58 protein-coding genes and 1 pseudogene (1 of these 59 cut by a window edge) are annotated in these 54,927 nt (G+C 72.4%); 22 read left to right on the top strand and 37 right to left on the bottom strand.

Annotated elements, in window-relative coordinates:
- Positions 1 to 408 carry the end of an AI-2E family transporter gene (locus GA0070562_RS03600; protein WP_225853157.1) on the top strand. The gene continues 759 nt to the left of window position 1, outside the view, so 408 of the gene's 1,167 nt are visible here — the last part of the coding sequence; its start codon lies off the left edge, out of view; its stop codon occupies positions 406 to 408.
- Positions 409 to 449: 41 nt separating this feature from the next.
- On the opposite strand, the gene GA0070562_RS03595 is transcribed toward GA0070562_RS03600, so the two are convergent.
- Positions 450 to 1,103, bottom strand: coding sequence for a dienelactone hydrolase family protein (locus tag GA0070562_RS03595; RefSeq protein ID WP_091414786.1), 654 nt, complete (start codon positions 1,101 to 1,103; stop codon positions 450 to 452).
- Positions 1,104 to 1,368: 265 nt separating this feature from the next.
- On the opposite strand from GA0070562_RS03595, the gene GA0070562_RS03590 reads away from it, so the two are divergent.
- The 3 genes from GA0070562_RS03590 to GA0070562_RS03580 all read left to right on the top strand — a co-directional run bounded on the left by GA0070562_RS03590 (position 1,369) and on the right by GA0070562_RS03580 (position 2,319).
- The gene (locus tag GA0070562_RS03590) at positions 1,369 to 1,761 is read left to right on the top strand and encodes a MerR family transcriptional regulator (RefSeq protein ID WP_091414780.1); all 393 of its coding nucleotides are present in this window, start codon (positions 1,369 to 1,371) and stop codon (positions 1,759 to 1,761) included.
- The gene (locus tag GA0070562_RS03585) at positions 1,731 to 2,078 is read left to right on the top strand and encodes a thioredoxin family protein (RefSeq protein ID WP_091414775.1); all 348 of its coding nucleotides are present in this window, start codon (positions 1,731 to 1,733) and stop codon (positions 2,076 to 2,078) included. Before GA0070562_RS03590 ends, GA0070562_RS03585 begins: the two co-directional genes overlap by 31 nt.
- 61 nt (positions 2,079 to 2,139) lie before the next feature.
- Complete coding sequence (locus tag GA0070562_RS03580; RefSeq protein WP_091414773.1) at positions 2,140 to 2,319, top strand: hypothetical protein; 180 nt, start codon at positions 2,140 to 2,142, stop codon at positions 2,317 to 2,319.
- Positions 2,320 to 2,361: 42 nt separating this feature from the next.
- Here GA0070562_RS03580 and GA0070562_RS03575 read toward each other — a convergent pair whose 3' ends face one another.
- From GA0070562_RS03575 to GA0070562_RS03550, 6 genes are read right to left on the bottom strand one after another with little or no spacing between them, the layout of a single operon-like run.
- A complete protein-coding gene (locus tag GA0070562_RS03575; protein ID WP_091414770.1) occupies positions 2,362 to 4,737 on the bottom strand; it encodes a glycoside hydrolase family 65 protein in 2,376 nt (791 codons plus the stop codon).
- Complete coding sequence (locus GA0070562_RS03570; protein ID WP_091414768.1) at positions 4,734 to 5,486, bottom strand: HAD family hydrolase; 753 nt, start codon at positions 5,484 to 5,486, stop codon at positions 4,734 to 4,736. Before GA0070562_RS03570 ends, GA0070562_RS03575 begins: the two co-directional genes overlap by 4 nt.
- A gap of 47 nt (positions 5,487 to 5,533) precedes the next feature.
- Positions 5,534 to 6,001, bottom strand: coding sequence for a DUF4442 domain-containing protein (locus GA0070562_RS03565; RefSeq protein WP_091414765.1), 468 nt, complete (start codon positions 5,999 to 6,001; stop codon positions 5,534 to 5,536).
- A gap of 49 nt (positions 6,002 to 6,050) precedes the next feature.
- On the bottom strand, positions 6,051 to 7,115 hold the full coding sequence (locus GA0070562_RS03560; protein WP_091414763.1) for an ABC transporter permease: 1,065 nt from the start codon (positions 7,113 to 7,115) through the stop codon (positions 6,051 to 6,053).
- Positions 7,112 to 8,020, bottom strand: coding sequence for an ABC transporter ATP-binding protein (locus tag GA0070562_RS03555; RefSeq protein ID WP_091414762.1), 909 nt, complete (start codon positions 8,018 to 8,020; stop codon positions 7,112 to 7,114). The genes GA0070562_RS03560 and GA0070562_RS03555 overlap by 4 nt, the downstream gene beginning before the upstream one ends.
- Complete coding sequence (locus GA0070562_RS03550) at positions 8,017 to 8,430, bottom strand: GntR family transcriptional regulator (protein ID WP_091414760.1); 414 nt, start codon at positions 8,428 to 8,430, stop codon at positions 8,017 to 8,019. The genes GA0070562_RS03555 and GA0070562_RS03550 overlap by 4 nt, the downstream gene beginning before the upstream one ends.
- Before the next feature lie 110 nt (positions 8,431 to 8,540).
- Between GA0070562_RS03550 and GA0070562_RS03545 the strand changes: the two genes are divergently transcribed.
- Entirely contained in the window at positions 8,541 to 9,065 is a 525-nt protein-coding gene (locus GA0070562_RS03545) for a hypothetical protein (RefSeq protein ID WP_091414758.1), read from the top strand.
- A 104-nt stretch (positions 9,066 to 9,169) separates the two neighbouring features.
- Positions 9,170 to 9,457 carry a hypothetical protein gene (locus tag GA0070562_RS03540; RefSeq protein ID WP_139135422.1) on the top strand — a complete coding sequence of 96 codons (288 nt, stop codon included), beginning with the start codon at positions 9,170 to 9,172 and terminating at the stop codon, positions 9,455 to 9,457.
- 13 nt (positions 9,458 to 9,470) lie between these two features.
- Here the strand turns inward: GA0070562_RS03540 and GA0070562_RS03535 are convergent, their stop codons facing one another.
- Positions 9,471 to 10,427, bottom strand: a complete 957-nt coding sequence (locus GA0070562_RS03535; RefSeq protein WP_091414754.1) for a sulfotransferase family protein — start codon at positions 10,425 to 10,427, stop codon at positions 9,471 to 9,473.
- Here GA0070562_RS03535 and GA0070562_RS30565 point away from each other — a divergent pair.
- Both GA0070562_RS30565 and GA0070562_RS30560 read left to right on the top strand, forming a co-directional pair.
- Positions 10,426 to 11,136: pseudogene (locus GA0070562_RS30565) on the top strand (nucleoside/nucleotide kinase family protein); the annotation flags it as partial. The gene GA0070562_RS03535 and the pseudogene GA0070562_RS30565 overlap by 2 nt on opposite strands.
- A gap of 21 nt (positions 11,137 to 11,157) precedes the next feature.
- On the top strand, positions 11,158 to 11,541 hold the full coding sequence (locus tag GA0070562_RS30560; RefSeq protein ID WP_175438639.1) for a YybH family protein: 384 nt from the start codon (positions 11,158 to 11,160) through the stop codon (positions 11,539 to 11,541).
- 12 nt (positions 11,542 to 11,553) lie between these two features.
- Here GA0070562_RS30560 and GA0070562_RS03525 read toward each other — a convergent pair whose 3' ends face one another.
- Genes GA0070562_RS03525 through GA0070562_RS03515 form a run of 3 tightly spaced genes read right to left on the bottom strand, consistent with a single transcriptional unit; the run spans position 11,554 to position 13,441 of the window.
- A complete protein-coding gene (locus tag GA0070562_RS03525; protein ID WP_091414752.1) occupies positions 11,554 to 12,465 on the bottom strand; it encodes an aminoglycoside phosphotransferase family protein in 912 nt (303 codons plus the stop codon).
- Entirely contained in the window at positions 12,462 to 12,650 is a 189-nt protein-coding gene (locus GA0070562_RS03520; RefSeq protein ID WP_030503540.1) for a DUF397 domain-containing protein, read from the bottom strand. Before GA0070562_RS03520 ends, GA0070562_RS03525 begins: the two co-directional genes overlap by 4 nt.
- On the bottom strand, positions 12,641 to 13,441 hold the full coding sequence (locus GA0070562_RS03515; protein ID WP_091414750.1) for a helix-turn-helix domain-containing protein: 801 nt from the start codon (positions 13,439 to 13,441) through the stop codon (positions 12,641 to 12,643). Before GA0070562_RS03515 ends, GA0070562_RS03520 begins: the two co-directional genes overlap by 10 nt.
- 158 nt (positions 13,442 to 13,599) lie before the next feature.
- Between GA0070562_RS03515 and GA0070562_RS03510 the strand changes: the two genes are divergently transcribed.
- Both GA0070562_RS03510 and GA0070562_RS03505 read left to right on the top strand, forming a co-directional pair.
- A complete protein-coding gene (locus GA0070562_RS03510; RefSeq protein ID WP_091414748.1) occupies positions 13,600 to 13,860 on the top strand; it encodes a hypothetical protein in 261 nt (86 codons plus the stop codon).
- Positions 13,857 to 14,189: a hypothetical protein gene (locus GA0070562_RS03505; RefSeq protein ID WP_091414746.1), complete on the top strand. Its 333-nt coding sequence runs from the start codon at positions 13,857 to 13,859 to the stop codon at positions 14,187 to 14,189. The genes GA0070562_RS03510 and GA0070562_RS03505 overlap by 4 nt, the downstream gene beginning before the upstream one ends.
- A 33-nt stretch (positions 14,190 to 14,222) precedes the next feature.
- On the opposite strand, the gene GA0070562_RS03500 is transcribed toward GA0070562_RS03505, so the two are convergent.
- The 6 genes from GA0070562_RS03500 to GA0070562_RS03475 all read right to left on the bottom strand — a co-directional run bounded on the left by GA0070562_RS03500 (position 14,223) and on the right by GA0070562_RS03475 (position 22,975).
- Positions 14,223 to 15,539, bottom strand: a complete 1,317-nt coding sequence (locus tag GA0070562_RS03500) for an ABC transporter ATP-binding protein (protein WP_091416148.1) — start codon at positions 15,537 to 15,539, stop codon at positions 14,223 to 14,225.
- Positions 15,540 to 15,696: 157 nt separating this feature from the next.
- A complete protein-coding gene (locus GA0070562_RS03495; protein WP_091414744.1) occupies positions 15,697 to 17,880 on the bottom strand; it encodes a bifunctional glycosyltransferase/CDP-glycerol:glycerophosphate glycerophosphotransferase in 2,184 nt (727 codons plus the stop codon).
- 16 nt (positions 17,881 to 17,896) lie between these two features.
- Positions 17,897 to 19,822, bottom strand: a complete 1,926-nt coding sequence (locus GA0070562_RS03490; protein ID WP_091416144.1) for a DUF5941 domain-containing protein — start codon at positions 19,820 to 19,822, stop codon at positions 17,897 to 17,899.
- Between the two features lie 146 nt (positions 19,823 to 19,968).
- On the bottom strand, positions 19,969 to 20,712 hold the full coding sequence (locus GA0070562_RS03485; protein WP_030503547.1) for an ABC transporter ATP-binding protein: 744 nt from the start codon (positions 20,710 to 20,712) through the stop codon (positions 19,969 to 19,971).
- Positions 20,713 to 21,540, bottom strand: a complete 828-nt coding sequence (locus GA0070562_RS03480) for an ABC transporter permease (protein ID WP_091414741.1) — start codon at positions 21,538 to 21,540, stop codon at positions 20,713 to 20,715. It lies immediately after the preceding gene.
- A gap of 64 nt (positions 21,541 to 21,604) precedes the next feature.
- Complete coding sequence (locus GA0070562_RS03475; RefSeq protein ID WP_091414739.1) at positions 21,605 to 22,975, bottom strand: L-serine ammonia-lyase; 1,371 nt, start codon at positions 22,973 to 22,975, stop codon at positions 21,605 to 21,607.
- 765 nt (positions 22,976 to 23,740) lie between these two features.
- Here GA0070562_RS03475 and GA0070562_RS03470 point away from each other — a divergent pair.
- Complete coding sequence (locus tag GA0070562_RS03470) at positions 23,741 to 23,944, top strand: PspC domain-containing protein (RefSeq protein WP_013473752.1); 204 nt, start codon at positions 23,741 to 23,743, stop codon at positions 23,942 to 23,944.
- 82 nt (positions 23,945 to 24,026) lie between these two features.
- On the opposite strand, the gene GA0070562_RS03465 is transcribed toward GA0070562_RS03470, so the two are convergent.
- The 7 genes from GA0070562_RS03465 to pdxH form a co-directional block, all read right to left on the bottom strand.
- On the bottom strand, positions 24,027 to 24,803 hold the full coding sequence (locus GA0070562_RS03465) for a DUF4230 domain-containing protein (protein WP_091414737.1): 777 nt from the start codon (positions 24,801 to 24,803) through the stop codon (positions 24,027 to 24,029).
- 115 nt (positions 24,804 to 24,918) lie between these two features.
- Positions 24,919 to 26,079 (bottom strand): acyl-CoA dehydrogenase family protein, encoded by a 1,161-nt coding sequence (locus GA0070562_RS03460; RefSeq protein ID WP_091414735.1) that lies wholly within the window; start codon positions 26,077 to 26,079, stop codon positions 24,919 to 24,921.
- Between the two features lie 31 nt (positions 26,080 to 26,110).
- The gene (locus GA0070562_RS03455; RefSeq protein WP_013283726.1) at positions 26,111 to 26,416 is read right to left on the bottom strand and encodes a type II toxin-antitoxin system VapB family antitoxin; all 306 of its coding nucleotides are present in this window, start codon (positions 26,414 to 26,416) and stop codon (positions 26,111 to 26,113) included.
- A gap of 53 nt (positions 26,417 to 26,469) precedes the next feature.
- Entirely contained in the window at positions 26,470 to 27,072 is a 603-nt protein-coding gene (locus tag GA0070562_RS03450) for a nitroreductase family protein (RefSeq protein WP_091414733.1), read from the bottom strand.
- Positions 27,073 to 27,074: 2 nt separating this feature from the next.
- Complete coding sequence (locus tag GA0070562_RS03445; RefSeq protein WP_091414730.1) at positions 27,075 to 28,001, bottom strand: aldose 1-epimerase family protein; 927 nt, start codon at positions 27,999 to 28,001, stop codon at positions 27,075 to 27,077.
- A 16-nt stretch (positions 28,002 to 28,017) separates the two neighbouring features.
- Entirely contained in the window at positions 28,018 to 29,310 is a 1,293-nt protein-coding gene (locus GA0070562_RS03440; protein WP_091414727.1) for an MFS transporter, read from the bottom strand.
- Positions 29,307 to 29,936 carry a pyridoxamine 5'-phosphate oxidase gene (pdxH, locus tag GA0070562_RS03435; protein WP_175438638.1) on the bottom strand — a complete coding sequence of 210 codons (630 nt, stop codon included), beginning with the start codon at positions 29,934 to 29,936 and terminating at the stop codon, positions 29,307 to 29,309. Before pdxH ends, GA0070562_RS03440 begins: the two co-directional genes overlap by 4 nt.
- A 273-nt stretch (positions 29,937 to 30,209) precedes the next feature.
- On the opposite strand from pdxH, the gene GA0070562_RS03430 reads away from it, so the two are divergent.
- The 4 genes from GA0070562_RS03430 (at position 30,210) to GA0070562_RS03415 (ending at position 35,018) form a co-directional block, all read left to right on the top strand.
- Positions 30,210 to 31,316 (top strand): citrate synthase 2, encoded by a 1,107-nt coding sequence (locus GA0070562_RS03430; RefSeq protein ID WP_091414723.1) that lies wholly within the window; start codon positions 30,210 to 30,212, stop codon positions 31,314 to 31,316.
- Between the two features lie 244 nt (positions 31,317 to 31,560).
- Entirely contained in the window at positions 31,561 to 32,688 is a 1,128-nt protein-coding gene (gene serC / locus GA0070562_RS03425; RefSeq protein WP_091414721.1) for a phosphoserine transaminase, read from the top strand.
- 191 nt (positions 32,689 to 32,879) lie between these two features.
- On the top strand, positions 32,880 to 33,968 hold the full coding sequence (sepH, locus tag GA0070562_RS03420) for a septation protein SepH (RefSeq protein ID WP_091414719.1): 1,089 nt from the start codon (positions 32,880 to 32,882) through the stop codon (positions 33,966 to 33,968).
- A gap of 63 nt (positions 33,969 to 34,031) precedes the next feature.
- Positions 34,032 to 35,018, top strand: coding sequence for an aldo/keto reductase (locus GA0070562_RS03415; protein WP_091414717.1), 987 nt, complete (start codon positions 34,032 to 34,034; stop codon positions 35,016 to 35,018).
- A 190-nt stretch (positions 35,019 to 35,208) separates the two neighbouring features.
- On the opposite strand, the gene thpR is transcribed toward GA0070562_RS03415, so the two are convergent.
- The 5 genes from thpR to GA0070562_RS03390 form a co-directional block, all read right to left on the bottom strand.
- Positions 35,209 to 35,760 carry an RNA 2',3'-cyclic phosphodiesterase gene (thpR, locus tag GA0070562_RS03410; RefSeq protein ID WP_091414715.1) on the bottom strand — a complete coding sequence of 184 codons (552 nt, stop codon included), beginning with the start codon at positions 35,758 to 35,760 and terminating at the stop codon, positions 35,209 to 35,211.
- Between the two features lie 4 nt (positions 35,761 to 35,764).
- Positions 35,765 to 36,274 carry a hypothetical protein gene (locus GA0070562_RS03405; RefSeq protein WP_091414713.1) on the bottom strand — a complete coding sequence of 170 codons (510 nt, stop codon included), beginning with the start codon at positions 36,272 to 36,274 and terminating at the stop codon, positions 35,765 to 35,767.
- Positions 36,275 to 36,350: 76 nt separating this feature from the next.
- Positions 36,351 to 37,637, bottom strand: a complete 1,287-nt coding sequence (locus tag GA0070562_RS03400; protein ID WP_091414710.1) for an MFS transporter — start codon at positions 37,635 to 37,637, stop codon at positions 36,351 to 36,353.
- A 68-nt stretch (positions 37,638 to 37,705) separates the two neighbouring features.
- Positions 37,706 to 38,155, bottom strand: coding sequence for a MarR family winged helix-turn-helix transcriptional regulator (locus GA0070562_RS03395; RefSeq protein WP_175438602.1), 450 nt, complete (start codon positions 38,153 to 38,155; stop codon positions 37,706 to 37,708).
- 61 nt (positions 38,156 to 38,216) lie between these two features.
- A complete protein-coding gene (locus GA0070562_RS03390; RefSeq protein WP_091414707.1) occupies positions 38,217 to 39,698 on the bottom strand; it encodes an NCS2 family permease in 1,482 nt (493 codons plus the stop codon).
- Between the two features lie 94 nt (positions 39,699 to 39,792).
- Here GA0070562_RS03390 and GA0070562_RS03385 point away from each other — a divergent pair, with 94 nt between their 5' ends.
- Positions 39,793 to 40,056, top strand: coding sequence for a DUF2530 domain-containing protein (locus GA0070562_RS03385; protein WP_091414704.1), 264 nt, complete (start codon positions 39,793 to 39,795; stop codon positions 40,054 to 40,056).
- Between the two features lie 4 nt (positions 40,057 to 40,060).
- Here GA0070562_RS03385 and GA0070562_RS03380 read toward each other — a convergent pair whose 3' ends face one another.
- Complete coding sequence (locus tag GA0070562_RS03380; protein WP_091414701.1) at positions 40,061 to 40,900, bottom strand: DUF3027 domain-containing protein; 840 nt, start codon at positions 40,898 to 40,900, stop codon at positions 40,061 to 40,063.
- Between the two features lie 87 nt (positions 40,901 to 40,987).
- Between GA0070562_RS03380 and GA0070562_RS03375 the strand changes: the two genes are divergently transcribed.
- Together GA0070562_RS03375 and GA0070562_RS03370 are read left to right on the top strand one after the other, a co-directional pair.
- The gene (locus tag GA0070562_RS03375) at positions 40,988 to 42,601 is read left to right on the top strand and encodes an MFS transporter (RefSeq protein ID WP_091414699.1); all 1,614 of its coding nucleotides are present in this window, start codon (positions 40,988 to 40,990) and stop codon (positions 42,599 to 42,601) included.
- Entirely contained in the window at positions 42,598 to 43,278 is a 681-nt protein-coding gene (locus GA0070562_RS03370) for a futalosine hydrolase (RefSeq protein WP_091414697.1), read from the top strand. The genes GA0070562_RS03375 and GA0070562_RS03370 overlap by 4 nt, the downstream gene beginning before the upstream one ends.
- 57 nt (positions 43,279 to 43,335) lie before the next feature.
- Here GA0070562_RS03370 and GA0070562_RS03365 read toward each other — a convergent pair whose 3' ends face one another.
- Positions 43,336 to 44,319, bottom strand: coding sequence for an NAD(P)-dependent alcohol dehydrogenase (locus tag GA0070562_RS03365; RefSeq protein ID WP_091414695.1), 984 nt, complete (start codon positions 44,317 to 44,319; stop codon positions 43,336 to 43,338).
- A 116-nt stretch (positions 44,320 to 44,435) separates the two neighbouring features.
- On the opposite strand from GA0070562_RS03365, the gene GA0070562_RS03360 reads away from it, so the two are divergent.
- Complete coding sequence (locus GA0070562_RS03360; RefSeq protein ID WP_091414692.1) at positions 44,436 to 45,146, top strand: TetR/AcrR family transcriptional regulator; 711 nt, start codon at positions 44,436 to 44,438, stop codon at positions 45,144 to 45,146.
- A gap of 34 nt (positions 45,147 to 45,180) precedes the next feature.
- On the top strand, positions 45,181 to 46,011 hold the full coding sequence (locus GA0070562_RS03355) for a 1,4-dihydroxy-6-naphtoate synthase (protein ID WP_091414689.1): 831 nt from the start codon (positions 45,181 to 45,183) through the stop codon (positions 46,009 to 46,011).
- Here GA0070562_RS03355 and GA0070562_RS03350 read toward each other — a convergent pair.
- Together GA0070562_RS03350 and GA0070562_RS03345 are read right to left on the bottom strand one after the other, a co-directional pair.
- Entirely contained in the window at positions 45,972 to 46,358 is a 387-nt protein-coding gene (locus GA0070562_RS03350; protein ID WP_073826071.1) for a cold-shock protein, read from the bottom strand. The genes GA0070562_RS03355 and GA0070562_RS03350 overlap by 40 nt on opposite strands.
- A 28-nt stretch (positions 46,359 to 46,386) precedes the next feature.
- Positions 46,387 to 47,010, bottom strand: coding sequence for an HAD family hydrolase (locus tag GA0070562_RS03345; RefSeq protein ID WP_091414687.1), 624 nt, complete (start codon positions 47,008 to 47,010; stop codon positions 46,387 to 46,389).
- Positions 47,011 to 47,047: 37 nt separating this feature from the next.
- On the opposite strand from GA0070562_RS03345, the gene GA0070562_RS03340 reads away from it, so the two are divergent.
- Entirely contained in the window at positions 47,048 to 49,510 is a 2,463-nt protein-coding gene (locus GA0070562_RS03340) for a helicase-associated domain-containing protein (protein ID WP_091414686.1), read from the top strand.
- Between the two features lies 1 nt (position 49,511).
- Here the strand turns inward: GA0070562_RS03340 and GA0070562_RS03335 are convergent, their stop codons facing one another.
- Together GA0070562_RS03335 and GA0070562_RS03330 are read right to left on the bottom strand one after the other, a co-directional pair.
- Positions 49,512 to 49,748: a hypothetical protein gene (locus GA0070562_RS03335; RefSeq protein WP_091414684.1), complete on the bottom strand. Its 237-nt coding sequence runs from the start codon at positions 49,746 to 49,748 to the stop codon at positions 49,512 to 49,514.
- Between the two features lie 135 nt (positions 49,749 to 49,883).
- Complete coding sequence (locus GA0070562_RS03330; protein WP_091414682.1) at positions 49,884 to 50,759, bottom strand: L,D-transpeptidase family protein; 876 nt, start codon at positions 50,757 to 50,759, stop codon at positions 49,884 to 49,886.
- Positions 50,760 to 50,945: 186 nt separating this feature from the next.
- On the opposite strand from GA0070562_RS03330, the gene GA0070562_RS03325 reads away from it, so the two are divergent.
- The gene (locus tag GA0070562_RS03325; protein WP_091414681.1) at positions 50,946 to 52,625 is read left to right on the top strand and encodes a DNA repair helicase XPB; all 1,680 of its coding nucleotides are present in this window, start codon (positions 50,946 to 50,948) and stop codon (positions 52,623 to 52,625) included.
- 30 nt (positions 52,626 to 52,655) lie between these two features.
- On the opposite strand, the gene GA0070562_RS03320 is transcribed toward GA0070562_RS03325, so the two are convergent.
- Together GA0070562_RS03320 and GA0070562_RS03315 are read right to left on the bottom strand one after the other, a co-directional pair.
- Entirely contained in the window at positions 52,656 to 53,813 is a 1,158-nt protein-coding gene (locus GA0070562_RS03320) for a glycosyltransferase (RefSeq protein ID WP_217493402.1), read from the bottom strand.
- A gap of 112 nt (positions 53,814 to 53,925) precedes the next feature.
- Positions 53,926 to 54,501 carry a tetratricopeptide repeat protein gene (locus GA0070562_RS03315; protein WP_175438601.1) on the bottom strand — a complete coding sequence of 192 codons (576 nt, stop codon included), beginning with the start codon at positions 54,499 to 54,501 and terminating at the stop codon, positions 53,926 to 53,928.
- Positions 54,502 to 54,927: the final 426 nt, after the last annotated feature.

Raw genomic sequence — 54,927 nt, 5'->3', positions numbered from 1 at the left:
GCGCTGATCACGTTCCTCGGCGGGTTCGTGCCGATCATCGGCGCCACGGTGGCGGGTGCGGTGGCGGTGCTCGTCGCGCTGGCCGCGAACGGTCCGACCACCGCGTTGCTGACCCTGGCCGCCGTGATCGCCGTGCAGCAGATCGAGGGCAACCTGCTGGAACCACTCGTGATGCGGCGGCAGGTGCAGCTGCACCCGGCGGTCATCCTGGTGGTGGTCACGGCCGGCACGCTGGTCGCCGGCGTTGCCGGGGCGTTCGTGTCGGTGCCGATCGCGGCGGTGCTGTGGCGGGTGCTGGACACCGTGCAGCGGCACCGGGCCGAAACCGGCCGCGCCGCGGGGACCGACAGTGCTGCCGGGATCGGCAGCGCCTCCGGGCCGGACCGGGCCGTCGAAGCCGCAGGCTGACGGCCTGCGCTCAGGCCAGGTGCGCTCAGGCGGCCCGCAGGTCAGGCGGGGTGCGGCTGGCGCAGGTGCGTGGTGAACCACGTACCCGCCTGGTCGGCCACCTGCTCCAGCGTGCCGGGCTCCTCGAACAGGTGCGTGGCGCCGGGCACGATCCGCAGCTCCGCGACCTCGCCCAACGCGTCCCGGGCCTGCTCGTTGAGCACGATCACCTGCTCGTCCAGGCCGCCGACGAGCAGCAGCGTCGGTGCGCGTACCGCGGTCAGTGAGCTGCCGGCCAGGTCGGGCCGGCCGCCCCGGGAGACCACAGCGCCCACCCGGTCCGGCCGGGCCGCGGCGGCGACCAGGGCGGCTGCGGCGCCGGTGCTGGCGCCGAACAGCCCGATCGGGAGTCGCCCCAGCTCCGGGTCGGCGCCCATCCAGTCGACGATCCCGGCCAGGCGTTCGGCCAGCATTCCGATGTCGAAACGCAGCTCGGCGGTGACCTCGTCCCGGGCCTCCTCGTCGGCGGTCAGCAGGTCGACGAGCATCGTGGCGAGCCCGCGCTCGTTGAGCGCGCGCCCGACGGCCGTGTTGCGCGGGCTGTGCCGGGAGCTGCCGCTCCCATGAGCGAACAGCACCACCCCCTGCGCCCCGGCGGGCACCACCACGTCCCCCACGAGCCCGCCGTCCACCACAGGCACCGAAACCTCACGCATTCCCTTCACCCCCCGCTCTCCCCCACCGCATACCCCCCACCCCGACGATCATGAAATAGACGGCCCACCCCAACCCCGCACCCCACGCCCAGGATCGGGTCGATCATGAAGTTGGCGGCACTTTCCGAGATCCACAACGCCGCCAACTTCATGATCGACGGGGAAGGCCGGCGGGGAGCCCGGCAAGGGCGCACAAGTGCGGGGTTGCGTTGACGTCGGCGGCAAGGTTTAGCGTCAGCGGCAGAGAGAGGGACGGGGGCGGCGGATGCGGATCGGGGAGCTGGCGCAGCGGGCCGGTACGAGCACCCGCACGCTGCGCTACTACGAGGCCCACGGGCTGGTCCGGCCACACCGGTCCGCCAACGGATACCGGGTCTACGACGAGGCGGAACTGCGCGTCGTCCGCGAGATCCGGTCCCTGCTGGCGATCGGGTTCGGCCTGGACGACATCCGTCCGTTCGTCGCCTGCCTGCGCGCCGGAAACGACTCCGGCGACGTCTGCCCCGATTCCGTGGCGGTGCTGCGGCGCAAGCTCGCCGAGGTGGACGACTACCTCGACCGGCTCGGCGACGTCCGCCGCCGACTGCACGACCAGCTCGCCCACGCGATCGCCCAACGGGAGGAAACATGCCTCAGGACACGGGGACCGGCCGGCTGAACCCGGTCACCGACGACACGTTCGCGGCCGCCGTGCTGGCCGCCGACCGGCCGGTGGTGGTGGACTTCTGGGCCGAATGGTGCCCGCCGTGCCGGGTGGTGTCGAAGCACCTGGCCGAGTTGGCCGAGGAGTTCGGCGACGCGCTGCGCTTCGTCACCCTCAACACCGACGAGAACCCGGCCACCGCACGCGCCCACCGGATCATGTCCGCGCCGACCATGCTGGTGTTCCGGGGCGGTGAGGTGGTCGGCTCGATCGTCGGCTCCCGCCCGAAGGACCACCTGCGGCGCAGCTTCGCCCGGCACCTGGACGGTTGAGCCGCTGCCGGGCGGGAACGCGCGGGGTGACCACGGACCCCGACCGATCGCGAGGATCGTCATGGCGAAACAGGACAGGTCCCGGGAACAGGAACTCACCGACCAGGAACGCCGTAAACAGGAGCTGAAGGACTCGCCGGACTGGGCCGACCGCGCCGCGACGGCGCGTACGTCCGACGATCCGCGGGCCACGGCGCCGCGCGACGCCGGCGGGCGTCCGTCCAACGGCCGCCAGTTCTGAGGTACGCGTACCGAGCGGTCCCGCCTCTCGTGGCGGGGCCGCTCAGTCCGTGCGTTCCGGCAGGTGCATCAGCGGCGCGCGCCCCTGCGGCTGCTCCGGCTGCGGCCCGCTGGGGCGTGCCGGTGGCGGCACCGCCACGGTGACCGGCTGCGCGGAGGTGACCCGCAGCGGCTCGCCGTGATGCCGCAGCTCCACGACTGTGTCCGGGCCGCCGTTGCGCAGCGAGTACGTCGTCTGGTGCGGCCGGACGTCGACCCGCAACCGCATCCCCTGCCACTGGAGCGAGAACTCCAGGCGGCTGAGGCGGCTGGAGAGCCGGGGCGCGAAGGAGAGCGTCCCGTCGTGGTCCCGCAGCCCGCCGAACCCGGCCACCAGCGCGATCCAGGCACCGGCCAGGGACGCCATGTGCACGCCGTCGCGGGTGTTCTCGTTGAGGTCGTGCAGGTCCATCAGCGCGGCCTCGCGCAGGTAGCGGTGGGCCAGTTCGAGGTAGCCGACCTCGGCCGCGAGCACCGCCTGGGTGCAGGCGCTCAGCGACGAGTCGCGGACGGTGCGCCGCTCGTAGTAGACAAAGTTGCGCAGCTTCTCGGCAGCGCTGAACGCGTCGCCCCGCCAGTGCATGGCCAGCACCAGGTCGGCCTGCTTGACGACCTGCTTGCGGTAGAGGTCGAAGTACGGGTAGTGCAGGAGCAGCGGGTACTTCTCCGGCGGCGTGTGCTCGAAGTCCCACTCCTGGAAGCGGGTGAACCCCTCCACCTGCTCGTGCACCTCGGTCTCCGCGTCGTACGGGACGTGCATGTCGTTCGCGGCGTCCCGCCAGGCGGCGGCCTCCTCCTCGGTGACGCCGAGGTCGAGCGCCTGGTCCCGGTAGCGCATCGCGCAGTCGGCGGCGGTACGCAGGTTCCGCTGGGCCATCAGGTTGGTGTAGACGTTGTCGTTCTTCACCGCTGTGTATTCGTCCGGGCCGGTCACGCCGTCGATGTGGAACCGTCCGGCGCGGTCGTGGTGGCCGAGTGAGCGCCACAGCCGGGCGGTCTCGACCAGCAGTTCCAGGCCGATCTCCCGTTCCAGCGTCTCGTCGCCGGTGACCAGCACGTAGCGGCGCAGCGCGTCGGCGACGTCGGCGGCGATGTGGAACGCGGCGGTCCCGGCCGGCCAGTACGCCGACGACTCCGGCCCTTCGATGGTGCGCCACGGGAAGGCGGCGCCTTCGAGGTTCAGCGTGCGGGCGCGTTCCTGCGCCTGGGCCAGCGTGTCGTACCGCCACTGCAACGCGTCCCGTACCGCTCCCGGCTGCGTGTACGTGAGCACCGGCAGCACGAACATCTCGGTGTCCCAGAACGCGTGGCCGTCGTACCCCGGGCCGGTGAGGCCCTTGGCCGAGATCGGCCGCCGTTCCGCGCGGGCGCCGGCCTGGAGGACGTGGAAGAGGCCGAACCGGACGGCCTGCTGCACCTCCGGGTCGCCTTCCACGCGCACGTCGGCGGCGTCCCAGAACGCGTCCAGGTATTCACGCTGGGCCCGGCGCAGGCCGTCCCAGCCGTCGAGCCGGGCCGCTGCGAGCGCCGCACCGACCTGGTCGCGCAGCGCCGGGAGGGAGCGACGGCTGGACCAGCCGTACGTGAGGTACTTGACCACCCGGAGCGTCTGGCCGGGCTTGAGCACGCAGCCGATGGTGGTGCGGACCCAGTCCTCGTATCCCTCGCTCTCGATCGTGGTGCGTTCGGGGCCGTCGACGTCGTGGCCCATCGCAGCGGCAACCCGCAGCCCGCTGACCTTGGTGCGATGGATGAGCTGGCCGCCGTCGTCGGTGGTCAGTTCCTCCTCGGCCTGCAACGGCGACTCCAGTACGGCGGCCACCCGGGGGTCGCGGCTCTGCGGCGGCAGCGACTCGTTGGCGACCAGCTCGGACTGGAGGATCAGGCGCAGCGGCCCGTCGACCGGCTCCACCTCGTAGTGGATGGCGGCCACCGAGCGCTGGGTGAACGACACCAGCCGGGTGGTGCGGACCTTGACCTCGCGGCCGGCCGGGGAGCGCCAGTGCAGGTCCCGCTGGAGCGTGCCGGCGCGCATGTCGAGGACCCGCTCGTGGGCGAGCAGTTCGCCGTAGCGCACGTCGAGCGGCTCGTCGTCCACGAGCAGCCGGATCAGCTTGCCGTTGGTGACGTTGACGATGGTCTGCCCGGACTCGGGGAAACCGAAGCCGGCTTCCGCGTACGGCAGCGGGCGCAGCTCGTAGAAGGAGTTCAGGTAGGTGCCGGGCAGCCCGTGCGGCTCGCCCTCGTCGAGGTTGCCCCGCAGCCCGATGTGGCCGTTCGACAGCGCGAACACCGACTCGGACTGGGCCAGCACGTCCATGTCGAGCTGCATCTCCCGGACGTGCCAGGGCTCGACCGGGTACGCCCGTTCCCGGATCACGCGGCCGCCTCCGGGGTGAGAAGGTCGGCGAGGTCGGTGACCACCACGTCGGCGCCGTGCGCCAGCAGCTCGTCGGCCTGGCCGACCCGGTCGACGCCGACGACGTACCCGAATCCGCCGGCCCGCCCGGCGGCCACCCCGGCTAGGGCGTCCTCGAAGACGGCAGCCTGCGCCGGTTCGACGCCGAGCAGCCGGGCGCCTTCCAGGAACGTGTCCGGGTGCGGTTTGCCGCGCAGCCCGCTCGCGCGGGCGACCACGCCGTCCACCCGGGCCTCCAGCCAGCGGTCCAGCCCGGCGGCGTGCACCACGGCGGCGCAGTTGGCGCTGGCCGAGACGACCGCGCGGCGCAGCCCGGCCGTGGTGGCTGCCTCCAGGTAGCGCACCGAACCCTCGTACACCTCGACGCCGTGCTGCTCGATCTGCTGGAGCAGGACGACGTTCTTACGGTTGCCGAGGCCGTTGACGGTGTCCGCCTCGGGCGGGTCGTCCGGCGATCCCTCGGGCAGCGTGATGCCGCGCGAGGCCAGGAATGTGCGCACCCCGTCGGCGCGCGGTCTGCCGTCCACGTACCGGTTGTAGTCCGGTCCGGGGTCGAACGGGTGGAACGGCTCGCCGGTTTCGGCCGACCGTCGCCGCAGGTACGCGTCGAACGTCTCCGCCCAGGCGGCGTTGTGCACCTTGGCGGTCTGCGTCAGCACACCGTCCAGATCGAAGAGACAAGCGCGCACGTGCGCGGGGAGGCCCAGCATCGCTTGAATCTAACCAGAGCCCGCGCCGGGCAAACACCATTCGGGGCTCAGCGGTTCGGGCGCAGCGTCCAGATCACGGTGAGCGAGGAGGTGAGCGTGCCGTCCTCGGTGCGGACCTCCACCTCGACCGGGAACTCCGGCCGCCGTCCGGCGTCCAGCTCGGCCAGCACCTCTGCGGGGACACCGCCGAGCCGCGCCGTCGCCAGCACCGGCCCCACCGCCACCTTGAGGTAGCGGATGGTCGCGGTCACGGCCAGGGGTACGGCCCGGTCGAGCACCTGCCCGAACGCGGCCAGCACAACCGCGCCCGAGGCGGTCTCCCCCAGCGTGAACATGGCCCCGGCGTGCGGGCCGCCCACGTGGTTGTGGTGCGCCGGGTCGTCGGGGAGCCGGACCACGGCCCGGACCCCGCCCTCGGCCTCGGGCGCCACCTCGACGAACTCGATCCCGAGCGTGCGGGCGAACGGCACGGCGTCGAGGAGACCGGCCGCCACCTGGCGAGAGTCGATGCTCATGCCCGAACGCTACTCGCCGGTAACAACACCGGCAAGGCCGGTCCGCCAGTCAGCCCGCGCTGAGGTCGGTACGGCGGACGATCCACCAGACGACGACGAGCGCCAGCGCGGTCAGGCCCAGGTAGCCGCCGGCGACGATCAGGTGGAACTCGGGGATCCGGCTGCCCGGCTGGTACTGGAGGTGCTGCTGAAGGTTGTGCTCGACGAAGCAGGCGAGCGTCCGGCCACTGCCGTTGTCGGGTGGGCAGAGTCGTTGCAGCTCGACCCCGCTGAGCTCACGCCCGGAGGCGTCGAACGCGCCGGACGGCCCGTCGATCCCGTAGTCGATCATGCCGCCGTCGACGACCAGGGCGTTGTCGCGCAGCACGCCCACGCCCGGCCCGCCGATGACGCGGTGCGCGGTCAACGGCTCCATCAGCGTGGGGTAGCGCCACCGGACGAGATAGTTCAGGCCGACGAAGCCCACGATCACGCCGAACACGGCCGGGAGCGTGCGCCTGATCGCGGCGCCGAGCGCGACGCCGACCGCGAACCAGCAGAGGCTGATCACGGCCGGAAGCATCGCGGTGTTGAGGAACGGCCCGTACTCGAACAGGCTCACCGGGGCCACCCGGGCCTGGAGTCGCTCCAGGTGGTCGCTGACACCGGCGACGGCCGAGGTCACCGCCGCCACGAACAGGCCGAGCAGGGCCAGCCGGGTCCAGAGCCACCGCTGCGGGGAGACGTCCTGGCTCCAGGCCAGCAGCAGGGTGCGCTGCTCGTGTTCCCTGGTCAGCACCGGGACGCCGACGAACACGCCGATCAGCAGCGGCATCCACTGCACCACCTGCGACAGCACGGCCAGGGTCAGGACCAGGCTGGATGAACCGCCGAGCCGCCGGCCCTGTGGCGACTCCTCCGCGCAGAACGTCTCGTGACACTGGTGCCACAGGCTCGTCAGCTCCGCTGACAGATAGGTCATCCAGCCCACCAGGACCACGGCCAGGACCAGCGTGCCGATCACCGTCCAGCGGTGCTGACGCCAGGTCAGCCAGAGCAGACCGCGTACGCCCCCGGCGTGCCCGGGGTCGCTCCGGCGGTTCGTGGGTGCGGACAGTTGGCGGACCGGGCTCATGCGGCTGCCTCCCGCTCGTGCGGCGCGGCGGCCGATGCTCTGAGGTGGGTCAGGATCAGCTCGTCCAGGGTGATGGGCCGGGCGGTCCAGCCGGGCGCCACGACCGCGTGCGCCGCCGGTGCCGCCGGCCGCCGGAGGACGAAGGTGGACTGGCGGCCGGTGTGCTGCGCCTGGACGACAGTGCCCGGCCCGGGTGGCTGGTCGGCGCGGGGCCCGGTCAGCCGGACGTGACTGTCGAGCAGTTCCTCGACGTCGCCGATGAGGACCGGCCGACCGGCGTCGAGCAGCAGCAGGTGGTCACCGACGCCGCTCAGCTCGGCGACGATGTGGGTCGACAGCACGACCGTCATGTCGTCGTCGGCGGCCTCCGCCAGCAGCTCGCCTGTGACCTCGACGCGGGCCAGCGGATCCAGGTTCGCGAGGGGTTCGTCCAGGAGCAGCACCGCGGGGCGGGAGCCGAGCGCGACCGCCAAGGCGACCTGCGCCCGCTGCCCGCCGGACAGCTTGCCGCAGCGCCGGTCCAGCGGGACGGCGAAGCGTTCGAGCCACGACAGCGCCCGCCGCTGGTCCCACACGCGGTTCGTCGAGCGGCCGAAGCGGAGCATGTCCGACACGGTGAAGTCGCGGTAGAGCGGCTTGTCCTGGGCCAGGATCGCAACCCGGCTACCGCCGTCGACGGACCCGCCCCGCACCACCGGCCGGCCGTGCACCGACACCGTGCCGCCGGTGGCCGCCAGGGTGCCGGCGATGATGCTCAGCAGCGTCGACTTGCCCGCGCCGTTCGCGCCGACCAGCGCGACGACCCTGTTCGCAGGTAGCGCGAACGTGCACTCCCGGAGCGCCCACACGGCGCCGTAACGCCGGCTCAGGTCACGTGCCTCGACGGCGACCGGCTCGCCGCTCACGCCGCGCCCTCCGCGTTCTCTCTCCTCGCGGGTGTCGCGTTCGCCGCGATCACCGAGGCGAGCAACGCCTGGACGTCCTCGTCCTCCAGACCGGCCTCCCGGGCCTGACCGAGCCACCGGGCCAGGCTGCCGCGCAGGCGGGCCATGACGTGGGGATCGGCGTGACCGAGCGTCCCGCTGACGAACGTGCCCGCCCCCTGCCTCGCCTCCACCAGGCCGGACAGCTCCAGCTCCCGGTAGGCCTTGAGCACGGTGGTCGGGTTGACGGTGCACGAGGTCACCACGCTGCGCACGGTGGGGAGCTGGTCTCCGGGGCGCAGCGTCCCGATCCGCAGCGCCTCACGGACCTGCCGCACCAACTGGGCGTACGCGGGGACGCTGCTGGACCGGTCGACATGAAAGTTGATCACCCTGGTGACCCTCCGTCAGATTGTTATGGTTCAGTAGAACACCAGCTAAGCGACATGGCAACATCCGCAGGGCGTTTCGACGGCTGCCGACTCCGGGTAGCGAATGGCCCATGAACCGCGATCTCGCGCGAGGGCTGACGGTTGCGTGGGCGCTGCCGGAGTTCCGAGACGGGCTGCGTCACCTCGTCGACCTCGACGAGGTGACAGTGCTGCTGGCCGCGCTGTCCCTTCCGGACCGCGACCGCGAGGTCGAGCGGAGCGCGCTGGATCTGCTGCGGTCCGGGCTCGACAGCACCGAGGTCCGGGAGGCCGTGTTGCTGCTGCTGGAGCGGGACACCGTACGCCGGCCGCTCGTCGCCGCGGCGGTGGAGCCGCTCGCCGACCGGGCCGGTCTGGTCACCGCCGTCACGTCCGCGGCCGAGGACCCCCGGGTACGCCGCGAGGTGCGCGCGATGCTGGACAGCGCCGCCGTACGGGGGCTGATCTGGCGGGCGGTCGACGACCAGGTGAGCGACAACCGGTTCGGGCTGATCCGCCGGGCGGCGGTGCTGTTCGTCCGGCACCCCGGCGCGCGGCGCCTGGGGTGGGCGCTCCGCCGGCACGGCGTACTCCGCGAGCTGCGCCACAAGGCGTGACCCGATCTTGCTGTTGCCCGGTCGTGTCACCTCCGAGATCTTGGGGCCCTACTGTCCAGTCGATGCGATCCCGTGGGGCGAAGGCGGCAGCGACTCTGGTGACCGTGCTGGGCACACTGCTCGTCGTCGCGAGCTGTCTCAGTTGCATCCCGCTCCTGGCGCCCTCGGCGCCATGCGACGGTGACACCTACGCTTCGGCGCAGGCGGCGAGGGACGCGTACGCCCTGCTGGTCCTGGCGATGACGGCGACGGCGGTCCTCTCCGTCGTCGTGGCCCGGGCAGGCACCCGGTCACGGGTCCGGAACCCCTGGCCGTGGCTGGCGGTCGCCGTACTGGGAATCGCAGTGAGTGCCGGCCTGATGGTTACGATCGATCGGGCCGGCTCCTGCTGAGGCCGATCAGCCGTCACTCGTATCCCATCGCGGGGATGATCTCGCCCAGTTCCCGCTCGACGAACGCGCGGGTGCCGGCGTCGAACTGGTCGTCACGGTGTGCCAGCCTGTCCGCCCGGAACGTCGACGCAGTGACGGTGTCCTCGACGCCGAGCCGCTCGAACAGGGCCCGCCGCTGCCCGGGCCAGTCGGCCGCGAGGTCCTCCGCCTTCACCTCGACGTATCGCCTGCTCGTCAGATCGGCCGCGTTCCTCCAGGCCAGCCAACGGTGGTAGACCGGCACGAGGTAGGCGAGCATTCCGTCGACAGTGGACGGCGCCCACGGCTGGGCCAGGTGGGAGGCGAACACCGCCACCGGGTGACGCTTGACGTGCACGATCGTCGCCTCGGGGACCAGCTCCCACAGGAAGTCCATGGCGAAGAGGTTGAACGGCGTCTTCTCGCACCAGGCCGGCTTGCCCGCGTCGGCCGCCGCCCCGCCGAACAGGGTCTCGACCAGGCCCCGCAGGACGGCGATCAGTTCGCCCCGGTCGCGGAAGTACCTCGGCACCACCCGCCGTCGGCTGGCCGGCCCGAACGGCCCGGCCGGGCGGTCGCCGTCGCCGAAGCCCTCCGCGGGCACGGGCTCCTCGAAGGCGTGCGCGATCACCTGCGGCCAGAGCCGGCGTACGGCGTCCCGGTAGCGCCGCTCGCCGACCAGCTCGGGCACGGTCTTGCCACGGTCGTCACGCCGCCCGGGCACGCGTACGGTGAGGAAGTCGCTCAGCCGGTGCAGCGCGTCCTCACCGACGACGGGGTCGTACCGGTCGGTGAGCGCGTCGGCCAGGTCCCGCAGGCCGCCCGGTTCGACGAGGAACTTGGTCTCCATGGGGATCCGGTGGATCAGCGGATGCTGGCCGATGATGTCGGCGATCCGCGACGTGCCCGAACGGCCCGTACCCGCGACGAAGACCGGTGAGGGGGACGGCATGGACGGCAGTCAAACTCCTGGCCCGGCGCAGGGGCAATCCATTTATCCCCGCCGCCATCAGCTGATCGACCTCCTGGCCGACGCGGTCGGGTCCGTCACCGTGGCGCACCCGGCCCGGGTCGCCGTCGACGGGCCGCCCGCCGCCGGCAAGACCACGCTCGCCGACGAGCTGGCCTCCCTTTTGCGTACGCGGGGCCGCAGCGTCATCCGGGCGACTGTCGACGACTTCCTCTTTCCCCGGGCGCGGCGCTATCGACGCGGCGAGTTCTCGGCCGAGGGCTGCTACGTCGACACCCACGACCACGGGGCGCTGAAGCGGGTGCTGCTCGATCCGCTCGGCCCGGACGGGGATCGACGCTTCCGGCACGCGGTCTACGACCACGCGACGGATACGGTGCTGTCCCCACCGCCCGCGACCGCCCCGGCGGACGCCGTGCTGATCGTCGACGGTGTCTTCCTCCTGCGCCCGGAACTGGCCGACCGCTGGGAGCTGCGCGTCTTCGTCTCGACCGCGCTCGACATGACAGTGGATCGTGCCGTGATCCGTGAGCGTCAGGTGTCGCCGCGCGCGGACGTCGAACGGCGCTGGCGCGAGCGATACCTCCCTGCCCAGCGGCTCTACTTCGCCACGGCGCGCCCGGTCGAGCACGCCGACGTCGTCGTGCACAACGACGACCCCGCGCAGCCGATCTGGGAGACCCGGGCACGCGCGGATGGCAGGCTGGGAACCATGGACCGGAAACGGGTGGCCGCCTGGATCGCGGCGTACGAGCAGGCGTGGCGCACACCGGGAACGGCGGCGCTCGGCACGATGTTCACGTCCGACGCGAGCTACCAGCAGGGGCCGTACCGGGACCCGGTCGTCGGCCTCCCCGCCATCACCCGCATGTGGGAGAGCGAGCGCGACGGACCCCACGAAACGTTCGAGATGACAGCGGAGGTGGTCGCTGTCGACGGCGACACCGCCGTGGCCCGGGTGCAGGTCCGGTACGGCGACCCCGTCCACCAGGAGTGGCGCGATCTGTGGATCATGCGCTTCGCCGAGGACGGCCGGTGCCTGTCGTTCGAGGAGTGGCCGTTCGCGCCGGAGAAGCCGACCACCGCCGCCGAGTGAGAGACCGGCCGCCTATTCGGCGAATATCTCCCCGAGAATGCGTTGCGCCTCGGCCGACTCCTCCGCGTCCTCGGGGTCGTCGAAGGTGCGGGAGTAGGTGGAAAGGGTCTTCCAGAGGGCCCAGCCGCGTCCGCGCGCCCACGTCGCGTCATCCACCGACAGCCGCTCGCGAAACGCCTCCCGGCCCTCGGCGGTCAGCAACGTCCAGGCGATCGCCAGGTCGCAGGCCGGGTCACCGACGCCGCACGTCCCGAAGTCGATGACGGCCGCCAGCCGGCCGTGCGCGAGCAGAAGGTTTCCCGAGGCGATGTCGCCGTGGAACCAGCGGTCCACCCCGTCCCAGCGGGAGTCGAGGGCCCGCGCCCAGATCTCGCGGACCAGTTCGCCGTCGACGTGGCCGCCCAGCGCCGCGAGCGCACGCTCGACCTTCGTGTCGTACGTGCGCAGAGTGCCGCCCCGGAACCAGTTGTGGATACCCGGCTGCGGCCCGCCGGTGGCGTCGACGCCTTGCAGGGCCGCGAGAAAGTCGGCCAGGTCGAGCGCGAAGCGCACCGGGTCGGCGATTCGGTCCGGCCGGGAGGTCTCGCCGTCGAGCCAGCGGTAGATCGACCACGGATACGGGTAGCCCGCACCCGGCTCGCCCTTCGCCAGCGGCGCGGGGACGGGTAGCGGCAGCCGAGCGGCGAGGGCCGGGAGCCACAGGTGTTCCTTGTCGACAGCCAGGGCGTACTCGGCAGCGCTGGGCAGGCGCACCAGCAGCTCGGGGCCGAGGTGGAAGGTCCAGTTGTCCCACCCGCCGTTGGCGACCGGCTCGATCCGGAGGCCGGCCAGGTGCGGGAACTGGTCGGCGACCAGGCGACGCACCTGCTCCACGTCGACGGCGATGCGCCGTGGCGGGGGACCGAGATCCGGTACGGCACTCACGCCCGTTTGGTGTACGCGACGAACGCCGCCCAGCTCGACGGCGTGAACGTCAGCGCGGGCCCCTGCCGGTCCTTGCTGTCCCGCACCCCCACCACGCCGGGCAGGTTGTCCGCCACCTCGACGCAATTGCCGCCGTTACCGCTGCTGCGGGTGCTCTTGCGCCAGATCGCGCCGGTCAACTCCATCGCTTCGCCGCCTCCGTGATCGCCGCCAGAGTCGCCCCGTGCGGCATCGCCTCCGCGCGAATGGACTCCCACGTCTGACGCAGTGAGTTCACGTCCACCGTGCGCTCCACGATTGTGCCGTGCAACGGGTTATCCAGATAGCCCAGATCGTCGCCGTCGGCCGGGGTCGCGAGCACGAAAGCACCGTTGAGCCCCGGATAGGCGCCGACCGTCTCCGGCACCAGGTGCAGGTGCACCCGGGGCCGCCGCGCCATCTCGATCAGGTGCTCCAACTGCTCCCGCATCACCTTCGGCCCACCGACCGGGCGAGCCAGCACCGCGTGGTCGAGCACCACCACGAACTGCGGCGGCGTCGGGCCGTCCAGCACCGCCTGCCGGGCCAACCGGGCGGCCACCTGCTGTTCGACAGCCTCGCCGACGAACTGCGCGGCCCCTTCGTAGAGCGCGCGGGCGTACCCCTCGGTCTGCAGCAATCCGGGCACCACCAGTGGCTCGTAACTGCGTAACGCCGTCGCTTCCTGCTCGATGCTCACCCACTCGCGGAACCACGGCATCAGCGCCTCCTGCATCAGCGCATCACGGATCCGCACCAGCAGGCCGCCGCCGTTCAGCACCTCGTCGCAGCGCTCGGTGAACTCGGCGCGCGGCGCGCGACGGCACTGCTCGACGGCCGCCACCAGCGAGGCCGAATAGCTCACCCGCTCGCCCAACGCCTCCTGGGTCAGCCCGGCATCGGTACGCAACCGGCGCAGCTCACCGGCGAACAGGTCCCACAACGGCACACGGATCATCTGCACACCTCTGCACACGGCTGCACACGGAAAGACGGCCGGTAGGACGGCCAGGAAGGTGGGGGTGGAACGCCTTCCGACCCTAGCGGCGCGGTGACGAGACTGTCACGCAGTGGAGCCGAATTCGTCCGGTTCCCGCTACCGAGAGGAGTTGCGCCGTGCGACTGCGCTGGTTCCGCTGCCGGGGTGCGTCGGCACCGACACTGCCCCACCGGGTACGGGGCGACAACCTGCCGGAGTGGATGCGGCAGCCGACGCGTCCACTGCCGACGATGGGCTCCGGCCGGGTCGGCAACCTCACCCCGGCCCAGCAGTGGCGGGCCAACGGCGGCCGCTGGTCCGCCCCGCAGCAGCGCGGAACCAACGGCGGTCACCCGGAGCAGCTCCCGAGAGACGACCACCACGAGGAGCGCCAGTGATCAGCCACCAGCTCGGGCAGCCGCCGGACGGGCCCACGCCGGACCGCCCCCGGCCGTACCCGCTGCACGCCACCCCGCACACGCCGCTGCGTCCGATGTGGTGCTGCCGGGCCTGCGGCCGGCCGTGGCCGTGCCCGATGGCCCGGCTGCTGCTCAAGACGGAGTACGAGGACAACCAGATCGGCCTGGCCATCTACCTGTGCGGGCTGTTCTACGAGGCGACGCGCGACCTCTACCGGCTGAACCCGGACGACGCGCCCGCCCCCGCCGACATGTTCGCCCGCTTCGTCGCCTGGGGCCCGCACCGGCGGCCGATCATCCGCGGATGATCCGTCCGCCCGTCCGCGGACGAGACCGGCAGGTCACCGCCAGCCGACGTCGATGCGGTCGCCGCGCTCGTCGAAGAAGTGCAGCGCGTCCATCCGTACCTGCACGGCGAGCGGGTGCCCGGGCGACACCTGCGGGTACGGCGCGAGCCGTACCGCCAGTTCCGCCGGACGACGGTGGTGGCGGCCCGGGTCGGGCAGCACGCTCGTGCGGTTGCCGCCCCCGCCCCCGCCGGCCTCCGGGGCCGGGGCCGACGGCTCCGTCGCGCGGCCGGTGAGCCGCTGCATCACCTGGTTGAACCGGCGCAGGCCGCGCTGGCCCGGTGCGGCCTGCTCGACCGGGGTGCCCATCTCGTCCACGACGATCGCGGTGGCGCCGATGTCGAGGAACGCGAGCGACTCGTGGCCGTGGTGCTCCAGGTAGCGGATGCGCCCGTGCAGCACGTCACCGGCGGTGTCCGGGGCGACCGGGGTGAGCGCCTCGGCGCGCATGCCGACCACGATCCGCTCGCCGTGGTAGTGCGCCACCGCCCGGCTGCGGATGTCGTCCCAGGGCAGGTAGAGCGACTGCTCACCGAGGTTCAGCGTGACGTACCGGTCGAGGTGGACGTAGACCGACGCCTCCAGCAGGTTCATCCGCGGGCTGCCGAGGAACGCGGCGACGTAGAGGGTGGCCGGCCGCCCGTACACCTGGGTGGGGGTGCCCACGTCCTGGAGCACGCCCTTGCGCATGATCGCGACCCGGTCGGCCATGGTCAGCGCCTCGGCCTGGTCGTGGGTCACGTAGATGGTGGTGACGCCCAGCTCGCGGGTCAGGCCGGAGATCTCCGCACGCAGCTCGGCGCGCAGGCCGCTGTCCAGGTTCGACAGCGGCTCGTCCATCAGGAACAGGCCGGGCCGGCGCACTATCGCCCGCCCCATGGCGACCCGCTGCCGCTGGCCGCCGGAGAGCTGGCTGGGCTTGCGTCCGAGCACGTCGCCGATGCCGAGCGCGCTCGCCACGTCCTGGATCCGCTCGCCGCGCGGCACGGGCTCGACGCCGGAGAGCCGCAGCGGGAAGCCGATGTTGTCGCCGACGGTCATGTGCGGATACAGCGCGAAGTCCTGGAAGACCATGGCGATCTTCCGGTCCCGTGGTGGCAGGTCGTTCGCCAGCTCACCTCCGAGCATGATGGCGCCGGAGGACGGGTCCTCCAGCCCGGCCACCATGCGCAGCACTGTCGATTTCCCACAGCCCGACGGGCCGAGCAGCACCATGAACTCGCCGTCGTTGACGTCCAGATTGATGGTGTCGACCGCGACTGTTCCGTCCGGGAACACCTTGGTGACATCCTTGAGCGCGACGGTCGCCACCGTCACCTCCCCAGTTCTTCGCCCCAAACCCGGGAATGACTGTGACCAGGATCATCCGATTCGCACATCGGGTAAACGTGCCATGTTCAGCTCGTGACAGTCCTATTAAGCAGTATTCGCCGGGCTCCACGGTTAAGTGACCACCCAGTAACCGCTTTTACGGCGTTTCGCCGAGGAACACGCGGCGCACCACGCGCTCGGCGGCGTGCCCGTCGTCGAGGGCGCAGAACCGCGACCGGAACGCCGTCCGGGCCCGCTCGGCCGCCTCGTCGTCGACCGCACCGGAACGGAACACGTCGAGCAGCCCGGGAAAGTCCAGCGCGACCGCGCCGGGCGGCTCGGCCAGCAGGTCGAGGTAGACGCCACGGGCCACCCGGTAGGCGTCCCAGTCCGGCGCGTAGACCACTATCGGCCGGTCCAGCACCGCGTAGTCGAACATCGCCGACGAGTAGTCGGTGACCAGCACGTCCGCCGCCAGGTAGAGGTCCTCCACCCGGTCGTACGCGCTCACGTCCAGCACGCCGTCCGCCGCCGGTCCCCGGGGGTGCCGCTCCCGGTCGTGGAAGTAGTGACTGCGCATCAGCAGCCGGCCCCGCGGCCCGAGGACGTCGAGCATCCGGTCCGGGTCGAACGGCGGCCGCCACCCGGGCAGGTGCTCCCGGTGCGTCGGCGCGTAGAGCACCACGTACTCGTCGGGTGCGATGCCCAGCGCGGCGCGGACCTGGCCGCGGTCCTCGGCGGTGGCCAGCGCCAGCCGGTCGTTGCGCGGGTAGCCGACCTCCAGCGTGGTGTAGTCCGCCGGGTACGCCCGCTCCCACATCTGCGTCGAGAAGCTGTTCGAGGTGATGCTGTAGTCCCAGCGGTCCACCCGGCGCAGCAGGCCGGCGAAGTTCATCCCCACCGCGCCCACCGGGTAGCGCTGCTGGTCCAGGCCCATCACCTTCACCGGCGTGCCGTGGTGGGTCTGCACGTGCACCGAGCCGGGGCGCTTGCGGACGAAGTCCGGGAAGTTCACGTTGTTGACGAGCCAGCGGGCGCGGGCCAGGACGCGGTGGTACTCGCGGGTGCCCGCCACCACGTACTCGACACCGGGCGGCAACGTGGCCACCCGGTCGCGGCGGACGATCCACACGCCGCGCACCTGCGGCGCGAGCCGGCGGGCCGCCTCGTAGATCGCCGCCGGGTTGCACGAGTAACCCCGGTACCAGTAGGCCGCGTACACGGCGAGCGTCGGATCGACCGGCCGGTGCAGCTCGGCCCGGTAGTACTCGCCCAGCGCCAGGTCACGGGCCCGCCGGGCGGTACGGCGCACCACTGGCGTCACCCGCCGCCGGGCCCGCCGGGCGGTCCGGCGGGCCGTCTCCCCCGCCTGGTGCGCCTCGCGCAACGCGCTGAACGTCCGCCAGCGCCCGGCCGCCACCAGCCGGTGCTTGAGCCCTTCCGAGCCTGGCGGGACCGGATAGCCCTCGGGTGGCAGGAACCGCACGTAGTCGGCGTGCATCTGGGCGAAGAACGGCGCCCGCAGCTCGGGCGCGATCCGGTCGCCGTTGCCGAGCACCGTGAGGTAGTGCCAGATCATCCGCTCGAAGACCGCCGGCCGCAGCCCGGTCACCCTCCAGCGGTCCATCAGCCCGAACACCCGGTGCCACTGCGCGAAGACCTCGAAGTGCCGGTCCCCCCGGGTCTTCGTGATCGCGCCGGTCCGGCGTTGCCGGTAGTTCAGGCAGATCCGATCGAGTACGCCGATCCGCCCGGCCGCCATCAGCGCCGGATAGCTGAACGAGACGTCCTCGTACCAGCCCGGCTCGAAGCGCAGCCCGCGCTCGATCAGGAACTCCCGGCGCACCACCCGGTTCCACGCGGTGTGCAGCAGCTTCAGCGTCTCCGGCCGGTCCCGCAGCGCGAACGTCGCCGCACCGGGCGGCACCGGGAACACGTCGCGCATCGCGCTGCGGGTGCCGATGTTGTTCCAGTGCGCCCGGACGTGGTCGACGATCAGCACGTCCGGCGCGGTGTCGCGGAGCCGGTCCGCGACGTGCGGCAGGCAGCCGGGCACCAGCCAGTCGTCCCCGTCGACGAACCACACGTACTCGCCGACGGCCCGATCCAGCCCGATGTTGCGGGCCGGACCGAGCCCGACGTTCTCGGCGAGGCGCACCGGGCGGACCCGGGGGTCGCGCAGCGCGTACTCGGCCAGGATCTCGCCGCTGTCGTCCGGGGAGGCGTCGTCGACACCGATCACCTCGATGTCGCGCAACGGCTGGTCGAGGATCGAGTCGAGGCATTCCCGCAGGTAGCCCTGCACCTTGAAGGCCAGTACGACGAAGCTGATCAAGGTCACCCCGGCCCGCCCTCCGTCAGCCCGGCGAGCGCACACCCCCACGGGCGCGGGCCGGCAGGACCACCCAGGCGAGGACCACGCTCGCGACAAAAACCACGAGAAGGTACGCACCGAGTGTAGCCAGAGCGTAACTCGCATATCCGGCAATCAGCCCGATTGCCAGCAGCAGCGAACGCCCCGGCCAGCCCAGCGTGACGGCGTGCAGCGGCGGCGCCGCCTGCCGCTTCTCCAGCCGGGCGGTCAGGTCGTAGTGCAGCAGCGTGAGCACCAGCACGTACCCGAAGATCAGCCAGGCCGGTGCCCGGCCCGCCACCCCGACCGCGATGGCGAACAGGTACTCGGCCGCCCGCAACGCGGCCGGCACCAGCCAGTCCAGCGAGCCGTCGTGCGGTGCCCGCGAAGCCTGCGCGGCGCCCAGCAGCAGCACCAGCGCGAGCACCGGCACCCAGACCGGCAGGTCGCCGCCGCCGCGCACCGCGAGCAGCGCCCACACCAGCGTCCCCGCCGCGCCGAGCGCGCCGAGCACCGCCAGCAGCAGCGGCCGCCGCGCGGTCGGCAGCGTCCGCGCCAGCAGGCCGTCGTCGCGGTGCAGCCCCGCGTCCACAGTGGTCAGCACCGGCACCCGCATCCACCGCGCCCGCAGGGTCCGCAACCCCCCGGTGTACGCGAACGCCAGCGCACCCCAGACCAGCACCGCGACCAGCGCCACCAGCGGCCCGAACAGCGCGGCGGCAATCGCGATCAACGCCCACCGCTCACCGATCGGGAACACCACAGTGCGCTTCAGCCAGTACGACACCGAGCCGGTGTCCGCCTGCACCCGGGTCGACGCGGCGTTCAGCTTCCCGCCGATGCCGCCCGCGTCAGCGGTCACCACCTTCGGCCGCCGGGCCGCCTCGTCGTGCAGCGCGCCGTACCAGGTGTCGGTCATGTGCCGCACGGTCTGCAACGTCATCGCCGCGAGCGCCAGCGCCCAGCCGTACCGGAACCCGGCATGCGTGGCCCCGAAACCGAGACCGGCGTAGACCACGTACTCCTTGAACCGGTCGGCCATCGTGTCCAGCCAGCCGCCCCAGGCGCTGAAGTGCCGGGTGTAGCGCGCCAACTGCCCGTCCACGCAGTCCAGCACGAAACCCAGGTAGAGCAGGACCGCGCCGGCCACCAGCGCGGGCCGTCCACCGGCGCCGAACAGCACCGCCGCGCCCACCGCGAACGCGACCGAGACCATGGTGACCCCGGTCGGGCCGATCCCGATCCGGGCCGCCGCCTTCGTGACGTACGGGGACCACGTGCTGACGAAGAACGTGGTGAAGAAGTCGTCCCGCTCCTTCACCGACAGCTTCAGCTCGGCCCGGTCCTCGTCGACAGCGGCCACCGCCGCCTCGCCCGCCTCCCGCTGCGCCTCGTCGCCGACCCGGTGCGCCACGAGCAGACGTACCCGCTGGGCGAAGATCAGCGTGCCGCGCGCGGCGAGGTCGGCCACGAGCCGGTCCACCGCGCCCAGCGGCCCGCCCTCGGCGGCGCCGGGCGCGGCCGGCGCGGACGCCACATCGGCCAGGCGCGCGTCCGGCGCGGAGGCCGCGCCTGGTGCGCCGCCCGCGGCACGGCGGGCGGCGTCGGCGAGCGCCGGCCGGTCGGCCGCGCCCACCCGCAGTGCGCCACCGAAGACGCCGCTCGGGTCGGCGGCGCCGACCTCGACCACCTGCCCGCGCTCCTCGCGCACCGTGGCCTGGCCAGGAGCGGGCGGGTCGGTGAGCACCAGCGCGACCGTCGGCCCCACCGGGCTGGTCGCGAGATGCCGGAGTACGGCCGTGTGCGCCACCAGATCCGCGCCGCTCACCAGCACCGGGCCGGTCGCGGCGGCCACCAGGTCGGCCAGTTCGGTCAGGTCGGCGGCGATGCGCACGTCGTCCGCCCCGGCGCGGCGCCACTGCGCGGCCAGGCGCTCGGCGAGCGATTCCTCTTTGAGTCGGCCCGCCGGCTCGTCCGGGCGGCCCGATTCGCTCGGACGGCTCGGCTCGACCAGGTGGCTCGGCGGCTCGGTGAGCCGGCCCGCCGCCGGTTCGGCGGCGAGCACGATCGCGAGCGTCACCGCTTCGCCGCGTCGGCGTAGGCGGCCAGCGCCTCGTCGATCGTCCCGTCGACGATCAGCCGTCCGGCGTCGAGGTAGAGCCCCCGACGGCAGAACCGGGTGAGGTCCTTGTCGTTGTGTGACACCAGCACCAGCGTGCGCCCTTCCGCGAGAAGTCGCTCGATGGTCGCATAGCACTTCGCACGGAACTCCGCGTCCCCGACCGCTGTCACCTCGTCCACCAACAGCACCGGATGCGGCAGGTGCGCGATCACCGCGAAGCCCAGCCGCACCTTCATCCCCGACGAGTAGTGCCGCACCGACGTGTCGATGGCGCGTTCCACCTGCTCACCGGCGAACGAGACGATCTCGTCGAAGTGTTCCCGCAGGTACGCCGACGACAGCCCGTGCAGCCCGCCCACCAGGTACAGGTTCTCCCGGCCGGTCAGGTCGCCGGAGAACCCGGCGGACAGTTCGAGCAGCGGTGCCACCCGGCCGTGCACCCGGATCGAACCCTCATCCGGGATGAGCACACCGGCGATCAGCCGCAGCAGCGTGCTCTTGCCGGTGCCGTTGCGCCCCACCACGCCCACCGTCTCGCCCGGCTCGATCCGGAACGACAGGTCGCGCAACGGCCAGAACCGGCCCGCATCCGGATCGCGGGCGCCCCGGTGCACGATCAGCTCCCGTAGCCGCAGTTGGCGGCGCCGGTTGCGGACGAACCGGATGCCCAGCCCGTCCGCCTCGATGATCGGGGCCATTCAGAGTTCCTTCAACACTGCCGGTTCGAGGCGGTGGAACGCCCACCAGCCGAGCGCCAGCACCAGCACGCTGCCGGACACCGTGATCGTGAGCAGCCGGGCGTCGGGGAACTCGTCCGGATACCAGACCGCATGGTGGAGCTGGAAGATCCCGACCAGCGGGTTCAGCTCGTACCCGATCTTGAGCCAGCCCGGCATGCCCGACTCCCGCACCAGGTCGAGCGGGTAGATGATCGGCGTCGCGTAGAACAGCAGCCGGATGACCAGCCGCATGGTGCGCTCGATGTCGCGCATCAGCACGTTGCCCGCCGACAGCAGCAGCGCCAGGCCCACAAGCAGCACGAACTGCACCGCGACGGCGAGCGGCAGGGCCAGCAGACTCCAGCCGGGGCGGATCCTGCCGTGGCTCGCGTAGATCGCCGCGACGGCGACCAGGATCGGCAGCCCGGCCAGGTACTCGGCGAACCGGCCGGTGACCCGCCCGATGGGGAAGATCGGCCGGGGCAGGTTCATCGTGGTGATCAGCCGGGACTGCCCGGTCAGCGCGTTCGCCGCCTCGGTCAGCGCCGAACTCGCCCACATCCAGGCGAAGATCCCGGTGATCAGGAAAAGCGGGTACGACCCGGCCGCCTCGCCCAGATGCCGCCGGGTCGCGCCGGAGTAGAGCACGCCGAAGACGAACCAGTAGATCAGGCCCATGCCGAGCGGCTCGATCAGCGACCAGAAGTAGCCCAGCACCGACTGCTGGTACTTCACCGCGAGATCCCGCCGGACCAGGATGCGCAGCGAGGTGCGGGCGGACCAGAGCGCCGCGACGCCTGATGTCACCGCACCATGGTCGCGCCTTCCGTGCCGGCGCGACGGCCGTCCGCGCCGGGTCACCCCAACGGAGTCAGCACTCGATCACGTTGACGGCGAGCCCGCCCCGCGCGGTCTCCTTGTACTTGACCTTCATGTCCGCGCCGGTCTCCCGCATGGTCTTGATGACCTTGTCCAGCGACACGTGGTGCACCCCGTCGCCGCGCAACGCCAGCCGGGCCGCGGTGATCGCCTTGATGCTCGCCACCGCGTTGCGCTCGATGCACGGGATCTGCACCAGGCCACCCACCGGATCGCAGGTCAGCCCCAGGTTGTGCTCCATGCCGATCTCGGCGGCGTTCTCCACCTGCTCCGGCGTACCGCCGAGCGCCTCGGCCAGCCCGGCCGCCGCCATCGAACACGCCGAACCCACCTCACCCTGGCAGCCGACCTCGGCCCCGGAGATCGACGCGTTCTCCTTGAACAGCACGCCGATCGCACCCGCGGCCAGCAGGAACCGGACCACGCCCTCCTCGGACGCGCCGGGCACGAACCGGGTGTAGTAGTGCAGCACGGCCGGGATGATCCCGGCGGCGCCGTTCGTCGGCGCGGTGACCACCCGCCCGCCGGCCGCGTTCTCCTCGTTGACCGCCAGCGCGAACAGCGTCACCCAGTCCATCGCGCGCAGCGGATCCTGGCTGCCGGTCTCCGCCTCCAGGCTGCGCCGCATCTCGGCCGCGCGCCGCCGGACCTTCAACCCACCCGGGAGTACGCCGTCGCGGGTGCAGCCGCTCTCCACGCACTCACGCATCACCCGCCAGATCTCCAGCAGCCCCGCGCGTACGTCCGCCTCGCTGCGCCAGGACAGCTCGTTGGCGAGCATCACCTCGCTGATCGACAGGCCGGTCTCGGTGGTGACCTCGAGCAGCTCCGCGCCGGTCAGGAACGGGTGCCGTACCCGGGTGGTGTCCGCCTTGATCCGGTCCGCCCCGGCCGCCGCCTCGTCGACCACGAACCCGCCGCCGACCGAGTAGTACGTGCGCGTCCGCACCTCGTTCCCGGCCGCGTCGTACGCCGCGAACGTCATCCCGTTCGGGTGGTACGGCAGCGAGCGCCGGCGATGCAGCACCAGATCCGTGTCCGGGTCGAAGTCGATCCCCTGGCTGCCGAACAGGTCGAGCCGCCGCTGGGTGCGGATCCGCTCCACACGCGGCCCCACCGAATCGGTGTCGACGGTCTCCGGGACCTCGCCCTCCAGCCCCAGCAGCACCGCCCGGTCACTGCCGTGCCCGTGACCGGTCGCGCCGAGCGAGCCGAACAGCTCCGCCCGTACCCGCGCCACGTCGGCGAGCTGCCCGTCGGCCTTCAGGCCCGCCACGAACGTACGGGCGGCCCGCATCGGCCCGACGGTGTGCGAGCTGGACGGCCCGATACCGACGCTGAAAAGATCGAAAACACTGATCATTGGCTGCTTTCCTCGCCGTCGTCCCCGTTGTGCGGATCCGAGCCGGTGCGTGGGTGCCGCGCCCGCCGGGCGGGTAGACGGCCGGCGCCCGGGGTGTGGGCGCCCGACCGGCGAGCCTACCTCGCCCCGGTAAATACCCGCCCACACTCCGCCACATGCCCGACCCCGGCGCGCGGTCCGCCCACTCCCCCGTCGATCTTGGAGTTGTGGCACCCAGAATGAGCGGGTTTGCGGCATCCGTGAACTGCCACAACTCCAAGATCGCCGCGCGCCACACGGAGCACCCGGCACCCCGGCGAGATCTTGGTACCAAACGGCCCTCATAGGGGCCCTTTCCTACCAAGATCTCCACCGATCCCACTCAACGGAACACATGTCCCGCGAGGCGGAAGGCGCGCTCGGCGCGGCAGGCACTCGCCGAACGGGCCCGTACCCACGCAACCGCCAACTCCCGCGATCTTGCAGTTGCGGCCCTCAACAAGGGTGCGAATCGGGCACAACGGGGGCCGCAAGTGCAAGATCGCGAGGAGCAGGGGTGAGGGGCTGGGTGGGGCGGCCGAACAAGGGAGTGACCGTGGAGGGCGATTGTGTGACGGCCTGGGGAGCCTTCGCGGACAGCACAGCGGGCGCGTCGGTGGGGCGGGTCCGGGGTAAGCACCTACGGGTGCCCGGGTCGCCGATCATCCTCGGGGCTGAGGGCGCGGCGCGTACCCCTTTCTACCGTGGAATCAGCGCGGCGGATCGCCGCAGAAGTGGGAGACGACGATGAGTCGCAAACTGGTCCGGCCCCGCCAGGGGCGCATGATCGCCGGTGTCTGCGCCGGCCTGGGGCAGCGGTTCGGCATGTCGGCCGGGATGGTCCGGCTGCTGTTCCTGCTGTCGCTGCTGCTGCCCGGCACGCAGGTGATCATCTACCTGATCCTGTGGATCCTGATGCCGAACGAGGACCGCTACCTCGCCACCCGCTGACGCGACACGAGCCGGGACACCGGTACGCACGCGACGCGCCCGCCCCGAACACCGGGGCGGGCGCGCGGCGTACTGAGCGAGGTCAGGGAGCCGTGTAGGTGACAGTCACCTTCTCGTACCCGAGGGACCGCAGCAGCCCTTCGAGCATCTTGCGGGTGTTCTCCTGGGCCCGGGCGGTGAGCCCGCTGTCCCGGGCGGCGGCGGTGATCCGGTCCTCGGCGAGCTTGTAGATCTGCTGCTGCCGGTTGGGGTCGCCGGCCACCAGGTCGTTGAGCCGGTTGATCAGGCCGCGCTGCTCGGCGAACACGTAGCTCTTGTCCATGTCCAGGTCGGTCTCGCCGAGCTGCGGCGCGGGCAGCTTGATCTCGGCGGACTTGCCGTCCTCGGAGACGACGACGGCACCGTCGGCGATCTTCGCGAAGTCGACGTACGCCTCGACGCGGCCCGCCCCGACGAACAGCGTGCGCTCGTTGAGCAGGAAGTCGGGCACGTTGCGCCTGTCGTTCTGCACGTCGACCACCACCTGGAAGTTGCCCTCGGCGGCGACGTAGCGGCTCAGGTCACGGATCGACTTGAGCAACGGCGGCTGGCTGCGGTCGGTCTGCTCCTTGGCGAACGGGTTGCGGAAGTCGGGCAGCAGACCGGTGGCCTGCACGCCGAGCAGCACCACCACCGCCAGCGCCGCCGCGCCGAGCACCCAGAGCAGGCCGCGCACCGGGCCGCCGCCCGACGCCGGGGCGCCCGGGGCGTACTCGCGGTCGTGGTCGGGCGTGCCCTCCGCCCGGTCGCGAAGGGACTCGCTGGTGGGGTAGTCCGGGAACTCCCGGGTGGGCTCGTTGATGTCACCGTCGCGGGCCATCGCCCTCACCGTCCTCGTCCGACAGAGTCCTCGTCCGACACATCGACTGACAATGACGGTACGGCCACCGTGCGACAGTCGCGCGCCGAGCGACCCGATCGGGTGAAACAGCAGGTCAGGCGAACGCGGACACGCCGGTCAGCCGCTGGCCGATGACGAGCTGGTGGATCTCCGAGGTGCCCTCGTAGGTGAGCACGCTCTCCAGGTTGTTGGCGTGCCGCATCACCGGGTACTCCCCCGAGACGCCGTTGGCGCCGAGGATCGTGCGGCACTGCCGGGCGATGGCGAGCGCCTCGCGGACGTTGTTCAGCTTGCCCACGCTCACCTGGTGGGGCCGCAGCGAGCCGGCGTCGGCGAGGCGGCCGAGGTGCAGCGCGAGCAGCATCCCCTTGTTCCACTCCACCGCCATGTCGGCGAGCTTGGCCTGGGTGAGCTGGAAACCGGCGAGCGGGCGGCCGAACTGGGTGCGCGTGGTCGCGTACTCCAGGGCCGTCTCCAGGCAGTCGCGGGCCGCGCCGAGCGCGCCCCAGACGATGCCGTGCCGGGCCTCGGTCAGGCACCCCAGCGGCGCCTTGAGCCCGATCGCCTCGGGCAGTCGCGCGTCAGCCGGCAGCCGGACGTCGTCGAGCGCGATCTCGCCGGTCAGGGACGCGCGCAGCGACATCTTGTGCCGGATCTCGCGCGCCGTCACCCCCGGCGTGTCCATGGGTACGGCGAAACCGCGCACCCCTTCGTCGGTACGCGCCCAGATCACGCCCACGTCGGCGATCGGCGCGTTGGTGATCCACAGCTTGCTGCCGTTCAGGATCCAGTCGTCGCCGTCGCGGCGGGCCCGGGTGGCCATCGACCCCGGATCGGAGCCGTGGTCCGGCTCGGTGAGCCCGAAACAGCCGATCGCCTCGCCGGCCGCCATCGCGGGCAGCCAGCGCTGCTTCTGCTCCTCGCTGCCGAAGCGCCAGATGGCGTACATGGCCAGCGATCCCTGCACCGAGACCAGCGACCGGACACCGGAGTCGCCGGCCTCCAGTTCCAGGCAGGCCAGCCCGTACGCGACGGCCGATGAGCCGGCGCAGCCGTACCCGGTCAGGTGCATGCCGAGCAGGCCGAGCTTGCCGAACTCGCGGGCCAGTTCCCGGGCCGGCACCTGGCCGTCCTCGTACCAGCCGGCGACGTGCGGGCGTACCCGGTCGGTCACGAGCCGGCGCACGACGGCGCGGATCTGCCGCTCCTCCTCGCTGAGCGACGCATCGATGTCGAGCAGGTCGAGAGGAGTCATGGCGTCACCTTAACCAAGACTCAGTGAGGCGTCACTCGCCCTGGTCACCGAGCACGAGCACCCGCGCGTGGATCTGGTTGCGCTGCTGGAGCGCCGCGCGCAGCGCACGGTGCAGGCCGTCCTCCAGGTAGAGGCCGCCGTTCCACTGCACGACGTGCGGAAAGAGGTCGCCGTAGAAGGTGGAGTCCTCCGCGAGCAGCTTGTCCAGCGCGAGTTCGCGCTTGGTGGTGATGAGCTGGTCAAGCCGCAGCGGGCGCGGCGGAATCTCGGCCCACTGCTTCAGCGTGAGGTTGTGCTCCGGGTAGGGACGCCCGTCCCGGACCGCCCTGAAGATCACGGCGTGCTCTCCTCCCCAGGCCAGGCTGACAATGTGGATGTCAGCCTAACCGCTCAGGTCCACCGTCCCCGCCGCACCACATCCTGCACCGGACGCCGCCCCCGGCGCAGCGACGGTGACCGGTGGTCGACGGCTCGGTAACCTATTGTGATTGCGCCGATCGGGTGCAGTTCCGGCGGTACCCCGAACGCCTCCCGGTACGCCCCGATGCGCTGCGGCGGGATCCCGAAGAAGCAGGCGCCGAGGCCCTCGTCCACGGCGGTGAGCAGCATCAGCAGCGCCGCGAAACCGGTGTCCACGTACCAGTAGGGCACCGGCCAGCGGTCCTCGGCGCGGTCCGACCAGCCCTTGTCGGCCTCGGCGTAGCGGTCCAGGTAGGCGTCGCGGTTGGCGTGCGGCACCACGATCAGCGGGGCCCGGCGCATACCGGCCAGCCAGCGCTCCCGGCCGCCGCCACCCGGCGTGGTCGCGGTCCAGAACCGTTCCCGGTCCTCGGGTTCCTCCAGCACCAGGAAGCCCCAGCCCTGCGAGAACCCGGCCGACGGGGCCCGGACGGCGTGGTCCAGCAGCCGGTCCACCACCTCCGGCGGCACCGGCCGGTCGGGGTCGTAGTTGCGCACCATCCGGCGGCGCCGGACGACCTCGGCGAACTCCACGCTCAGACCTCCGGGCGGACGCCCCAGGCGCCCCGCCAGGTCTGCCCCGGCTCCAGCATGATCAGGTCCTTGCCGGAGCGGAACGCGTCGGGCGGGCAGGTCATCGGCTCCACCGCCACGGACCGGCGGTGCCGCTCCCCGCCGAGGGTGTCACCGGTGAACACCTGCCACCAGCCGAACTCGCGGTCCGCCCAGATCCGCAGCCCGGACGAGCCGTCCGGCGCGCTCAGCACCACCGCCGAGCCGCCGTCGGCGTCCCGCTCGACGTCACCGAACGCGGTGTCGAGGACCAGGTCGCCGATCGGGCGCGGGCTGGTGAAGTCGAACTCGGAGCCGGTCACGTCCGCGGCGGCGACCGGCAGCAGGCGGCTGTCCACCAGCACCCGCCGCCGGGCCGGCAGGTGCAGCCGCAGCTCGTCCACCCCGACCTTGGGCAGTTGCAGATAGGGATGCACGGAGAAGCCGAACGGCGCCGGCTCGTCGGAGAGGTTCGTCGCCTCGTGCTCGGCCCGCAGGCCGTCCGGGCCGACGCTCCACCGGGCCCGCAGCCGCAGCGCCCACGGGTAGCCGGGGCTCGGCGGCAGGTCGTAGCCGATGGTCACGCTGTCCGCCGACTGCTCGATCGGCTGCCACCGCACCCAGTTCACCAGGCCGTGCAGGGCGTTGTGCCGCTCCGGCTCGGTGAGGTCGAGCTGCAACGACCGCTCCCCGACCGTGTAGACGCCGTCCCGGATCCGGTTCGGCCAGGGTGCCAGCACCTGCCCGGCCGAGCCGGGGCAGACCTCGTCCTCGGCGTACCCGTCGAGGTGGTCCACGCCGTCGTATCGGTAGGCCCGCAGCCCGCCGCCCACCTCGACCACGACGGCCTCGTGGCCGTCGGCCGCGATGGTCCACTGTGTACCGGACGGTGGCTGCGCGTCGATCCCCATGTCGGCGACCCTACCGTCAGCGGCGCTCCTCGGCGGGGGTGGTCGAGCGATAGCGCAGCAGCGCCGGGAACGCCACCACCAGCAACACCGCGAGTACGGCGGCGGCCAGACCGCCACCGACCATGGCGAAGCCGGTGCCGAAACCGGCGGCCATCGCACCGGCGCGCAGGTCGCCCAGACGCGGGCCGCCGGCCACCACCACCGTGTTCACGCCCTGGAGGCGGCCACGCATCCGGTCCGGCGCGTACACCAGCAGCATCGACTGGCGCAGCGTGGCGCTGACCAGGTCGGCGGCGCCGGCGACGCCCAGCAGCACCACCGCGACCCACAACTGGCCGGCCAGCCCGGCGAGCGCGATCGCCACGCCCCAGCCGACCACCGCCACGGTGAGCGCGAGGCCCTGCCGGCGGACCCGGCCGATCCAGCCCGAGGTCAGGCCGCCGAGCATCGCGCCGATGGCGATGGAGCTGTAGAGCCAGCCCACCGCCGAGGCGCCGCCGAAGCGCTCCTGCGCCAGCTCCGGGAACAGCGCCCGCGGCATGGCCAGGATCATCGCGATCAGGTCGATGGCGAAGGAGAGCAGCAGGACCCGCGTGGTCGCCAGATAGCGGAAGCCGTCGATGATGCTGGCGAACCCGGCCTTGCGTACGCCGCCGTCCGGGTCCGGCGCGGGCGGCATCGCGGGCAGCCGCAGCGTGGCCCAGAGCGACGCGGTGAACAGCAGCGCGTCCGCCGCGTACGCGATGGGCAGCGCCACCCCGACCTGCCAGGCGGCGAAGATCAGCCCGGCGGCGAGCGGGCCGAAGACGGCGGCGGCGGTGAACGTGGTGAAGTTCAGCGTCGTGGCCGCCGGGACCAGCTCGGCCGGCACGAGCCGGGGCAGGATCGCGCTGCGGGCCGGCGAGGTGATCGCGAAGGCCGTCGACTGGAGGCCGACGAGCAGTAGGAGCAGCAGCGGGCTGCGCGCTCCGGCCAGCGACTGGACCAGCAGCCCGAGCGTCGAGGCCCAGAGCACGCAGCCGCCGACGAGCAGCACCCGACGGCGGTCCCGGGCGTCGGCGACCGCGCCGCCCCACAGCCCGAAGATCAGCAGCGGTACGAAGCCGGCGATGCCGAGCAGACCGACCCACAACGAGCCGCCGGTCAGGTCGAACATCTCCACCGGCACCGCCACGGCGGTGAACTGGAAACCGAACATGGCGATCGCGTTGCCGGTCCAGACGCGCCGGTACGCGGGCACGCGCAGCGGACGCAGATCGATCGCCCAGCGGCGCGCCCCCCGCCGCCGGTCCGAAGTGACGTCGGTCACGGCGCGAGCCGCTCGACGACGAAGACCCCGTCCCCGGTACGCCGGAAGCGCAGCCGGTCGTGCAGCCGGCTGGCCCGGCCCTGCCAGAACTCGACGGTCTCCGGGCGGACCCGGAACCCGCCCCAGTACGGCGGCGCGGGGATCGGGTCCACGTCGGCGAACCGCTCGGCAGCCGCCCGGTACGCCGCGTCGAGCGCGGCCCGGTCCGGCACCACTGTCGACTGGGCGCTGGCCCACGCCCCGAGCTGCGAGCCGCGCGGCCGGCTGGCGAAGTACGCCTCGGTCTCGGCGCGGTCCACCTGCTCGACCCGGCCCGTCACGATCACCTGCCGCTGCATCGGGAACCAGGGGAACACCAGGCTGGCCCACGGGTTGCCGGTCACCTCGATGCCCTTGCGCGACCCGTGGTTGGTGTAGAAGACGAAGCCCTCCGGGCCGTACCCCTTGAGCAGCACGGTGCGCCCACTGGGCCGGCCCTCGGCGTCGGCCGTGCCGAGCACCATCGCGTTCGGCTCCGGCAGCGGATGGGCCACCGCGTCGGCGAACCAGCGGGCGAACTGGGTGTGCCAGTCCGGTGCCAGGTCCGTCTCGGTCAGGCCCAGGTCGGCGGCGTACTCGTTACGCATACCGGCCGGGGCGGGTGTGTCGCCTGTCACTGTGGTAGTCCCTCTCCCGGGCGTGCCGGCGTCCCCCGACGCTGGCCAGGCCCCGGTACCCAGTCTTCTCCTTCCCGAACGGGCGTCCACCGGCGGGGATGTCGCGTGGCGCACAGTGGCTGTGGGTCGCGCAGCGCGTTACCCACCGGGCAAGATGTCACGAACCACATCCCTGAAGGGTCGCCTGAGCTGCGGGGCTCGATCAGCCCGCCCGGGCGCGCCGAGCCGAAGCCAGGAGTCGACATGTCCGATTTCAAACCGGGCCTGGAGGGCGTCGTAGCCTTCGAGACCGAGATCGCCGAACCCGACCGCGCGGGGGGATCACTGCGCTACCGGGGCGTGGACATCGAGGACCTGATCGGCCAGGTCTCGTTCGGCAACGTCTGGGCACTGCTGGTGGACGGCCGGTTCGGCCCGGGCCTGCCGCCGGCCGAGCCGTTCCCGGTGCCGGTGCACTCCGGTGACATCCGCGTCGACGTGCAGTCCGCGGTCGCCATGCTGGCCCCGTACTGGGGGCTCAGCCAGCTCCTCGACATCTCCGACGAGCAGGCCCGCGAGGACCTGGCCCGGGTGTCGGTCACCGCGCTGTCCTTCGTCGCCCAGTCGGCGCGCGGCCTGGGCCTGCCGGCCGTGCCGCAGAAGGAGATCGACAAGGCGGAGACCATCGTCGAGCGGTTCATGAAGCGCTGGCGGGGTGAGCCCGACCCGCGGCACGTCAAGGCCGTCGACGCGTACTTCATCTCGGCCGCCGAGCACGGCCTGAACGCCTCCACCTTCACCGCCCGGATCGTCGCCTCCACCGGCGCGGACGCCGCGGCCTGCATCTCCTCCGGCATCGGCGCGCTCTCCGGCCCGCTGCACGGCGGCGCCCCGTCCCGGGTGCTCAGCATGCTGGAGGCGGTCGAGCGCAGCGGCGACGCCGACGGGTACGTCAAGGGCGTACTCGACCGGGGCGAGCGCCTGATGGGCTTCGGCCACCGGGTCTACCGGGCCGAGGACCCGCGCGCCCGCGTGCTGCGGCGTACCGCCAAGGAGCTGGGCGCGCCGCGCTTCGAGGTCGCCGAGGCGCTGGAGAAGGCCGCGCTGGCCGAGCTCCAGGCCCGCCGCCCGGACCGCGTCCTCGCCACCAACGTCGAGTTCTGGTCGGCCGTGGTGCTGGACTTCGCCGAGGTGCCGGCGCACATGTTCACCTCGATGTTCACCTGCGCCCGGATGGGCGGCTGGTCGGCGCACATCCTGGAGCAGAAGAAGCTCCAGCGGCTGGTCCGGCCGTCGGCCACGTACGTCGGCCACGCCCCGCGCAAGCCGCAGCAGGTCGAGGGTTGGGACGCCATCCCGCACGGCGTCTGACGTCTCGCCCGGAGCCCCGTTCCCCTGCCGGTGGAGCGGGGCTCCGGCATTTCCGGGGCCGGCACGCCAGGCGTGTGGCGGACGCCTCACCGACCGGGGTGGGACAGCCCGCCGGACGTGCCCGGGCAGGTGCGAGGATGGCCGTGGCAGTGTCGCCGGAACGGGCTCGGACGCCGCCACGCGGCAGGACATCGTCCGCGCCTGCCAGCTCACCTCTCGCCCATGCGGAAGGATCTTCAAGACCGTGGCTGACGCACCGACCATCCGGATTCCCGACGAGATCAGGCCCGCCGACGGACGATTCGGCTGCGGCCCGTCCAAGGTCCGTCCGGCCGCGGTCTCCGCCCTCGCCGACGTCGCCACCAGCTACCTGGGCACGTCGCACCGGCAGAAGACGGTCCGCGACCAGGTGGCCCGGCTGCGCCGCGGCCTGGCCGAGTTCTTCTCCCTGCCCGAGGGGTACGAGGTGGTGCTCGGCAACGGCGGCACCACCGCGTTCTGGGAGGTCGCCACGTTCGGCCTGATCCGCGACCGGGCCCAGTTCGCCAGCTTCGGCGAGTTCGGCGCCAAGTTCGCCAAGTCGGTCTCCGACGCGCCGTTCCTCGGTGAACCGACCGTCCGCAAGTCCGACGCGGGCAGCGCCCCGTCGCTCGTGGCCGAGGCCGGCGTGGACGTCTACGCCACCCCGCACAACGAGACCTCCACCGGTGTCGCGGTGCCGATCAGCCGGGTCGCGGGCGCCGACGAGGGCTCGCTGCTGCTGGTCGACGCCACCTCCGGCGCGGGCGGGCTGGACGTGGACGTCGCCCAGACCGACGTCTACTACTTCGCCCCGCAGAAGTGCTTCGGCTCCGACGGCGGGCTCTGGCTGGCCCTGATGTCACCGGCCGCGTTGGCCCGGGCCACCGAGGTCAAGGAGTCGGGCCGCTACATTCCGGCCTTCCTCGACCTGGTCACCGCGATCGACAACTCGCGGCTGGAGCAGACGTACAACACCCCGGCGCTGGCGACCATCTTCCTGGCCGCGGAGCAGACCGACTGGATGAACTCGCAGGGCGGGCTGGCCTGGGCGGCCAAGCGCACCGCCGAGAGCGCCGGCATCGTGTACGGCTGGGCCGAGCGCTCGTCGTTCGCCACGCCGTTCGTGTCGGACCCGGCGTTGCGGTCCAACGTGGTCGCCACCGTCGACTTCGCCGACGGGGTGGACGCGACGGCGATCGCCAAGGCGCTGCGCGCCAACGGCATCGTCGACACCGAGCCGTACCGCAAGCTGGGCCGCAACCAGCTTCGGGTGGCGCTGTTCCCGGCCGTCGAGCCGGCCGACGTCGAGGCGCTCACCGCGTCCATCGACTACGTGGTCGAGCGACTCTGATCACTCCGTCACGGTGCGTGGCCGTCGGGGCTCCGGCGGCCACCCACCGTGATCGTTACCGCAGCTCAGTCACGACATGCCGGGGTGTCGCAGTCCCCATCGCCGGGTAGATGAGCGTACGGTGGTGCGAGACGCCCGGGTGGCCGGCTCCCGTGGCGTGACGGCCAGCGAAGCGGGACGGAGGCAAGCCCATGCGCCCAGTACGCTTCGTCGCCCTCTCCGAGGACGGCCAGGCCCTGGTGCTCGCCGACGAGGTGGGGCGCCTGCTGGCGCTGCCCATCGACGAGCGGATCGCGTCGGCGCTGCACGCCGAGCCGGGCGCCCCGCCGCTCGCGGTGGTGCCGAGCGCCACCGACCCGACGCCGTCGCTGTCCCCGCGGGACATCCAGGCCCGGATCCGGTCCGGCGAGTCCGCGGAGGACGTCGCCCGCATCGCCGGTGTACCAGTCGACCGGGTGCTGCGCTACGCCGGCCCGGTGCTCCAGGAGCGGGCCATGCTCGCCCAGCACGCCCGCCGCACCCGGCTCAAGGGCGCGGAAAAGCCGACCCCGCTGGCCGAGGTCGTCAACGGCCGGCTGGCCCAGCACGGCATCGACACCGAGAAGATCTCGTGGGACGCCTACCGCCGCGACGACGGCACCTGGCGGATCATCGCGACCTGGCCGTCCGGCAAGGCCACCGCGCAGGCGGTGTGGGATCTGGACAAGACCCGGCAGAACGTCGCCCCGCACGACGACATGGCGCAATACCTGTGCGCCGAGCGGCCCACGCCCATCCTCGGCCAGGAGCCGGCGCCGGAGCGGGGCGGCCACGCGCTGCCCGGTCCGTCGCGCGGCGAGCCGAGCCGGGGTGGGCACGGCCTGCCGGCCGGATCCGAGCACGCCCGTCCGGGGCGTGACCCGATCCGCGCCGGCCGGGACGCGCTGCTCGCCTCGCTGGACCGTCCGCTCGGCGGCACGTCCGGGCGTGGTCTCGACACCCGTTCCCCGGCCGCGCTGGCCGGGCAGGAGGCGCCCCGTCAGCGGGCCGTCGCAGGTGGTGCCGCGGCGCTGCTCGGTGGTGGGCAGGGTTCGGCCTTCGACGACGACTCGGACGCGCCGAAGGAGATCCCGGCCGTACCCTCGCTTGCCGTGCTGCGACCGCGCCGCACCGGCCCCGCGACGGCGACCGGCGGTGCGGGCGCCGAGTCCACCGAGGCCGGTGGCAAGCCGCGCAAGCGGCTGCCGAGCTGGGACGACGTCCTGTTCGGCACCGGCCCGGCGGCCCGCGAGTCATCCTGATCCATCGCTCCACCCTGGCTCGTTGACGAGGCACTCGAAGTGCCGGCGTGCCAGGGTGGAGGCATGGAGTACACGAACCTGGGACGCACCGGTCTGTCCGTGAGCCGACTCTGCCTCGGCACGATGAACTTCGGTCCGCAGACCGACGAGCCGGACAGCTTCGCCATCATGGACCGGTCGCTCGAACACGGGATCAACTTCTTCGACACCGCGAACGTCTACGGCTGGAAGCTCGGTGAGGGCGTCACCGAGCAGATCGTCGGCCGCTGGTTCGCGCAGGGCGGCGGGCGCCGCGACAAGGTCGTCCTCGCCACCAAGGTGTACGGAAAGATGGGCGAGTGGCCCAACGAGCAGGGCCTGAGCGCCCGGCACATCATCCGGGCCTGCGAGGACTCGCTGCGCCGGCTCCAGACCGACACGATCGACCTCTACCAGATGCACCACGTCTCCCGGACCACGCCGTGGGAGGAGATCTGGCAGGCGATGGAGACGCTCGTCGCCCAGGGCAAGGTGCTCTACGTCGGCTCGTCGAACTTTGCCGGCTGGCACATCGCGCAGGCGCAGGCCGCGGCCGGCAAGCGCAACTTCCTCGGCCTCGTCTCCGAACAGTCGATCTACAACCTGCTGACCCGCCACGTCGAGCTGGAGGTCGTCCCGGCCGCCCAGCACTACGGCCTGGGCATCATCCCCTGGTCGCCGCTGCACGGCGGGCTGCTCTCCGGCATCATCCGCAAGATGGCCGAGGGCAGCGCGGCGCGGGGCACCACCGGCCGCTCGGCCGACGCGCTGGCCGAGCACCGGAACACGATCGAGGCGTACGAGAAGCTGTGTGCCGACCTCGGCCACGACCCGGCCGACGTGGCGCTGGCGTGGCTGCTGTCCCGGCCGGGCGTGACCGCCCCGATCGTGGGTCCGCGCACCATGGACCAGCTCGACCGCAACCTGGGCGCCCTCGACGTCCACCTCGACGAGCCCACCCTCACGCGCCTCGACGAGTTGTTCCCGCCGGTGGGCAACGGCGGCCCCGGCCCAGAAGCCTGGGCCTGGTAAACCCTGCTTCCCTCTCCCCCTCCCCCTCCCTCTCGCCCTCCCCCGTCCCTTCCCCGCCCCGTTGATCTTGCAGTTTGTGCCTCGACTCGGGGCGGTTAGGGCGTTTTGCCCGGGCCGGAACTGCAAGATCGCGGGCGAGAGGGCGAGAGGGCGAGAGGGCGGGACGCGCGGGCGAGAGGGCGGGGGCGGGCTAGAGGGGCCAGGTTGTGACTCGGGTGTGGCTCGGGGGCGGGCCGGGATGGCTGTGGACCAGGGTGAGGCGGTCGGCGGGCCACTCCGGACCGGCGTATTCGTCCAGGGTCGCCAGGTCGGCGCGCAGGTCTGCCTCGGGCACCCGGTCGCCGGGGCGGGCGATGGTCAGGTGTGGCCGGAACGGCTTGTCGTCGCAGGGCAGCCCGGCTCCGCGCAGCCCGCCGCGGATCGAGCGGGCGAGCGCGTCGAGCGCCTCGACCTCGCCGCGCACGTCCACCCAGAGCACAGTGGACCGGCCCTGACCGAAACTGCCGCCACCGGCGAGGCGTAGCCGCGGGGAGCGAGCCGACCGGGCGGCCGAGGCGAGCGCCGACTCCACATCGGGCAGCCGGACGTCCGGCACCTCACCGAGGAAGGCGAGCGTGAGGTGCAGATTCGCCGGGTCGGCGAGCCGGGCGTGGCGGGCGGACGCGACCCGCAGGCCCTTGATCCGGGCGGTCAGGTCCGCGACCGCCACGGCAGGCGGGTAGATCGCCGCGAAGAGACGCACCCGGTCAGCGGTGCCGCTGGTGGTGCGCGGCGCGGGCGGCCGGCAGGGTCAGCCCGGCGGCGTGCAGCAGCCCTTCGACGCGTACCCGCTCGATCTCCCGGTCGACGCCGTCCAGCTCGGCCAGGTGCTCGGCGATGCCGAGCGCGTGGCAGGCGGCGCGCAGCCGTTCGTCGTACGCCTCGATGACGGCGCCGTGCCACACCACGCTGCGATCGGCGGCGGCGAGCCGGTGACCGCCGAGCCGGCGCAGGTCGGTGGCGAGTTGTTCGAGCGGACGGCGGCCGTCCTTGTCGAACTCGGTGAGGTCGATGTCGCGAGTCAGCGCCTCGGCCTCGATGGCCCGGTCGAGCCGCGCGATGGTACGGCGTTCCCGGCGCTGCTCCCGCCACTCGGCCCATCCGCAGGCGACCCGATCGATGATCTCGTCGGCGCAGAACAGCATCGCGAACAGGGCAGGCAGGCAGCAGACGGCGAGGATCGCCAGAGCCAGCAGCAGTCCCTGCCCCACTTCCACACATCGACGCTAAGCCCTGCCGCACCGGCCCGCCACCCGTTTGGGTAATCGGGCCGGTACGACCGGCTATGTGGGGCTACTTGGCTCCGGGCGACACCACGTAGAAGCGGGGCATGGGCAGCACCCGCATGCGCAGCCGGGCGCCGGAGCGGCGCAGCTGCCAGGTGAGCGCCAGCAGCGCGGCGGTGAGCGAGATCAGACCGCCGGCCCAGATGCTCGCGCCCGCGCCGTACTTCTCGGCGACCCAGCCGATCAGCGGCGCGCCGACCGGGTTGGTGCCCAGGAACACCAGCACCCACAGCGCCATCACCCGTCCCCGGAAGGACGCGTCGACACCGAGCTGTACGCGCTGGTTGGCGGCCTGGGCGAAGTAGATCATGAAGAACCCGGCGGGCAGCAGCAGCGTCACGACCAGCCAGTACGCCGGAGCGAGCCCGACGAGCGTGCCGAAGACCGCGCAGCCGATCGCGGCGCCGAGCACGAGCCAGACCGAGGGCCGGCTGCGCCGTCCGGTGCCGGCCAGCGCCCCGACCAGCGCGCCGGCCGCGAGGGCGGTGCTGAACAGGCCGAACGAGGCGGCACCGGTGTTGAACACGGTCTTCGCGAGCGCGGCGAGGGTGAGCTGGAAGTTGAACAGGCTCATCCCGATCACCGACATGAGGACCATCGGCAGCAGGATGTCGGGGCGGCGTGCCACGTACCGGAGGCCGTCGACCACCCGGGCCTGGTCCCGCTCGCCGACCGGCGGCAGGTCCTTGCGGTGCAACTCGTCGGTACGCATCCGGACCACGTTGACCAGCGGGGCGATCGAGCTGAGCGCGGTGACCAGGAAGACCGGGCCGACGTCGACGACGGCGATGGCCAGACCGGCGACGGCGGGGCCGACGATCCGGGCGGAGTTGAACACGGCTGCGTTGAGCGAGAGCGCGTTCGGCAGCAGCGGCATGCCGACCAGCTCGGAGACGAACGCCTGGCGGACCGGCGTCTCGACCGCGTTGGCGACGCCGAGCAGGGCGGCGAACGTGAAGACGTGCCAGAGCTGCACCAGGCCGGTGAGGACCAGGACGCTCATGCCCAGCGCGAGCACGGTCCAGAACGCGTTGGCGACGAAGAGCAGCATCCGCTTGTCGTAGCGGTCGGCGAGCCGGCCGGACAGCAGCGTGAGCAGGAGTACGGGCGTGAACTGCAACGCGGTGACCACGCCGAGCGCGGTCGCGGAGTTGTCGCTGAGCTCAAGGACGAGCCAGTCCTGGGCGATGAACATCATCCAGACGCCGATCAGTTTGATCAGCTGTCCGGTGGCGAAGAGTCGATAGTTTCGGACTCGTAGGGACTGGAACATCGTGCTCAGCTTGGCCTGCACTCTAGGTGCGCCTCCTTGCGTCGGTACGCTTCATCCACAGCTGACGAAGCGAACCGCGGGCGGCGGTGTCAGGCGCGAGCGATGCCCTGGAGGATGTCCGCGGCCCGCCGTAGCGTTTCGCGTTCGTCCTCGGTCAGCGCGGCCAGCCGGGTGGCCAGCCACTCGTCACGGGCCTGATCGAACTGTTCGAGCACGGCCCTTCCCCCTTCGGTCGCCGCCAGGATGACCTGCCGTCCGTCGGTCGGGTGGGGGGTACGCTGCACGAGGCCGCGCTCCTCCAACTTCGAGACGATCTTCGTCATCGTGGGCGGCTGCACCCGTTCGACATCAGCCAGTTCCCGCGGCGTGAGGGCGCCCGCCAGATTGAGGCTGGTGAGCGCCGACAGCTGGGTGACCGTGAGGTCGCCGACCGGCCGGGCCTGTCGGACCCGCCGGTTGAGCCGGGTGATCGCATTTCGCAGCTGAGGGGCCAGCTGCGCCGGTGGCACGCGTTTCGCCGTCACCGTCCGCTCCGTCACACTCGTTAGCTTAACTAATGAGCCTGGCTAACGACATGCGTTATGACCAGGCTCACCAGCGTCAGAGCAACACGGACTCGACCGGCCCGCGCAGGAAGTACACGATGAACAGCACGGCGACCCCGTACAGGAGCGGGTGGACCTCGCGGGCCTTACCCTTCGCCACCTTCAGCAGCACGAAGCTGATCACGCCGGCCCCGATGCCGTTGGAGATCGAATAGGTGAACGGCATGAGCGCGATGGTGAGGAACGCCGGGATGGCGATCTCGTAGTCGGTCCAGTCGATCGTGCGGACCGCCGTCATCATCAGGAAGCCGACCACCACCAGCGCCGTCGAGGCGGCCTCGAACGGCACGATCAGCGACAGCGGCGCCAGGAACATGGCGAGCAGGAACAACGCGCCGGTGACCAGGTTGGCCACCCCGGTCCGGGCGCCCTCCGCGACACCTGCGGCGCTCTCGATGTACGACGTGTTGCTGGACACCGAGGCGGCGCCACCCGCGGCGGCGGCGATCGAGTCGACGAGCAGGATCTCCTTGGCCTTCGGCGGGGTGCCCGTCTCGTCGAGCATGTCCCCCTCCTGGCCGATCGCGACCATCGTGCCCATGGTGTCGAAGAAGTCCGTGATCAGCAGCGTGAAGATGAACATCAGCGGCACCAGCCAGCCGACCCGGCTCCACGAGTTGAGCACGTTGAACTGGCCCAGCAACGACAGGTCGGGCAGGTCCACGATCTGTTTGGGCAGCTCGGGCACGTTCAGCGCCCAGCCCTTCGGGTTCGGCTTGCCGTCGACGAAGGACGGGCCGACGTTGGCGATCGCCTCGACCACGATGGCCAGCACGGTGGAGGCCAGGATGCCGATCAGGATCGCGCCCCGGACCCGGCGTACCACCAGGACCAGCGTGATCAGCAGGCCGACCACGAAGACGAGCATCGGCCAGCTGACGATCTTGCCGTTGATGCCCAGCCCGACCGGCACCGTGGAGTTCGCCGCGTCCGGCACGCGCCGGACGAAACCGGCGTCGACCAGGCCGATGATCGTCAGGAACAGACCGATACCGACGCCGATCGCGGTCTTGAGCTGCGTCGGCACCGAGCGGAACACAGCGGTACGCAGTCCGGTGAGCACCAGGATGCCGATCAGCACACCCTCGATGACCACCAGGCCCATCGCGTCCGCCCAGGTCATCTGCGGCGCGATCTCGTAGGCGACGAGCGCGTTCACGCCCAGGCCGGCCGCGAGCGCGATCGGGAACCGGGCCACCACACCCATCAGGATGGTCATCAAACCGGCGACCAGCGCCGTCGCCGCGGCGAGCGCCGGAATGGCCAGCGAACGGCCGTCGCCGTCCTTCCCGCTGCCCAGGATCAGCGGGTTCAACACCACGATGTACGCCATCGTGAAGAACGTGGCGAAACCGCCTCGCAGCTCCCGGCTCAGCGTGGACCCACGCTCCGAGATCAGGAAGAAGCGGTCGAAGGCGTTACGTGGATGCGCGGGATCGGGCGGCGTGCCGTGATCCGGCGGCGGAGCAATGGACATCGGGTCCTCATCTAGGTCATCGGCCGGGTTTTGTCGCGCGCATCGTCCCAGATCACCTGGCAGACAGGGAAGAACGATCACGTACGCTGGGCCCGTGTCACAGGAGCAACAGCCGCGGCCGGAGCCGCTCGACCCGCCGATGGTGCCGTTCGCCGTCGCCGGGCTGATCGCCTGGGCGGTGGCCGGCCTGGTGCTACTGGCCTTCTTCCGGGACTGGCTCACCGAATCCGGGCGTCAGAACTGGCTCTGGACCTGCCTGGCCGGTTTCCTGTGGGGCTTCCCCGGCCTGGCGACGATGATGCGGCACGACGCCAACCGGCGTCGCCGCCGCGCGGCCGCCGCACAGCGACAGCCCTGACCCGTCAGGGGTGGCCGTACGGCTCCGCCGGCTCGGCCGTCGCCACCGAGCCCGGGGCCCGGCTGACGGTCATCGCCTCGACCGCGCTGTCGTCGTACACCGTGGGCAGCTCGTCGACGGACGTCTCGGCCGCTTCGATCATCGTCTCCGAGTGCGCGCCGCACCCGTGGTCGGCGCTCACCACCCGGCCGTCGTCCGGGGCGTAGAAGTTGCCGCAGGCGCCGAACGCCAGGCGCAGCGAACCGGCGAGCGGCAGGTAGAAACCGCAGGTGCCGCAGCGGGCGGCGGCCGGCGCGGCGACCGAGATCGCGGCGTCCGGGCCGTGGTCGCCGTCGTACCAGCGCTGGGCGGCCTCGGCGCGGCCCTCCCGGGACAGCACCCGGGCCCGGCCCAGGCCCAGCTCCCAGGCGGCCTCCTCCACGGCCGGGTCGTCGGAGAGCAGGTAGCCGGGGGCGAGCCGCTCGTCGTCGGCCGGGGTGGGCAGCAGGTCGCCCGGACCCAGGTCGCCCGGCTTGAGCCGCTCCTGCCAGGGCAGCCAGCCCGGAGCGAGCAGCGCGTCCGGGCCGGGCAGCAGCACCGTCTCGCAGATGGTGACGTGCCGGCTGCGCGGCACCCGGGTCACCGTGACGGCCCAGCGCCAGCCGCGGTAACCGGCCATCCGGCATTCGAAGTAGTGGGTGACCACCCGGTCACCCTCGGCGACCGCCTGGAGATGATCGCCGATGTCGGTCGGCTCCACCTCGGTGATCGCGTCGCGGGCCACCTCGACGGCGGCGGCGCAAACCTGGTCGAGCCGGGGAGCGCGGGCGGAGGCGGGCCTGGTCACCCGACCATTGTTCCCCATGCCCGTCCACGGGCGACAGGCACTCCCCGGAGTCATTGTCTCCGGGTGATGCGGCACACGCCGAGCGGATGGGCGAGGATGGGACGCATGGCGCTGTCCTCCCGCTCCGGCCGCTCCTTCCTCGGGCGGACCGTCGGCACCGCCATCCGCGCCACCCGGCTGCTGCTGCGGGGCTCGCTGCACGGCGGGCGCTGGATGACCCGGCGGGCCGGCACCGCCCGGGCCCGCAGTGCCGGCAACGAGGTGGGCATGGTCCGCCTGTTCGACCTGCACGCGCTCTCCTGCGCCGGCGACACCCTCATCGCCATCGGCCTGGCCGGGACGATCTTCTTCGACGTGCCGCTGGGCGAGGCCCGCAACAAGGTCGCCCTCTACCTGCTGGTGACCATGGTCCCGTTCGCCATGCTCGCCCCGGTGGTCGGCCCGCTGCTCGACCACTTCCGCCACGGCCGGCGGTACGCGCTCGCCGCCACCATGCTGGGCCGGGCGTTCCTGGCCTGGCTGATCTCCGACTACATCGGCGGCTTCGGGCTCTACCCGGCGGCGTTCGGCGTGCTCGCGCTCTCCCGGGCGTACGGGGTGGCCCGCTCGGCGGCGGTCCCCCGGCTGCTCCCCGAAGGGCTGGGCCTGTCCCAGGTCGGGGCGCGCGCGAGCGTCTACGGCACGGTGGCCGGTGCGCTCGTCGCGCCGATCGGGCTGGCCGCGTTCTGGTTCGGGCCGCAGTGGCCGCTGCGGGTCGCCTCGGTGATCTTCCTGATCGGCATGGTGATCTCGCTCCGGCTGCCGCCGAAGGCCGACTCCGAGCCGCCGGAGCGGATGCCGCACCCGCTGCGCGCACTGCGCCGCCGCGACGGCGAGCGCCCGCTGGGCCGGGGCCGTCCCAGCGGCCGGTTGGTGATCGCCACGCTGATCGGCGCGGCGGCGCTGCGCGGGCTCTACGGCTTCCTACTGCTGTTCCTGGCCTTCGCGATCAAGGCCGGTGACCTGACCACCGACTTCTTCGGCCGCGACCTCGGCGCCCAGGGCGCGCTGGGCCTGGTCGGCGGCGCGCTGGCGGTCGGCACGTTCCTGGCCACCGCGATCGGCACCCGGCTGCGCATCCACCGGCCGACAGCGCTCCAGTCCAGCGGCACGATCGTGGTGGCCGGTGTGGCGGTGCTCGCCGCGCTGAAGTTCTCGCTGCCCATGGTGGGGCTGCTCTGCCTGGTGGCCGCGATGATGAGCGGGATCGCCAAGCTCGCCGTGGACGCCTCGATCCAGGAACGCATCCCGGAGCGGCTGCGCGCCAGCTCGTTCGCGCACTCGGAGACCGCGCTGATGCTGGCGTTCGTGGCCGGGGGCGGGCTCGGGCTGGTGCCGTTCACCGGCCTGATCGGCGTGACGGTCGCCGCCGCGGTGGCCGCGCTGGTGGCCGTACGCGGGGTGCTGGTCGCGGGCAAGCTGCGCGGTGAGCACCTGGTCGGCCGTCCGCTCGGCGACCAGGAGCTGGCGGCGGAGCAGGCCACCCGGGCCGAGGAACCGGCCGCCACCTCGTTCGACGATCCGGCGCCCACGTCACCGGCGCCCCAACGCGCCGGCCCGCCGGACGACGACGGGCTGGCGCCGCCCGGCTTCCACATCTACCGGCCCTCCTCCTCGGTGGGCGGTCCCGGCGCCGTGGAGGACACCGAGCGGCGCGATCCCCGGGGTCCGGTGGCGTGAGCGGCTTGCTCGTGGTCACGGCCGTGCCGGCCGAGGCCGAGGCGATCCGTGCCGGGCTCACCGCACCGGACCGGACGACATCGCGCGTGACTCCGCCGGATGTGACGGTGCTGCCCGTCGGGGTCGGCCCGGCCGTCGCCGGGGCCGCCACGGCACGGCTGCTGGCGCTGGCCGAGGCGGCCGGGCGGCCGTACCGGGCGGTGGTCAGCGCGGGCATCGCCGGTGGGTTCGCCGGCCGGGTCGCGGTGGGCGGCACGGTGCTCGCCGACCGCAGCGTCGCCGCCGACCTCGGCGCCGAGTCGCCGGCCGGTTTCATCCCGGTGGAGGACCTGGGCATGCCTCCCGAGCTGCTGGGCGGCGGCCGGACCGTGCCCGCCGATCCGGGCCTGCTGGCCCGTCTGCGCGCCGCGCTGCCGGGGGCCACGGTCGGCACGGTGCTCACCGTCAGCACGGTGACCGGCACCGCCGCCAGCACCGCGGCGCTCGCCGAACGGCACCCGGACGCGGTGGCCGAGGCCATGGAGGGGTACGGCGTGGCGGTCGCCGCCGCCCAGGCCGGTGTGCCCTTCGCCGAGCTGCGGACCGTCTCCAACCCGATCGGCCCGCGCGACCGGAGCGCGTGGCGCATGCGCGAGGCGTTCACCGCGCTCACCGCCGCCGCTGCCGCCCTCCACTGATCTTGTCCACCTGTGGACAAGCCTGTGGACAACTCGTCGGGCTGGGGACGGACGGCCTCAGACCGTGATGACGACCTTGGCTCGCGCGTGCTCGGCTTCGAGGTAGCGGACGGCCTCGGGCACCTCGTGCAGCGCGTAGGTGCGGTCGACGACCGCCGTGAGGCGGCCGGCCTCGGCGTGCTCGCGCAGCGCGTCGAGGTGCGCCCGGCCGGGTGACGTGGCGAGGACGACGACGCGCTGCCGGACGAACGGCGCCAGCAGCCGTCCCCGCGCCAGCAGCCCGATCGGGCCGAGCAGGCTGCCGCCGCGGTAGACGCCGCCGCCGGAGAGCACGAGCGTCCCGGCCGGCGTGAGCGCGCGCCGCAGCGCGGTCAGGGAGCGGTTGCCGACCAGGTCGAACACCACGTCGTGGCGGTCTCCCGCGCCGGTGAAGTCGTCGCGGGTGTAGTCGACCACGTGGTCCGCGCCGAGCGAGCGGACCAGCGCGACGTTGCGGGTGCTGCACACGCCGGTAACCGTCGCGCCGAGCGCCTTCGCCAGCTGGACGGCGAGCGTGCCGACGCCGCCGGAGGCCCCGTTGATCAGGACGCGGTGACCGGGCCGGACCTGCCCGGCGTCGCGCAGCCCCTGGAGCGCGGTGACGCCTGCCAGCGGCAGGGCCGCCGCCTGCGCCGGCGTCAGGTTCGCCGGACGCGGCGCGACCAGGTGCTCGGGTACGCGCACGTACTCGGCGAACGCGCCGTCGGCCTCGCCCAGGTCGCCGAAGACGGCGTCGCCGGGGCGTACCTGCCGCACCTGGGCGCCGACGGCCTGGACCCGGCCGGCGAAGTCGCGGCCACGGACGCGGGCCCGGGGCCGCCCGAGGCCGAGCGCCAGCCGCGACAGCCGGGGGTCGCCGCGCATGACGTGCCAGTCGTACGCGTTCAACGCGGCGGCCTCGACCCGGACGAGGACGTCACCGGGGCCGGGCGCGGGCGTCTCGACGTCGGCGAGCATGAGTGTCTCCGGGGGGCCGTACCGGTCCTGGACGATCGCCTTCATGTCCCACTCCCTCCCTGGTGTACGGCGTACACCCTGATGGGACCAGGCTAGGTGTACGGCGTACACCAGTCAAGGCGGTTACTGTGTCAACGGCCACCGGGAGGACTGGGGACGACATGGCTGAGCGGGTGGAGACGGTGCGCCGGGCACCCCTGACCAGGGATCGCGTCCTGCGTGCCGCCGTCGCGCTCGCCGACCGGACCGGGATCGAGTCGCTCAGCATGCGCAACCTCGCGCAGGATCTGGGCGTCGTGCCGATGGCCCTGTACAAACACGTCGCCAACAAGGACGAACTGCTCGACGGCATGATCGACATCGTCGTCGCGGAGATCGACCCGCCGGCCGCCGGCGACTGGAAGCAGGCGATCCGCCGCCGCGTCCTGTCGGCGCGGCGGATGCTGCTCCGCCACCCCTGGGCCTCGCTGGCGATCGAGTCCCGGGCCATGGCCACACCGGCCGTGCTCGCCTACCTCGACTCGACTGTCGGCGCGTTGCGGGCGGGCGGGTTCTCCACCGACCTGGCCCACCACGTCATGCACGCGCTGGGCAGCCGGGTGCTGGGCTTCAGCCAGGAACTGTTCGACGCCTCCCGGCAGGCCGGCCGGTCCGGCGCGACGGTGCCCGAGGCGCCGGCCGATCTGCCGCCGGAGATGGCCGCCCGCTTTCCCAACCTCGCGGCCATCGCCACGGCGGCGTCCCACGACGGCGACTCCGTCGTCGGGCCGGGCTGCGACGACCAGTTCGAGTTCGAGTTCGCGCTGGACCTGCTGCTGGACGGCATCGAACGGCTGCACCGGGACGGCTGGACGTCACACCGGACGCCGTGACGGGCGGGCCGGGCGCCGGGGTTACGGTGGGACCGTGGCGCTCTCCCTGGCGATCTCCCCCTGCCCCAACGACACGTTCGTCTTCGACGCCCTGGTGCACGGCCGGGTGCCGGGTGCGCCGCCGGTGGAGGTGACCTACGCGGACGTCGACATCACGAACACCGCCGCCGAGCGGGGCGCGTTCGACCTGGTGAAGGTCAGCTACGCCGCGCTGCCCTGGCTGCTCGACGACTACCACCTGCTGCCCTGCGGCGGCGCGCTGGGCCGCGGCTGCGGCCCGCTGGTGCTGACCCGGGGTGACCGGACCGACCTGTCCGGCGCGACGGTGGCGGTGCCCGGCGAGCGGACCACCGCGTACCTGCTGTTCCGCCTCTGGGCGGCCGACCAGGCCCCGGCGCGCATCGAGGTGGTGCCGTTCCACGAGATCATGCCGGGCGTGGCCGCCGGCCGGTACGACGCGGGCCTGGTCATCCACGAGGCGCGCTTCACCTACCCGCGGCACGGGCTGACCGCTCTGGTCGACCTGGGCGAGTGGTGGGAGGGCGACACCGGGCTACCGATCCCGCTCGGCGCGATCCTGGCCCGCCGGGGCGCTCTCGACCCGGTCGAGGCCGCCGCGTGGATCCGCGAGTCGGTACGCCAGGCGTGGGCCGACCCGGAGGCCAGCCGCGAGTACGTCCTCGCGCACGCGCAGGAGATGGAGCCCGACGTGGTGGACCGGCACATCGGCCTCTACGTCAACGAGTTCACCGCCGACCTGGGAGGGGCCGGCTTCGCCGCCGTGGAGGCGCTGCTGGGCCGGGCCGCCGACGCCGGGCTCGTGCCTCAGACCTCCAGCTCGCGCGCCACCGCGTGGACCAGCTGAGCGATCTTCTGGGCGGCCTTGCGGTCCGGGAAGCGACCCCGGCGCAGGTCCGGCTGCACCTTCGCCTCCAGCACCTTGATCATGTCTTCCACCAGGCCGTGAAGTTCCTCCGCCGGCCGGCGGCGCAGCTCCGCCACCGACGGCGGGGCCTCCAGCAGCTTGACCCCCATCGCCTGGGCGCCCCGCCGGCTGTCCACCACGCTGAAATCGACCCGCTGGCCACCCTTCAGGTCGGCGACACCCGCCGGTAGCGCGCCCTTCGGCAGGAACACGTCGCCACCCTCGTCACTGGTGACGAACCCGTACCCCTTGGCGGCGTCGTACCACTTCACTCGACCCGTCGGCACCTGTTGAACCCCGCTCCACTCGAACCGTCTACCCCTCCAAGGCTAGCCCGATGATCCGGTCCAGCGCCCTCGGGAATTCGACGAGATCATCAAGCACCAGGTACGCCCCGGCCTCGGTCAGTTCGGCGGCCGAGCAGGGGCCGGTCGCCACTGCCACGCCCGGGATTCCCGCGGCCCGCGCGGCGGCCATGTCGGCCACGTGGTCGCCCACGTACAGCGTCGCGCCGTGCTCCCGCAACGCGACCGCCTTCTGCTCGGCGAACACGTCCCCGGCCAGCTCGTCCACGGGCAGCCCGAGGTGGTCCAGGTGCAGCTTCGCCAGCCGGCCCATCTTCGCCGTCACCACCATCGTCCGGCCGCCGCGCGCCTGCACCCCGCGCAGCGCGGCCTCCGCACCCGGCATCGGCACGGTCGGGGTGATCGCGTACGCCGGATACAGCTCCCGGTAGAGCGTCACCGCCTCCTCCACCCGCTCCGGCGGGAACCAGTGCGCCAGCTCGGTACGCAGCGGCGGGCCCAGCCGCGAGACGGCCAGTTCCCCGTCCACGTGCACGCCCGTGCGCGCGGTCAGCGCCCGGAACGCGGCGGCGATCCCGGGGCGGGAGTCGACCAGGGTCATGTCGAGGTCGAAGCCGACCATCAGCGGAGGCATGCCGAGAACCTACCCAGCGGGCTAGCGTGGTACGACGATGACCACCTCACTCGCCGACCACCTGCGGGCCCTCCCCGACGAGTCGCTTGCCGCCCTGCTCCAGCTGCGGCCGGACCTCGTCGTGCCGGTGCCGGCCGACGTGTCCGCCCTCGCCCTGCGCGCCCAGTCCCGGGTCTCCGTGGCCCGGGCGCTCGACGGGCTGGACCAGTTCACCCTCCAGATCCTCGACGCCGCCCGGCTCACCCGGGGCCCCGAGGGCGCCACCTCCACCGACCAGATCCTGGCCATGGCCACCGCCGGGCCGCAGCCGCCCGCACCGACGGCGGTCCGCGCCGCCGTCGACCGGCTCCGGGCCCGGTTCCTGCTGTACGGCCCCGAGCACGACCTGTGCGTGGCCGGCGGCATCGACGAGGTGTCCCCGTACCCGGCGGGGCTGGGCCGACCGGCGGCGGAGCTGGACCCGCGCGCGGCGGCGCTCTGCGCGGACCCGGCGAAGCTGCGGCGGACGCTGCTGTCCGCGCCGCCCTCGGCCCGGGCGGTCCTGGACCGGCTCGCCGCCGGGCCGCCGGTCGGGACCGTGGCCCCCGGTGCGCTGGAGGCCCCCGCCACCGGCGCCGAGGACGTGCTCCCGCCCGACCTGGTCAACGGCGGAGCGCCGACCGGCTCCCCGATCCGCTGGCTCGTCGAGCACCGGCTGCTGGTGCGAATGTCGGGCGGCCGCAACGGCACCGTCGAGCTGCCCCGTGAGGTGGGGCTGGTGCTGCGCCGCGACTCCGGCCCGCTCGGCCCGCTGCGCACCAGCCCGCCGGTGGTCTCCGGCCCGCCCCGCGAGGTCAAGTCCGTCGACTCGGCCGGGGCCGGGCAGACCATGGAGGTGGTCCGGCACACCGAGGCGATGCTGGAGGCGCTGACCGCGGAGCCGGCGCCGGTGCTGCGTTCCGGTGGCGTCGGCGTACGCGACCTGCGGCGGCTCGCCCGTGGCCTCGGGCTGGACGAGCCGGCCACCGCGCTGCTGTTCGAGGTGGCGTACGCGGCCGGGCTGACCGGGGAGATGGAGCTGACCGGCGCGGCCACCACCCGGTACGGCGGCGACCAGCAGATCCTGCCCACCGGCGGGTACGAGGTGTGGCGCGCGGTGTCGCTGGCCCAGCGCTGGGAGCAGCTCGCCCGCGCCTGGATGTCGATGCCCCGCCAGGCCGGCCTGATCGGGCAGCGCGACGACCGGGACCGGCCCATCTCGGTGCTCTCCGCCGAGGCGGAACGGGCCGGCGCGCCGGCCGCCCGGCGCGCGGTGCTGGCCGTGCTGGCCGACCTGCCACCCGGTACCGCACCGACCACCGACGAGGTGCTGGAGCTGCTGGACTGGCGCGCGCCCCGGCGGGCCCGAGGGCGGGAGACGGCGCACCGGGAGGTGCTGGCCGAGGCCGCCACGCTGGGCGTGACCGGGCTCGGCGCGCTCACCTCGTACGGGCGGCTGCTGCTCGCCGAGCTGACCGAGGCCGACGAGCGCGGTGACGACCCGCTCGGGCTGCGCTCCGACGCCGAGTCGGGCGACGCGTCGACGACCGTACGGGCGCTGGACGGGCTGCTGCCCGCGCCGGTCGACCACGTGCTGGTGCAGGCCGACCTGACAGTGGTGGTGCCCGGACCGCCCGACCCGGCGCTCGCCGGCGAGCTGGACGTGGTGGCCGAACACGAGTCGGCGGGCGGAGCCAGCGTGCACCGGGTCACCACGGCGAGCATCCGGCGGGCGCTCGACGCCGGGTACACCGCGGACGACCTGCACGCGCTGTTCCGCCGCCGGTCGCGTACCCCGGTGCCGCAGGGCCTGACCTATCTGGTCGACGACGTGGCCCGCAAGCACGGCGGGCTGCGCGTCGGTGCGGCCGGCGCGTACGTGCGCAGCGACGACGAGGTGCTGCTCAGCGAGGTGCAGGCGGACCGGCGACTGGAGCCGCTGGCGTTCCGCCGGCTCGCGCCCACGGTGCTCGTCACGCCGTATCAGGTCAACCGGATGCTGACCGCGTTGCGCGACGCCGGGTACGCCCCGGTGCCCGAGGACGCCAGCGGAGCGATGGTGCTGGCGCGGACGAAGACCCGGCGGGCGCCGACCCGTACCGCGATCGGCCGTGCCGTGGATCCGCTCGCCACGCCGAAGCTGCCGATGCCCCGCCTGCTCGGCGTGGTGGAGCAGATCCGCCGGGGCGAGGCGGCGGCCCGGGCGGCACGGCGGGCCCCGGCGGTGGTCCGCGGCGCCCCGGCGGCGGGTGGGCCCACGCCCGTGTCCGGGCACGGCGACGCGCTGGCGGTGCTCCAGCAGGCGGTACGGGACAAGGCGCTGGTCTGGGTGGGCTACGTCGACGCGCACGGGGCGACCGCGTCCCGGCTGGTCCGCCCGGTGTCCATCGGCGCCGGCTACCTGCGCGCCGAGGACGACCGGACGGAGATGCTGCACACGTTCGCGCTGCACCGGATCACGGCCGCCGTGCTGGAGGAGTGAGCTACTCCCCGTTGCGCCGCAGCGTGCCGATCACCGACACGGCCAGCAGCAACGCGAACGCGGCACCGGCCGACTCGCCCACCGAGTCGACGAAGCCCTGCTGCTGCACCAGCAGCCCGAACAGGAACCAGCCGAACACCCCCGCTGCGGCGGCCGCATAGGCGAGCAGGACCGCCGTGGGCACCTCCTGCTGCCGCGTCCGCTCGTCCTCGGGAAGCACGTCCTGGTCAACGGTCATGACAGTCCCTCCCCGTCCCGGCATGGACCCGGCTTCCAGGGTTGCACCAACCGGAGCGCGCGGACAGGGGTTAAAACCCTGATCCGGGCGGTCCGGTCACGGGTAGGGGCGGGCTCGGCTGCCGTGCCGGCCGGTTCAGGTGCCGGGGCGGCGGCCGATCACGACCACGCGGGTGCCGACCGAGCCCAGCTCCCACAGGCGCACCGCGTCGCGGTGCAGCAGGTTGACGCAGCCGTGCGAGCCGATCGCGCCGTTGTGCAGGTAGGTGGTGGTCTCGTGGAAGCCGATCCCGCCGTTGAACTGCTGCCAGTACGGCAGCCACACCTCGTACGGGTTGGACCACTCGCGCGGGTTCTTCCGGCCCACCGAGTACGTGCCGGCCGGGGTGGCGTAGCCGGACATGCCCGTACGGGTGACTGTCGGGCCCATCACCACGGTGCCGCCGCGCATCGCCCAGACCGTCTGCCGGGTCAGGTCGACGCAGAAGGTGAGCCGGGAACCGGTCTTGCATCGCGCGGTGTCGGTGGCGGCGAGCCGCTTCGCCACGTCGTAGGTGGTGGGGCCGGCACGGCCGGAGGACGGGCTGATCCCGTACCGGATCTGGAACTTCTTGATCGCGGCGCAGTCGGCGGCGGACTGCTCGCCGTCCACTGTCAGCGTCCCGAAGCCGCCCAGCCGGGTCAGGTAGGTCTCCACGGCCCGCTGGTGCTCCCCCTGCGGGCACCCGGCGGACGCGCTGGGCTTCGGCTTGGGCTTCGTCGTCTTCGTCGCTTCGGGCGACCGGGAGGGTTTCGGCGAGGCCGTCCGGCTCGGCTGCGCCGACGGGGACGTGACCGGCTGTTCCGGCGTTGGCGACGCGCTCGCCCCCGATGCTCCCTCCGTCAGCCCGACCGGGCCGGGGGTGCTCCCCCCGGCGCCTTCCGCCTGCGGATCGAGCGCGCAGGCGCCGACACCGACCAGCACGACCACTGCCAGGGCGGTGGCCCGGGCGAGAATCCGGACACGCTGCATGGGCCCTCCCTGGACAGTTGTCCCGCTTGCTAGACGTGTGGGACGAGTATGACGTTGCCTGTCCAGCGAGACTTTTTGCGGCACCCTCCGGCGTGCAACACTGGATGGTCGGCCTGCGGCAGGTCAGCCGGGGTGGCGACGGGGTACCGGGCGGCGGGGTTCCGGGCGATGCGAGAGGACGCTGGCGTGAGCGGTGGACCACTGATCGTGCAGTCGGACAAGACGCTGCTGCTGGAGGTGGATCACCCCGACGCGCAGGCATGCCGGATGGCGATCGCGCCGTTCGCCGAGCTGGAACGCTCCCCCGAGCACGTGCACACCTACCGGCTCACGCCGCTGGGCCTGTGGAACGCCCGGGCCGCCGGCCACGACGCCGAGGGCGTGGTCGACTCGCTGATCAAGTACTCGCGCTACCCGGTGCCGCACGGGCTGCTCGTCGACGTGGCCGAGACGATGGACCGGTACGGCCGGCTCCAGCTCGCCAACGACCCGGTGCACGGCCTGGTGCTGCGCGCGCTGGACCGGGTGGTGCTGATCGAGGTGGCGAAGAGCAAGAAGCTCGCCGGCATGCTCGGCGCGAAGCTGGACGACGACACCATCGCGGTGCACCCGTCCGAGCGGGGGCGGCTCAAGCAGGCGCTGCTCAAGCTGGGCTGGCCGGCCGAGGACCTGGCCGGGTACGTGGACGGCGAGGCGCACCCGATCGAGCTGGCCGAGTCCGGCAAGGACGGCGGAAAGCCGTGGACGCTGCGGTCGTACCAGCGGGAAGCCGTCGAGGCGTTCTGGGCCGGCGGGTCCGGCGTGGTGGTGCTGCCCTGCGGCGCCGGCAAGACGCTCGTCGGGGCGGCGGCGATGGCCGAGGCGAAGGCGACCACGCTGATCCTGGTCACCAACACGGTGGCCGGACGGCAGTGGAAGCGGGAGCTGATCGCCCGCACGTCGCTGACCGAGGAGGAGATCGGCGAGTACTCGGGTGAGCGCAAGGAGATCCGCCCGGTCACCATCGCCACGTACCAGGTGCTCACCGCGCGGCGCGGCGGCGCGTTCACCCACCTGGACCTGTTCGGCGCCCGCGACTGGGGCCTGGTCGTCTACGACGAGGTGCACCTGCTGCCCGCGCCGATCTTCCGCTTCACGGCGGACCTCCAGGCCCGCCGCCGGCTCGGCCTCACCGCGACGCTGGTACGCGAGGACGGCCGGGAGGGCGACGTGTTCAGCCTGATCGGCCCGAAGCGGTACGACGCGCCGTGGAAGGACATCGAGCAGCAGGGCTGGATCGCCCCGGCGGAGTGCACCGAGGTACGGGTGACGCTCACCGACGCCGAGCGGCTGGCGTACGCGACGGCGGAGGCCGAGGAGCGCTACCGGATGGCGGCGACCGCCCGCACCAAGCTGCCTGTGGTGCGGGCGCTGGTGGACCGGCACCCGTCCGAGCAGGTCCTCGTCATCGGCGGGTTCCTCGACCAGTTGCACCAGCTCGGCGAATACCTGGACGCGCCGATCGTGCAGGGCTCCACCACGAACAAGGAGCGCGAGCGGCTGTTCGACGCGTTCCGCTCCGGCGAGGTGCGGACCCTGGTGATCTCCAAGGTCGGGAACTTCTCCATCGACCTGCCGGAGGCGGCGGTGGCTATCCAGGTGTCCGGCACGTTCGGCTCGCGTCAGGAGGAGGCGCAGCGGCTGGGCCGGGTGCTGCGCCCGAAGGCGGACGGCCGGCAGGCGCACTTCTACACGGTGGTCTCCCGGGACACCATCGACACCGAGTACGCGGCGCACCGGCAGCGGTTCCTGGCCGAGCAGGGGTACGCGTACACGATTGTCGACGCCGACGACGTCCTCGGCCCGAAGTTGCCGACCGTCGACTGAGATCTTGTCGCGCCCGTTCGGCTGGTCCGCTCAGATCGTCAACAGACCTCCGTTTCGGGTCTGGTCCTTCACCGCGATCAGGTTTGCGACGACGTACGGGATGTTGTTCGCCTGGTGGAAATCGCTCGGGAAGTACGTGCCCAGGCGAGACACCTGGAATCGGCAGCGGATCTCCGGCACGAAGCGTGCGTACTGGTCGTTGGTGAAATACCAGAACGAGTTCTCGTTGTAGAACGCGACGTGCGTCGGGTCCTGGTACGCGCCCCGTCCGTCCGAACTGGGCGTCAGGGACAGCAGCAACCCGTTCGGGGCGAGGACCCGGTACAACTCGTTGAAGATCCCGATCTTGTCCGGGACGTGCTCGAGGAAGTCGACCGCCCGGATCACCCCGACGCTGTTGTCCGGCAGGTCGATCCCCTTCGTGACGTCACAGACGATGTCCACGCCGTCTCCGGCGCGGCGATCCAGCCCGAGGAACCCCTCCGGCTTGTTGTGTGCCGCTCCCATGTCCAGGGCCAGCAGGTCCCGCCGTTTCGCCCAGGCCAACGCGTTGAACTGGATGTTGCGGTCGTAAATCTCCACGGACCGCCGCTGGATGCGCGCGTTGACCTCAGGGTCGCGCTGGGTGTTGCGGGTGTGCATCCGTTGCAGGTAAAGGCACTTGGGGATCTGGTGGAACTCGGCCGCCTGGTACAGCCGGCACATCAGGTCCAGGTCGTCGGCCACGTCGAGTTCCTCGTTGTAGCCGCCCACCTTCTCGTACAGATCCCGTCGGAACGCCCGGACGTGGTTCGGGGCGTACCAGATGTAGCTGACGTTGTGCGGCGTCGGCTCCAGCGAGTAGCAGGCCAACACCTCACGCCCGTCGACCCGCTCGTCGCGGTAGCGCCACCCGTGCGCGGCGGCGAACCGCGAGTCGTCCCGGCCGCCGTCCTCGCAGATCTGGGCCGTGTCGCTGTAGACGAAGCCCACCCCGGGGTTCGCGTCGAAGGCGGCCACGACCTCCGCCAGGCAGTTGCTGCTGAGCAGGTCGTCGTCGTCGAGTTCGACGAGGATGTCCCCGTACGCCTCGGCGCAGGCCTGTCGCTTCACCGCACCGACACCGGACAGCCCGTCCCGCACCAGGAGGCGGATCCGTGGATCGTTCGCCTCGGGGCGCCACCGGGTGCCCTGGTTGAGAATGACCACCCATTCCCAGTCCGCGTACGTCTACGCCAGCAGAGACTGCAAACAATCGTCCAGGAAGCGGGTCCGGTTGCTACCCGTGAAAACCGTGACGTGTGGCGCCTTCACCACGCGATCACCTCTTTGCCTTCTGCGGGCGGAAGTCCTCGGGGACCGCCGATGCCAGCTTCGGATCTGCATCGATCGCCGACGCGAACGCCTTCCGGGCACCCGTCCGGTCGTTCTGCTTGACGAGCATCAACCCCAGCCGCAGGTACGCCGTGGAAGCGCCCTCGTCGGCACCGACGATCTTGCGGTACAGCGCGACCGCCTCGTCCGGCTCCGCCTCCTCCAACAGGATCGCCTTGTTGTAGAGGGCGGGCCGGTAGGAGCCGTCGATCTGCAGCGCCTTGTCGTAGGCCGCCACCGCTTCGTCGGTTGCGTCACGGGACTGGGCGAGGTAGCCGAGGTTGAACCAGGCGAACTTGTTGTCCCCCTGAAGCGCGACCACCTTCTCGAAGGTTGCCTTCGCCTCGTCGGACTTGCCGGCCTGACCCTGCTCGATACCTTCCTGGAGCAGGACCTTCGGGTCCCCCTGTGCGGCCCCTGGAGCGACGGTCCCGCCGGATCCCTTCGTTGCGGGTGTCTTGTCGTCACTGCACGCACCCACCCCAGCCAGTAGTACGGAGCCGCAGGCAAGTGTGCCGAACACCTGTCGCATTCTCACTGTCTTCCTCTTCCTGCCGATCATTCTGGATGTGTGCTTCGCCGATCACGGTGCGGCGGGCGCGCAGATGACGTAGACGAGGCCGGGCTCTGTCCCCAAGAAGTTGGCCTGCCATCCGACCGGCGTATCTCCGTCTACGAGCGGGGCATCCACGTTCACGGTCCCGTTGGTGATGTAGCCGCCGCCCGTCGCCACTTCGCCGGCGGGGCAGCTGACGCTTTGGAAGCCGGTCGCAGGCTCATCAGAAGAGACGACATGAACGCCCGCCAGGACACCCTGGGCACCCTGTGGACCCTGCGGGCCGCTCGGACCCTGCGCGCCGGTCACACCCTGTGGCCCTTGCTCACCCTGGAAACCCTGCGGACCCTGCGGACCGGACGAGCCCTGCGGACCCTGTGCGCCGGTCACACC

This window comes from Micromonospora tulbaghiae, from assembly GCF_900091605.1.
GTDB lineage: Bacteria > Actinomycetota > Actinomycetes > Mycobacteriales > Micromonosporaceae > Micromonospora > Micromonospora tulbaghiae.
Note: the sequence above shows the minus strand (reverse complement) of the source record. Positions and strands in the feature narration are given on the sequence as shown.

Bases quoted from the DNA above. Each gene is read 5' to 3' on its own strand.
- GA0070562_RS03360 (WP_091414692.1), top strand. From the start codon at position 44,436: ATGGCTGAGCGGGTGGAGACGGTGCGCCGGGCACCCCTGACCAGGGAT.
- GA0070562_RS03460 (WP_091414735.1), bottom strand. From the start codon at position 26,079: ATGACTCCTCTCGACCTGCTCGACATCGATGCGTCGCTCAGCGAGGAG.
- GA0070562_RS03380 (WP_091414701.1), bottom strand. From the start codon at position 40,900: ATGGGGAACAATGGTCGGGTGACCAGGCCCGCCTCCGCCCGCGCTCCC.
- GA0070562_RS03335 (WP_091414684.1), bottom strand. From the start codon at position 49,748: ATGACCGTTGACCAGGACGTGCTTCCCGAGGACGAGCGGACGCGGCAG.
- GA0070562_RS03470 (WP_013473752.1), top strand. From the start codon at position 23,741: ATGAGTCGCAAACTGGTCCGGCCCCGCCAGGGGCGCATGATCGCCGGT.
- GA0070562_RS03585 (WP_091414775.1), top strand. From the start codon at position 1,731: ATGCCTCAGGACACGGGGACCGGCCGGCTGAACCCGGTCACCGACGAC.
- pdxH (WP_175438638.1), bottom strand. From the start codon at position 29,936: ATGCGTAACGAGTACGCCGCCGACCTGGGCCTGACCGAGACGGACCTG.
- GA0070562_RS03535 (WP_091414754.1), bottom strand. From the start codon at position 10,427: ATGCCGTCCCCCTCACCGGTCTTCGTCGCGGGTACGGGCCGTTCGGGC.
- GA0070562_RS03345 (WP_091414687.1), bottom strand. From the start codon at position 47,010: ATGCCTCCGCTGATGGTCGGCTTCGACCTCGACATGACCCTGGTCGAC.
- GA0070562_RS03475 (WP_091414739.1), bottom strand. From the start codon at position 22,975: ATGATCAGTGTTTTCGATCTTTTCAGCGTCGGTATCGGGCCGTCCAGC.
- GA0070562_RS03595 (WP_091414786.1), bottom strand. From the start codon at position 1,103: ATGCGTGAGGTTTCGGTGCCTGTGGTGGACGGCGGGCTCGTGGGGGAC.
- GA0070562_RS03415 (WP_091414717.1), top strand. From the start codon at position 34,032: ATGGAGTACACGAACCTGGGACGCACCGGTCTGTCCGTGAGCCGACTC.
- GA0070562_RS03520 (WP_030503540.1), bottom strand. From the start codon at position 12,650: ATGGAGTTGACCGGCGCGATCTGGCGCAAGAGCACCCGCAGCAGCGGT.
- GA0070562_RS03330 (WP_091414682.1), bottom strand. From the start codon at position 50,759: ATGCAGCGTGTCCGGATTCTCGCCCGGGCCACCGCCCTGGCAGTGGTC.
- GA0070562_RS03580 (WP_091414773.1), top strand. From the start codon at position 2,140: ATGGCGAAACAGGACAGGTCCCGGGAACAGGAACTCACCGACCAGGAA.
- GA0070562_RS03485 (WP_030503547.1), bottom strand. From the start codon at position 20,712: ATGGCCCCGATCATCGAGGCGGACGGGCTGGGCATCCGGTTCGTCCGC.
- GA0070562_RS03365 (WP_091414695.1), bottom strand. From the start codon at position 44,319: ATGAAGGCGATCGTCCAGGACCGGTACGGCCCCCCGGAGACACTCATG.
- GA0070562_RS03545 (WP_091414758.1), top strand. From the start codon at position 8,541: ATGAACCGCGATCTCGCGCGAGGGCTGACGGTTGCGTGGGCGCTGCCG.
- GA0070562_RS03570 (WP_091414768.1), bottom strand. From the start codon at position 5,486: ATGCTGGGCCTCCCCGCGCACGTGCGCGCTTGTCTCTTCGATCTGGAC.
- GA0070562_RS03375 (WP_091414699.1), top strand. From the start codon at position 40,988: ATGGCGCTGTCCTCCCGCTCCGGCCGCTCCTTCCTCGGGCGGACCGTC.
- sepH (WP_091414719.1), top strand. From the start codon at position 32,880: ATGCGCCCAGTACGCTTCGTCGCCCTCTCCGAGGACGGCCAGGCCCTG.
- GA0070562_RS03465 (WP_091414737.1), bottom strand. From the start codon at position 24,803: ATGGCCCGCGACGGTGACATCAACGAGCCCACCCGGGAGTTCCCGGAC.
- GA0070562_RS03590 (WP_091414780.1), top strand. From the start codon at position 1,369: ATGCGGATCGGGGAGCTGGCGCAGCGGGCCGGTACGAGCACCCGCACG.
- GA0070562_RS03560 (WP_091414763.1), bottom strand. From the start codon at position 7,115: ATGAGCCCGGTCCGCCAACTGTCCGCACCCACGAACCGCCGGAGCGAC.
- GA0070562_RS30560 (WP_175438639.1), top strand. From the start codon at position 11,158: ATGGACCGGAAACGGGTGGCCGCCTGGATCGCGGCGTACGAGCAGGCG.
- GA0070562_RS03390 (WP_091414707.1), bottom strand. From the start codon at position 39,698: ATGTCCATTGCTCCGCCGCCGGATCACGGCACGCCGCCCGATCCCGCG.
- GA0070562_RS03445 (WP_091414730.1), bottom strand. From the start codon at position 28,001: ATGGGGATCGACGCGCAGCCACCGTCCGGTACACAGTGGACCATCGCG.
- GA0070562_RS03340 (WP_091414686.1), top strand. From the start codon at position 47,048: ATGACCACCTCACTCGCCGACCACCTGCGGGCCCTCCCCGACGAGTCG.
- GA0070562_RS03430 (WP_091414723.1), top strand. From the start codon at position 30,210: ATGTCCGATTTCAAACCGGGCCTGGAGGGCGTCGTAGCCTTCGAGACC.
- GA0070562_RS03565 (WP_091414765.1), bottom strand. From the start codon at position 6,001: ATGAGCATCGACTCTCGCCAGGTGGCGGCCGGTCTCCTCGACGCCGTG.
- GA0070562_RS03515 (WP_091414750.1), bottom strand. From the start codon at position 13,441: ATGATCCGTGTGCCGTTGTGGGACCTGTTCGCCGGTGAGCTGCGCCGG.